The following is a 43,026-nucleotide window of genomic DNA, read 5'->3' as shown; positions in this document are numbered from 1 at the left end:
CAAAAATGAAGCAATACGCCTATTGGCGTTAGCATAGATAGCAATAAAATAACCCTTGGAACAAGGGAGTTAGCTCGGCTGTCTTAGGATGAATTCGTTAGCTACCAAAAGTAACGACTAACCGAGAAGCCCCCACTTCAAACAGTCCGCTAGGACGTTAAGTGGCCGGTAGTTCACTGCTCAAATTCAGTTACTGTTACATTTTTACATCTATATTTTTGACTCAAAAAGTTGTAAACCTGAGTGGTAAATATGTTGATGTAAATCCTTGAATATCATATTCTTCAGTTTTCCATTCCCTAAATCTTCTTCATCAACAATAATAGTTTTTGGGGCGACTCGATTTGTTAGCTTGATAATTATGGGACTTTCCTCTAAAAGAACCAAAGCAAACAATAAAAGCGCTTGCATAATTAAAAATCCGAGTTATAATACTTGTATACAAGTATACTTGATTAACATGAGGTGAATTTATGGCGAAATCAATGGAATTTCTTTATCCTGAAAAATGGCTTTCAAAAGCTTCTACAGGGGATCGTGTTGCGAGCGAACTGAGAATGCGCATTATTGCAGGGGAAGTTGAAAGCGGTACCATCCTGTCGGAAAATAAATTAGCTGCCGATTTTTCTGTAAGTCGGTCACCCGTTCGTGAAGCATTAAAAGTACTAGCTTCTGAAAATATTATTCGCTTAGAAAGAATGGGCGCAGTTGTCATTGGTTTAACAGAGAAAGAAATCGAAGAAATATATGATGTTCGTTTACTTATAGAAAAGTTTATCTTTGAGCGACTTGGAAAGATGGACACAAATGATTTAGTAAGAGAACTAAATAAAATAATGGAAATGATGAAAATCGCCATTAAATATCATGATTCTGATGAGTTTTCTTATCAAGATCTTTTATTCCATGAAACGATTATTCGAACCATTGAGCATTCCTACATCCTGATGATTTGGAATAATTTAAAGCCTGTTATGGAAAGCTTAATCCTTTTATCAATGCGTACTCGTTTCAAGGAAAAGTACGAAGACTTTGAACGGGTTATTAAAAATCATGAACTTTATATAAAAGCAATCGAATCAAAAGATCGAGCCCTCATGATTGAGGCCTTACATCTAAACTTTGATGATGTTCAAGGGAAAGTTGAAGATTTCTGGATGTCACAACAAATGTTATCTAAAGGAGTAGAGCAAGGACATGAGTAGCTATATGTTAGGTATAGATATCGGTACAACAAGTACGAAAGCAGTTTTATTTACTGAAAAAGGCGAAGTCATCCAAACCGAGAATATTGGTTATCCACTTCGCACACCGGATATATCCACAGCGGAACAAGATCCAGAAGAGATTTTTCAAGCTGTTTTACAAGCAATATCAAATATAACGAAACAGCATTCAGATAAAAAACCATCGTTTATCTCATTTAGCAGTGCTATGCATAGTGTCATTGCTATGGATGAAAATGATCATCCGCTGACACCTTGTATCACTTGGGCAGATAATCGTAGTGAGGCATGGGCACATAAAATCAAAGATGAACTGAATGGCCATGAAGTTTATAGACGAACAGGAACACCTATTCACCCAATGTCACCATTAAGTAAAATTACATGGATTGTGAATGATCATCCGGAAATTGCTATTAGAACGAAAAAATATATTGGAATCAAAGAATATATCTTCAAACAATTCTTTAATCAATATGTTGTTGATCATTCCATCGCTTCGTGCATGGGTATGATGAACTTAAAAACACTAGATTGGGATGAGGAAGCTTTAAAAGTTGCTGGTATAACACCAGCTCAATTATCTGAACTCGTACCAACCACCCAAATATTTAGTAACTGCAATCCAGATTTAGCCCAAAAGATTGGTATCGATTCACAAACACCGTTTGTCATTGGTGCCAGTGATGGGGTGCTTTCTAATCTAGGTGTGAATGCAATTCGAAAAGGTGAGATTGCTGTCACAATTGGGACAAGTGGTGCTATTCGGACCATCATTGACAAGCCACAAACAGATAAAAAAGGAAGAATATTTTGTTATGCCTTAACTGAAAAGCATTGGGTAATTGGTGGACCGGTAAACAATGGCGGAATGGTCCTTCGTTGGATTCGTGATGAACTTGCTTCATCAGAAGTAGAAACTGCGAAAAGACTAGGAATTGATCCATACGATGTATTAACTAAAATAGCTGAACGCGTGAGACCTGGTGCAGACGGATTATTATTCCATCCATACCTCGCAGGTGAACGTGCACCATTATGGAATCCAGATGTACGTGGCTCCTTCTTCGGTTTAACGATGTCACATAAGAAGGAACATATGATTCGTGCAGCTTTAGAAGGCGTTATATATAATTTATACACTGTATTCTTAGCGTTAACCGAATGCATGGATGGTCCTGTAACCCGTATTCAAGCAACAGGCGGCTTCGCAAGGTCTGACGTTTGGCGACAGATGATGTCCGATATTTTCGCATCTGAAGTCGTTGTTCCAAAGAGCTACGAAAGCTCTTGTCTAGGTGCATGTATATTAGGTCTCTATGCCACAGGAAAAATTGATTCTTTTGAAATCGTTTCCGAAATGGTTGGCAGTACCTACAAACATACACCGAAAGAAGAAGCAACAAAAGAATACAGACAATTACTGCCTATATTTATTAACCTATCAAGGGCGCTAGAAGACGATTATACACGAATTGCAAATTATCAAAGAAATTTAATAAAGTAAAACTTTCATGAGTAATCCCCCACGCCTCGCTTCTATCTAAATCTCGAGGTGGGGGGCCTTACTGCCCACGAATAGTGGGATAAATATAAATACAAATACAGCTAAGATTAGGGGGGAGCTACGATGCCATTAGTCATTGTAGCAATTGGGATTTTAGCATTACTTTTACTGATTATGCGCTTTAAATTAAATACCTTCATTTCATTAATCATTGTATCGGTCGGGGTTGCTTTAGCACTTGGAATGCCACCAGAAAAAATTTTTAAAACCATTGAAGCGGGATTAGGCGGAACACTTGGTCATTTAGCACTCGTTTTTGGACTTGGTGCGATGTTAGGTAAGTTGCTTTCAGATTCTGGGAGCGCACAACGCATTGCCATGACCCTTGTGAAAAAATTCGGTGAAAAGAACATTCAATGGGCTGTTGTGACTGCCTCATTTATTATTGGGATTGCATTATTTTTTGAAGTAGGATTAGTATTATTAATTCCGATTGTATTTGCGATTTCAAGAGAATTAAAAGTTTCTATCTTATATCTCGGTATTTCGATGGCAGCAGCTTTATCTGTAACACACGGATTTTTACCGCCACACCCGGGACCAACTGCTATTGCTGGTGAATTGCATGCAAACATCGGTGAAGTATTACTTTACGGCTTTATGATAGCGGTTCCAACAGTTGTGTTAGCTGGACCTGTATTTACTAAACTTGCAAAAAAACTAGTACCTGAGGCGTTCACAAAAACTGGTAATATCAAATCTTTAGGTGAGCAGAAAGTATTTAAACTTGAAGAAACTCCTGGCTTTGGAATCAGTGTTTTTACCGCTTTACTGCCTGTTCTTTTAATGGCAGTCGCTACAATTATTACTTTGCTGCAAAAAACAATGGGATTCAAAGATAATAGTTTACTAGCAACGATCGAGTTTATTGGGAATGCGGATACTGCCATGTTGATATCCTTACTAGTTGCGATCTATACAATGGGATTGGCAAGAAGTATTCCAATCAAAAACGTGATGGAATCTTGTACAACAGCGATCTCGAATATTGGGATGATGCTCTTAATTATTGGTGGAGGCGGAGCTTTCAAACAAGTATTAATTGATGGAGGCGTTGGTAACTATGTAGCCGAATTATTCAAAGGAACTTCATTATCACCGATCTTGCTCGCATGGATTATCGCTGCCATTTTACGTATTTCATTGGGTTCTGCTACGGTTGCTGCATTAACAACTGTCGGTTTAGTGATTCCGATGTTAGGTCAATCTGATGTTAACCTTGCTTTAGTTGTCCTTGCAACAGGGGCTGGTAGTTTAATTGCTTCACATGTGAACGATGCTGGTTTCTGGATGTTCAAAGAGTACTTTGGTTTAAGCATGAAAGAAACATTTGCAACATGGACTTTACTTGAGACTATCGTTTCTGTAGCCGGATTAGGGTTTACTTTATTATTAAGTTTATTTGTATAGATCTTTCTAAACAGTAAAAGGGATACGGAAGCTGTTTAATGTGATTTTTCATAATTAACCGGTTATTTTTCATGATTGATTAATAAGGATGACAATTTCTCTTTATTTTTTAACTTGATAATGATGTGCCGTGTCCCTATAACCTTTTGCACGAATACTGGCAGAGCCTATTGAAATGAAAAAGATTGATTATTTGATTAAAGTGTTATTTTAGGTATATATACTATAATACAGAGTAACATACATGGAAAGGAACGATGGAATATGGAAAAGTTACAAATTGGAGTTGTTGGTGTGGGCGTTATGGGAAAAAGCCTCGCACTTAACTTTGAGAGCAAAGGGTATTCTGTTGCCCTATATGATATTTCAAAGGAAAAAGTTGATGAAATCATTGAGGAAAACCGTGGTAAAAACTTAGTTGGTACTCATATAGTTGAAGAGTTTGTTAACTCACTTGAATCACCTAGAAAGATTTTATTAATGGTTAATGCAGGGGAAATTACAGATAAGGCGATTGATTCTCTAGTCCCTCACCTTGATAAAGGTGATATTTTAATTGACGGTGGTAATACATACTTTGTCGATACAATTCGCCGAAACAAACGTCTTGCCGAAGAAGGAATCAATTTCATCGGGGCAGGTGTGTCAGGCGGCGAAGAGGGTGCATTGAAAGGACCATCTATTATGCCAGGCGGACAGAAGGATGCATACGAAAAAGTAAAGGATATGCTTGAAAACATCTCTGCAAAAGTGAATAACGAGCCTTGCTGTTCTTATATCGGACCTAATGGGGCAGGCCACTATGTAAAGATGGTTCACAACGGTATTGAGTATGGAGATATGCAATTAATTTGTGAAGCATATTTCTTCTTGAAACAAACACTTGATTTGACTGCAGAAGAGTTCCATGAAATATTTGCTGAATGGAATAAAGGTGAACTGAACAGCTATCTAATTGAGATTACAGCCGATATCTTCAAGAAGAAAGATGAAGAAACTGGTAAGCCATTAGTTGATGTTATTCTTGATACTGCAGGACAAAAGGGTACAGGGAAATGGACAAGTCAAAGCGCACTTGATTTAGGTATCTCTCTTCCTATTATCACGGAATCTGTATTTGCCCGTTGCATTTCTGCTTTAAAAGAAGAGCGCGTGAACGCAAGCAAAGTTTTATCTGGCCCTAAAGATAAAACAGCGATTGGAGTTGAAAAAGCTGAATTAATTGAAGCAGTGCGCCAAGCTTTATATATGAGTAAAATTTGTTCTTATGCACAAGGATTCACGCAATTGAAGGCAGCTTCTGAGGAATATGATTGGAACCTTGATTTTGGCAGCATTTCTATGCTTTGGAGAGGCGGATGCATTATCCGTGCTGCCTTTTTACAGAACATTAAAGAGGCTTATGAGACAAACACTGACCTACCGAACCTTTTACTTGATCCATACTTTAAAGAAATTGTAGAGTCATATCAAGGCGGATTACGCCAAATTATCTCAATGGCGGTACAACAGGGTATTCCGATACCTGCATTTTCAGCAGCAATTTCTTATTATGACAGCTATCGTACTGCCAAACTACCTGCAAACTTGTTACAAGCGCAGCGCGATTATTTTGGAGCGCATACGTATAAACGAGTAGATAAAGAAGGTACATTCCACACAAAATGGATATAAAATAAGAAATGGACTAAGATTAAATTCTTAGTCCATTTTTCATCCCACAATTCGCAGGCTATAAGACTCCCACTGATGGAATTTCACTTTAAACGAATGACTGAGTCAAAATGCGTTTATTTTTCCCATTTAGATGAAAAACTACATAACCTTTAAGGTGAAATGTTATCTGAATAATCCGCACAATTGTTGATTTTTACTCCTTTTATTTTGGATCATTTAAATCCTCTTTACTTGCCTTTAATTATATAAAACTGCTTCTTATTTAAAACTATATAGCCTTATCTTGGCTATAAACTCTTATTTGAAACTATATAGCCTTATCGCGGCTATTACTTCTTACTTGAAACTATATAGCCTTATCGGGGCTATAAGCTCTTATTTGAAACTATATAGCTTTATCGCGGCTATAAGCTCTTATTTGAAACTATATAGCTTTATCGCGGCTATAAACTCTTATTTGAAACTATATAGCCTTATCGCGGCTATTACTTCTTACTTGAAACTATGTAGCCTTATCGCGGCTATTACTTCTTACTTGAAACTATGTAGCCTTATCGCGGCTATTACTTCTTATTTAAAACTACATAGCCTTATCTTGGCTATAAACTCTTATTTGAAACTATATAGCTTTATCGGGGCTATTACTTCTTATTTGAAACTACATAGCCTTATCATGGCTATAAACTCTTATTTGAAACTATATAGCCTTATCACGGCTATTACTTCTTACTTGAAACTATGTAGCCTTATCATGGCTATAAGCTCTTATTTGAAACTATATAGCCTTATCTTGGCTATTACTTCTTACTTATAATAATGAATAGCTATATTGTGGTTATAATTTCGTAATTTATGAAACGTTATAGCTATATGATGGCTACAACTTTAAAAAAATGAAACGAGAATATCCTGAAAATCATTCGACTAAAAAAATTTTTATTCTATGTAATTTACTAATAAACGTTGATATAAAGCCATTTCATTAAATATGAAAGAAAAAACAATAAAATCATTATAGCTATATGATGGCTACAACTTTCACTTTAAAACTTCAAAAAACCTATATATACCAAGGGTTACAGCAGCTTTCAATGAAATATAACTTGTTTTAAAAACATGAAACGTTATAGCTATATGACGGCAGGAAACATGAAACGAAATGAAACGTTTATAGCGGTATGATGGCCACAACTTTTCATTTAAAAACAGTTATAACTCCCTATATATCAGTGTTTATACGAAATCTATAGAAATTTCTTAGTCAATCCAAAACATGAAACGTTATAGCTATATGATGGCCACAACTTTAAAACGAAATTAGCGTAAAACCCTATAAAATCAATGGTTTAGTAAGATTTTCCCCACAACATACTACGTTTCATATTCAAAAAACTTCATAGCCCTATGGTGGCAACAAACTTTTTTTTATGAAACGTCAAATCCCTTGTCCCCCAAGGGATTTGGGCACGTTTCATTTTTTTATTTTTCCTCTTAAAGGGACAGATTTCACCAGCATTCGATTTGATATAATCAAAAATGAAATTCTATATCTAATTGTGGAGAAAACTGCAACTTAACATAAAAGGAGGTGAAAAAGATGGCAAAACCTTTCGTTATAAAGAACAAACGTAGTTTAAATGGTGAAACAACAACACCGGTAATAGTAACAATTAAATCATGGCAAAAGTTAGTAGAAGCTTTGGAAGGTAAGTATTACAGTTTTAAAGATACCTATCTAGAAGACATTGTGAATTCAATGTCCTATGAAGAACGAATTGCAGATGAAGAGGGATTTGTTGCTAAAGCAAAGCCATCTTTTTCACTGAAAATGAAAAAGATTGTAGATAAAGTAAGTGAATTTGATAAAAACGAAGGCAGAAAACATAAGCTATATGGTATTACAAATGCTGATTTAGAAGTATTTCTATTTCTTCATAAAAAATGTAATACATATGGTGAACTTTCGCATGTATCGATCCACATGCTTTGGGAAGATTATAAAAATTATAAAGAAGCATTTTCACATATTCACCACTCACAATTTTATGTGGCTTTGAAGAAGTTAAGTTTCCATAACATCATTACAATCGAAAATGAGTACAGTGGTAAATATAAAATCACCTTAACTGATTTCATGAATAAAGAAACGAATAAAGCAAATGCATATACATTTATTAGCCCGATAGTATTTACCAAAGAATTCTTTGAGTTATCCATTGCAGCTAAGAAACTATTCATGGATGTAGCAATGCAGCAGAAACGCGAAACTACCCTGAAACGTTCTTTATTCAAAGTTGATGAACAAGGAAACTCAACACACTTTGGTGGTATGTATCGTTACTTACATAAGAAATACCCACATCAGATTCGTGCTGTACTTGAGGAATTAGAAACAAAACTTTCTGCTACTGGATCTCCTTTATTTAAAATTTGCAAGTTAGAAAAAGGGAAGAAGAATAAAAAGCAATATACAACATTGCATTTATCTGTACATCCTGATTTCTTATGCGCGAAAGAAGAAGGAGCAGAATACCGTGACCCATTTACACCACGAGATACATATAAGCGTAAAGCTAAATTCATAGAAAACTTGTTAGTTGAAATGAACATTGCTGAATTTGCAAAGGATATGAACCAATTCATTAATGTTTTAAAACACTCCTGTCATCGTCAAATTCGCCAAGTAGTTCGTGGCTTACGGGAAATGATTGATCGACAAGAAGGATATCCGAAAAAGCTTGTTTATACACTAAGTAAATTATTAAAGCAATCTTCTCAATATCGTGTATTAGACACAGCTGCTAAAACTGGAATTTATCCTTTAATTACACATAATGTACCTAAACATGATCAAGAAGAGGCCATTTTTAAATTTGGTACTCATTTTGCTATATACTCTTTACGCAATGTTCAAAAGCTATTCCGTAAAGCGCATGACCTGCTTCATGCGAAATATGCTGTACCTGTAACTATAGATGCATATCATCGTAATTACATGCAGTATCAAGAGGAATCACTATTTAGAAAATATGCTTATGAGCAAGGAGTAAATATTAACGCATATACAGCATTAGAAATTGAAATTCGTGAACTATTAAAGTCTAGCGGGCATCAAGGAACTAACATGCCTAGTGATATTCGTGAACTGTTCATTGAAAAAGTTGATAAATTGCCGAAGGAAAAGATTCGTGTAATTGAGGTCCCTGAAGACTTTGATTTAATTCAGTTTCTACAGTCCTTAGAAGCATACTACCGTTCAAAAAGTGAAACACCACATTCGGTTGATCAGCTACTTCCTGCAATGTAAAGATACAGCTCTCTATTTTTGAAAAAAACAAAAGTGGAGGGCTATTCGTGTTGAAGATCCCCTGTGAAATGCATTACTTCTAACAAAACAGAGAGAAAGTTTTCAATGTTAATGATTACGCCTCTCTATTTTTTATGCAATTACATACATTGAACATAAATCAAAATGAGATATTCACAATTTTCGAACTGTTAAATCTGAATTTTCAGTCCTTTTATGTCATTTCATCTACAAAAAATCAGAAATATTTTTTATAATTCTGTTGATATCTTAATAATTTTGACCTGATGTGTATAACATAAAGCCTTAAGCGCTGTTCTTATCATGTTCTATCTCTAAATCTACTTAAAATCAGCAAAACTTCTGTTAGTTATGTTTAAAAAGTGGATTCTGTTCCTAACTTTGACCAATTTGTTAATAAATTGTGTGTAGTTTTTAAGAAATGTGGAAAGTTTGTTCATAAATCAGCAAAATTTGTATTTATTATTTATGCATTCACTCGCATCAAATTAACGATGATAAAATGTAGTTTTTAAATACCTAATTTACGATATTTTGTAGTTTTTAATCATCATCCAGCTCATTAAGTACATTCCCAGTATTTACTTTTTATGATTTTTTACGGCTAGAGTAATAATGAACCCTTAGCATAGCAATGTTTTAAGACGATTTTTCCTCTGTATAAAAGTTTTATCTTTTTTCTTTATATATATTAAAGATATATATTATATTAGGTTTTTATATTGTGTAATACTTACTATAGAGAATAGACCCTGTGTAAAACCAATTTCATTTCTTAATGGAATTGGTTTTTTTATGTATTTTAATAAACATTATATTTAGTTTTAATCTTCCTAAAAAATTTTTGATGTAAAACATAATTTTTTTTATTTCTCTTAGATTTCCGAAAAAAGTAAATCATACTTAAAGTAGATAGTTGATTAGTGGAGATTACAATGAACTTTGTAATCTCCTAAACATTTAAAAAGAGAGGTGAAGACATGGTAAAAAAGAAATCCCAGAAAAACGCCGAAAAAAAGAAATTTACATTCTTTAAAAAAGCAAAGAATAAAACAACTGAAATATTAGATATGCAACTAGAAAATTCAGAAGCACTTAAAGAAAAGAAGAAACGTAAAACAAGGGAGAAAGTTCCGGCGATAACAGGAAGAAAAGTAGGTAAGGTTACATTTTGGTGTGTGATGGGATTCGTGTTTGTAGGAAGCTCTCTTTCATTTATCCAACTTGCCGGTCCTCCTAGAGCAGTAGCTGTTCAAGAAAAGAAGGAGAAACCCGTAAAAATTAAAATGTCAGAAGCAGAATTAATTGCATATGCGAATAGTTTTGCTGCAAATTATTTTAACTGGAAAGTTGATATGAATGTAGCTGAAGAGCGAAAAAAACGATTAGAGAAATTTCTAGTTGAAGGATCCGATGCGCAAGGTGGATTAAATAGAGACACTTTAAAAAACGCCTCTAGTACTTTAGTTAAGTCGGAAGCTGTAGAGGTCCGGCAAAAAGGAAATGAAGCAGAAGTAACATTGAAAATCATTCAGAAACTAGAACCTGTAAATAATCCTGCTCCAGGAATGACTCAAGCCCCAGATACACCAAAAGAGCCTAAAGAAGTTACAAGGTACTTCTCTATTCCAATTTTAATGGAGAAAGGAAAAATGGTCGTTCCTAACAATCCTACAATCGTTCATGGAGAGAGAGAAAAGGCATCTTATAAAGTGGCTACCTTCAAATCAGAAGGACGAGAAATTAATACAGATGCAGAAGTGAAAAAAGTAGAACAATTTTTACAATCTGTATTTAAAGTTTATACAGAAGGAACACCAGAAGAAATTGCTTACTACTTTGAAAAAAGCAATATAACAAATGGACTAAAAGGCATTATGACATTTAGCAAATTAGAAAACCTACGAATTTATGAAGATAAGGATAAAGGGTACAGAGTCTTAGTTGATGCCAAATTAAAAGACAATGATAGCAGCTTAGAGTACACATACACATATGATTTAAGTCTAGTAAATAAAGATAACAAGTTTTCAATTAGCTCTATGAAGAAATTTGAAAACACATTAGAGAAAGTGGAGGGTAAATAATTATGGAGCTTTTGGGATTAGATATGGTTGCTCAGCAATTACCTGCTATTACAGATGCAGCGGTTCTAGGTAACATTAATTTTGGGGTGAATATTAAAAACTGGTTAGTAGCTCAGTTAGGTCCAATCTTTTTAGTTTGTGCAATCATCGGTGTAATAGTGCTACTTGTAAAACGACAAATGGCAGGTTTAATTGGTTGGCTGGTACTTTGTGCAATTGTTTCAGTATTTGTATTCTCACCAGACGTATTTAAAGACCTTGGAACAAAATTATATAACTTAGTTTTCAAATGATAACTATTAAAACTCATAAATTTTTAAGGAGTTGGTATAAGTGACTCAGAAACCGACTCGCAAGGAAGTAAGGACTTACAACTCTATTTGGGATATTCCAAAGAGTTTATATGGGATAAGGGACATAACACTCCCTTTCCCAGTCCCTTACAGACAACTGGGAATCTTTGTTGGGACACTTTTAGTAATTATATTTCTAGATCAGTTTTTACCCTTAGGAGAGAATGTCTTTTTCAAATATTTAATATTACCTGGTGGTATAGCGTACTTCTTTGGAAATGTTGAATTAGATGGAAAGAGCCCACACAAATTTATATATCGATTCTTTGCATTCATATTTGAAAGAAAGAAGTTGAGTCGTTATAAGGATACAACTGGTAATATTGGAAGCTATCAATATAAGACGGTAGTCCGGTTTAAGGATGATTCAATTAAGAAAAAGTAATTAATTAGTCTATACAGAAGAATTATTTTAGTCTCATATTCTTCTCTAAGGAGGCACAAATGAATCAGGTTGAATTTCCAGTCAAATATTTTCATGAGAATTTGATTTTTAACCAAGATGGTTCTTGCTGGGCGTATTATGAGGCATACGGGATTCCTTATGAATTTAAAGGAGACGATGATAAAAATACGTTGTTTATGCGACAACTCGGTTTATTTTGGAATTATGAAGAAGAGAAACATCTACTAATGATTCCTGTTTATCAGAATTTCAAAGAAAAAGCCGATGAGTTTAAAGAAACAGTAAGTGGTGAACTAAAAGAGCTGGCAATCGATCATACTGATGACGTTGTCCATGAGTTAGAAAGAAAATTTGGTAAAAACGCTGTAGAATATCGTTATTTTATAGGTGTGAAATTAAAAGTAAGACACATACAAGAAGGACTTAAGGAAATGCTTTACACTGCATTTCATACCTTTAAAAACACTGCAGAACAGTTTGGATTACTTGGTGATACCAAAATACTAAAAACTGATTTGGAGATGTTTAAACGGGAATCTAGCGCTTTTAAAAACAAAATAAGAAAACATTTAGCAGTAAGAAGTCTAGAAACAAATGAAACTCAATGGATTGTGTTACGAAACTTCTATCGTACATTAGAGGCACCTGTTACAGCAGGATGGACGCCGCCAGTAGTTGATGACGATTCTGCAATCTTTCCAAACCAAGAGAGTTTATTGCGCTTAACAGAATCAGAAATAGACGTTAAAGGAAGACATATAGAAATGTCTCAAATCGGTTCTGATGGTTTAGAGTATCCAGCATATATGAGCTTTTTATCAGCATCGAAGATTCCATATACAATGGAATTTCCAGACCAAGAGTGGATGTATATGATCCAAAATATAGATTTCCCAATTGAACTGAGTGTTCGCACTGAAAATATTAACCATCGTAAAGCCCTATCCAAACTAAATAAAAAGAAAAAAGATTTAGAAGACCAAGAAGCACATGCAAGAGAAAATGCACAAACTGTTGGGCTAAACGTGTATGAAGGCGTTCAAGAAGCTACTGAATTACAAGCCCTTATACAAAAGACACGTATGCCATTAGTTAAAACTTCGGTATCTTTCTGTATATGTGCTGAAGATTTAGATACAATGCGTCGAAATACCAATTCACTCATTTCTATTTATAGAGAGATGATGATTGAACTAGTAAGGCCGTATGGAGATCAGTTCCTACTGTTTAATGAATTTATCCCTGGTTCAAGAAGGTATGTAAATGATTATATACACTTTATGGAGCCTGGAGTGCTTGCAGCCGGTATGTTTGGTGCAACACAAGATTTAGGTGATAATATCGGATTTTATATAGGTACAACTGGTATTTTAAACAAAGCAGTTTATATGACACCTTCTCTCGCAGCGACAAATACCGTTGCAAATCAAAAAACGAGCGCACTTTCAGTTGCAGTAACAGGAAGTACTGGTTCTGGTAAATCATTTGGAACAAACTTAATTGTTTACCTAGCGGTACTAGGAGGAGCCCAAACACTGATAGTCGATCCAAAAGGTGAGAGGGGGAACTGGACAGAAGATTTACACGGCTTAGAAGGTAAGGTAAATGTAATTACACTAGGGACTGATAGACGAGATGAAGGGAAACTAGACCCATTTATCATTCATAAACATAGCCGAAAAGATGCAATTGAGTTGGCAATGACAATTCTTACTTTCATTACAGGTATTAAACCAGATAACTCGGAAAAATTCCCGCGCTTAGCTTCAGCTGTAGAATTCGTAGCAGGAATGGAAGAACCGTGCTTAACAGCTGTATCTCAATACCTTGAAGATAGTGAGGATAAAGTGGATCAACAATTAGCTGCTCATATTCAAGCATTTGAAAATTTATCATTTGCACACTTAATCTTTGGTGATGGAACAAATAGAGATATTGAACTTGATACAGCAGTAAATATCATACAAATTCAGCATCTTGATATGCCTGATATTCAAAAAGATCCGAAAGATTATACCTTACAAGAAAATTTATCAGTTAGTATGCTGATGTCTCTATCTTCTTTTGCAAGAAAATTCTTTCAAAAGGACCCTACTAAATTCAAAATTGTTCTATTAGATGAAGCATGGGCAATCATGGGAACTTCTCAAGGGCGAGAGTTAGCTCGTAAGCTAGTTCGTGAAGGTCGTGCCTTAAACTCTGCAGTATACTTTGCAACTCAAAGCGCAAGTGACCTTGGAGATGAGACATTTAAGAATAATATCGGTATGAAGTTCTCATTCCGTAATACCGACAGTAAAGAGATTTCTTCAATCTTAGATTTCTTTGGTTTACCTGATAATGAAGAAAATCATGCGATTATTACTAATTTAGAAACAGGACAATGTTTATTCCAAGATATCCAAGGAAGAACAGGTGTTGTCACAATGGATGTAGTGTTTAAGGATTTATACGATGCATTCGATACAAGACCAAATGCAAGAAAGAATTATAGAAAGTCAAATGATGATGAAAAGCAGGAAGTTAATGCAACCTTTGTCGAAGAAGGGGGAGAAAAAATAAACGTAGGAGTGAGTTAACATGGTAAAAACTAAACTAAAAAAATTAATGCTATCTAGTCTATGTGCTGGCGCTCTAATTCTGAGTGCTGCATGTGGAAATAGCGAAACAAATGTAGGGGAAGAAAAAGATAAACAGGGGCACACTCCTAGAGAAATAATGCTAGATTTTGTAAAAGCAGATTTACAACGGGATCATAAAACAATACTTAAGCTTGTAGTAGATGGAGAAAAAGATACTATATTAGATAAAAATCAAGGTCCTAAAAATAATTTGTCTTACAAAGATTATAAAGTAAAAGAGTATATAGTCGATAAGGATACGATTATGTATAACTTTATATCAAAAAAACCCCCTAAAAATATTGATAAAGAAATAAAGTGGATAAGGGTGGTTCGAACAGATAAAGGTTTTAAAGTACGTAGTTATGCTGCCCCTTATCGAAATGAAATCGATGAAGTAGCAAATACTAAACCTACAAATGAGTTTAGTTCGAAAGATTAATAGGTTTCCCATTAAAGGGGGAGTAACATGTAATGAAAAAGTTTATTACCCTATTGTTATTAATTTGTACTTTGCTTTTAGCATTTAATTTAATTTTTAAAGCTGCTCCAGTATATGCAGAGGAAGAACCCAGACCTTCTCTTATAGACGATATTATTCCAAAGAATAAGGAAAAATTAAAATATGAAGAATACCCTCCAAGTAGCTATGGGATTGATATTTATACACCAGAAGGTGGATTTGGTGAATCCCTTAAGTTTTGGAAATGGGGGGATAAAGTTAAAGAACAAATGGTTGCTGTATTATTTAGTCTTATAAGTATTGGATGGACCATTAATCTTGGAATTAGTACTTTTGTTACAAGTATGGTCGGCCAATCTATGAGTCTCAATATTGTAGCTGATGTAGGAGATAAATTAGGCGATGTAATATCTAAAGCAGCAGGGTTCAATGGTTCTTGGGGTAATGGAATATATAGTGAATTAATTGGACTTATGTTAGCTTTATTAGCCTGCTGGGTTATCTGGGTAGGTTTTGTACAACGACGCCAGTCAGAGATGCTAGGAGGATTGTTAAAAGCATTAGGGATCTTAGTTTTTACTTTAGGTTTTTTCGCAAACTCAAGTTATATTATCAAAGGACTAAACACTTTCTCCGAACAAGTAAATAAAACTGTTCTTGATTCAACTCAAAGTATTAGTGGAGCAAGTGAAGGATATTCAAGCGGTGTAGATTCCATTACTGATTTAACACACACTCTATTAATAAAACAACCTTATACATTACTGCAGTTTGGTACAACAGATATGAAAAAAATCGGTGATGAGAGAATTAAGAAAATGTTAACAACAACTAATGCGGATGAAAGGCAAAAACTCCTAGAACATGAGGTAAAAGATGAAAATAATAAAATTCTGGTGTTAGATGCTACTTTTGAGCGTGGCGCTTTAGTATTACTACTTTTCTTAATCAATGGACCTTTATGGGGTGTCTTAGGATTATGTAGTATGGCGATGTTGTTCTACCAATTAATGTTTATTATCGTAGCATTAATGTCACCTGTAATGTTATTGATGGCACTAGTACCTGCATGGACTGGGACAGCAAAGAGATTTTTATCTGAATTGTTCCGAACGTTGCTTATGAAAGTTGCAATTGGCTTTCTTATAACTTTAATGTTTTGGGTTTCTTCAATCTTATTTAGCGCAACTGATAAGTATGGTTATTTAGTAGTTGCTGCATTACAAGTACTTTCGTTCTTAGGTGTTTGGTTATATCGTAAAACGATTTTTGATGCTATTACTACGGTACCAGCAAGTGCAGGAGCTGCACGCGCATCAGATGCTATGAGTAATATTAGGCAGAAATATCGTGATGTTAGACGTGGATCTAAGACAGTTGGAAGAGGTGTTGCAGTAGCTGGAGCCGCGGGTGTTGCAAGTGCGGCAATGGCCGGAAAAGTGGGTAAATCAGGCTATAGTAAGTTTAAACAGTTGAAAGAAAACTATGCTGATAGAAAAGAGAAGGTAGCAGATGGTAAACGCAAGGAAAAAGAACAAATGCAAGCAGAAAAAGAAAAAAATATTAGTCAAATGAAAAAAGAAGAAAATTTAGGTGTTCGTGATAGAAAAGGACATCAGGAGCAAGAAATGGTTCAGGAAGAAGTAGCCGCAACTAAAGAAAATCCAGAATTAGCAGTACGAGAGAAACCTCAAGATAATAATATTGAAGTACAACAAGCAGAATTAAAAGATAAAGAAGAAGATGTAAAGGCGAATGTTAAACCAGTAGCACCATTAAATGAGGAACTAGGTAATAAAGAAGAAGATGTAAAAGCTCAAATCAGACCAGCTGCGCCTCAAAATAATGGTGGTCTTGATAATAAGCAAGAAGATGTAAAAGCGGAAGTAAAACCATTAGCGGCAATCGAAACACCAACAGGTCAAACAAAGCCAGTTACAACACCACAGTCAGGAACGACACCATTACAATCGAATCCGATTGAGAGTAAACCAATTACAACACCACAGTCAGGAACACCACCGTTACAATCGAATCCGATTGAGAGTAAACCAATTACAACACCACAGTCAGGAACACCACCAATACCAGTGAATCCGGTTGAGAGCAAACCAATTACAGCACCACAGTCAGGAACACCACCGATATCAGCGAATCCGATGGAAAGCAAACCAATCACAACACCACAGTCGGGGACGACACCATCACAACCGAACCCGATAGAGAGTAAGTCAGTCACTACTTCCCAGGTGAGTACACCACAAAAACAAGTAGAGGTAAAACAAATTAATCAACAACAAACTAAAAATGTTCCTAAAGTGAATAATCAACAACATGTAAAAGAAGGAGCAGATATTAAGAAAGTTAACGAAAAAGCACAAACACAACAAGAAGCTGTAAAAAATGTAAAAGCAAAAGAAACGATAAAACCAAAATAATTCAGCTCGTGAGGGAGGGTTTATACATTGAGTGCGGAACCAAATCGCGACTTTGAAAATGAACATCATCCTGAAGCTGAGCTAGGGAATGCTAAGCCTGCCTTGAAAAAGGCAGGCCATTCTTTAGGGAAGACGGCTGGTAAAGGAACAAAAGTAGCGGGTAAAGCAGTTGCACAAGTAGGGAAGAAAGTAGCAGTTAAAGTAGCTCAAAAGGCAGCTACAGTTGCTGTTGCAAAGCCATTATTAATAATAGCCGGTGTTATTCTGGCTGTTGTTGCAGGTTTAGGTATAGTGATATTTTTATTAACTGCTAGTATGAGTGAAGATGAAGTCAGTCCTGGAGGAATTGGTGGTCCTTTTGCCCCAGGTACAGCAAGTGTTAGTCCTGAAGTAATGAGATGGGAGCCATTGGTAAGGAAATATGCGGCACAGCATGGTATTGAAGCAATGACTCCTTTAATTCTTGCTCTTATCCAACAAGAAAGTTCTGGAACACAATTAGATGTAATGCAAAGCTCGGAATCACAGGGGCATCCTCCAGGGTATTTTACTGATCCAGAGGAAAGTATAAAATATGGTTTAATGCATTTTGCTGATTGTCATAAAAAATCCAATGGTGATCAAAATATTACATTACAATGTTATAACTATGGAACTGGCTACGCTAACTATGCAGTTTCGAAAGGTGGATATACTCACGAGAATGCAAGGGCATTTTCTGCAGAGCAATCAGCTAAAAATGGTTATAAATGTGGTTCGTGGAGAAGTGCTGAGGCTGTAGCTAATAATTGGTGCTATGGTGATCCCGATTATGTCCCACATATTATGAGATACTATCAACCTGGTCAAACCCCTGGTGGTTCTGGAGGAATTGCTGGTAGTAGTGTTTTAGGTGATGATGTATTCCAAGCAATTATGGCAGAAGCACTAAAGTATCAAGGATGGCCATATGTTTTTGGAGGGCGAACACCAAATACATCATTTGACTGTAGTGGAATTGTTGAGTATACCTATTCAAGGGTTGGTATTAATTTATTTGGTACTGCACAAACCCAATGGGATAAAACCCAACGTGTAACAGATCCTAAGCCAGGAGATTTAGTATTTTTCCATAGCACTTATGCTACAAGTAACTACATTACACATGTTGGTATTTATGTAGGAAATAATACAATGTATCATGCTGGCGATCCGATTGGCTATGCTGATTTAAGTAAACCATATTTTCAACAGCATTTTGCAGGGTATGGTCGTGTAGTTAGATAATAATGCATGTAACACCTAACAACTTATGAAACTGCGAAAAGGAGGTAAATCATGAAGAAAATTACCATTATAATAGCAATTTTATTAATAGCTAGTGTAGGATTTTTAATAAAATATCAATTTGATAATGAAAAACTTAAAACAGATAATATAAAATTAACGAAAAAAGTGGAAAAGGTGGAGGCACAATACACCGATACGAAAAAAGAATTGTCAGCTCTAAAGAGTAACAATCAACAACAAGTAAAAGAAGCTGCAGAACGATTTCTTAAAGCTTTCCGTACTTATGATACAGGTAAAGGCGAATCTTACCTTGCTAATATCGATGCATATATAACACCAAATGCAAAGAAAGAATTAACACCACCAGGTGGACCAACGCAATCTGCTCCTGGAACTGGAGATGAGAAAGAAAAGAAGAAAGTTTCATTTCAATCTGAATACACAGGTGGCGAGTTGTATTATGCATTTTTGGATACTACAAAAGCAAATGTATTGGCAAAAGTGAAAAGTAAAATTACAGTTAATGGTGTTTCATCTGATAATATGTCATTAATGCAAATAAATCTTATCTATGATGGAAATAAGAAATTATGGCTTGTCGACAAGCTTATACCTTTAGCAGATTTAAAAGATCGTATGCCTTAGGATTTGTACACACTTAACATGTAGATTAATAAAAAAATCCCCCTCTTTTTATTTTTTATAAGAGGGGGATTTTTGGGATTTTGTAAACTTAAAATAGGGACGTGAAGTAATTACTAATATAGGGATGTTTTATCTCTTCAATTATGTAGATAACACCTGATGTTAAGGGGGGATAAGTTGAAGAAAGGCCATTTAGGGTGTCTTTTTTTACATACATCGCATTTTTTAATAAAATGATATGGTTCATTTTATATAAAAATATTATAATATTAAATGATTTCATTATAGTCATACAATCAGGGAGGATACACCATGTTGGAACATAAGATTTTTACGAAGTTTAAAAACAGTATTTCGCTGCATATAGTCTATTGCTAGCTATGATTATGATGACTGGCTGCGAAGAAAAAGAAGATGCAGCGAATCATCGACATTTAAATTATTTATCCTTATATAAGGAAAATACATATAAAAGGGCGGGAGAAATTTGAAAAAATTCTTGATGAGTTTTTCTATTTTATTAATCGCAACCTTATTATTCGGTTGCAGTAACGAAACATTCGATAAAGCGGTAGAACAGGGGAAATTAGCACTGGCAAATAAGGAATATACAAATGCAAATGCTTCATTTGAAATTGCATTAAAAGAAAAAAAGGACGAGGAAGTTCAAACTTTGCAAAAGCAAGCATCCAAAATGGAAAAAGCGCTGATCGCAAAAGAAAAACTCGACATCGACAATGCAATTAAGTTATTCGACCAAGTTTTAACCATGAAAGACGGTTTAGAGACGGTGAAAAATGAGGCGAAGAAGGAGAAAGAAACACTTACTCAATATAAAGATAAACGTGAGAATTACAATAAAGAATTACAAACAGCACAAGACCTCCTAAGCGAAAAGAAATTTGATGAATCAAAGGTAATATTGACAAAAGTACAACAAGAAACAACTTCAGATAAGATGTTCACGGAACAAAATCAAAAGGTAACGGAACAGTTAGAGAAGCTGGAAAAAGAGAAAAATGCAGCAGTGGAAGAAGAAAAACGACAAGAAGAGCAGAAAAAAGCAGCGGAGCAAAAGAAGCAACAACAAGCAAAAGAGCAACAAATAAAAGAGCAACAAGCAAAAGAACAGCAAAAGCAAACCGCTCAAAGCAGCAAACAAAAGCTCTCTCCTACAGATGCAGAAAACAAAGTTAGAAAAACTTTAAACATTACCAACAATCCTAAAGTTTACTGCCAATACGAAGGCGTTGAAGGTGAAGAGTATGTCATACATGTATATCAAATTGTGTCAGACGAAGAAGGCGGACATACAGCAACTTATGGTTGGTTCAATGTGAATTCTAATACTGGTGAAGTTCATAAAATGTAATTTTAAATCAAAATGATTACATTTTTTATGGTGAAGTGGAAATCAGATGGGAGTCCAATACATATTATTAAAGTGGTTCAAGTCGGAGGAAGGCACCTTAGGGTGTCTTTTTTATTATTTTCCGAAAAGATATAGCTCAAAAACCCCTCATTTCTGAGGGGGAAATATAAAAAATAATTTAAATCAAAATACAAAATTAATTATATATAATTGCATTTGCATTAAATTCACTTAGTAATTACTTTTTAATTGACTAGTATGTGTTCCAAATAATATCTGCATATTTTCAAACATTAATTCATTTTTGTTAGTATACCAATAGTAACACTCTTTACCCTTATACACATAAAATATACGATTTACATCTTCTCTTGTAGTAGTGTCCCCAGTAAGTGACGAAGTTGTTGAATTGAATACTCCAGTCCCAATACCATCCATTCCATAACGAGATATTTCGTCTAAATTAATAGACCAGATACCCCCTTTTTTAGGAACAAAGAACAGCGCTTGCTTTGTTAAAACAAGAAATCCCCATTCTAAATTTGGATGGTATACCTCCATCTCTGCGAATCTTTCTTGATTATATTGATTGCATACTAATTCAACACACTTATTTTTTTCTTTCTTACACTTAAATATAAAGTACACAGGTGAACAAAATAATATGATGTAAGGTACAAACACTAGAAAGTGTAAGCCGCAGTTTAAAATTAATGCCTGGGTAAAAGCAAATATACAAACTACAGCAATACAGCGAAACTTACGTCTCGAGTAGAATGGATTTTTCATATAAGCCTCCTCAATTTTTAGACATTACGATTTTAATTCATATATATAAAAATATCAATATTTATTATTAAATTTAATATGGTTCAAGCCGGAGGAAGGCACCTTAGGGTGTCTTTTTTTATTTACCTTCGACATAATATGACAACATGCGAATAAATAGTTTGCTATTATCATATAGAAATCTTACATTTATCTACATAATATTATTATATTTTAAAGTTTTTAAATGTGAAAATTTCCGATGTAAATACATACCATTTAGGGAGATGGGGAAAATCATGAAAAAATTATTAGTTTCAGCAACAGCGGTAACACTATTAACAGTGGGGTACAGTTCTGCTGCATTTGCAGAAAAAAATCCAAACGACAAGGATTGCGGTCACTTTAAAAACAAACAAGAGGTTATGGAATTCTGGCACAGCAATGGATACAGTGCAACTAACGATCCTCATGACTTAGATCGTGACAATGATGGCTTACCTTGTGAAGTGAAAAAAGGGGACTACGATCAATTTGTAGCTAGCAAACAAACTACTAAAAAGGATGAAACAAAACCACAAGAACCAGTTAAACAGGAAGATACTAAAAAAGAACCTGTAAAACAAGAAAATACACAACAAAACAACCAAGCAACTAACAATAAACAAGAGCAAACTAAACAAACAGCTGTAAAGAATGAAACAAAAAAACAAGGTGAAAAATTACCTAATACAGCATCCAACGGTGTTACGATGATGCTAGCAAGCGCTGCTCTAGTATTAGCAGGTTCAGTTCTTGTATTCCGTCGTAAAAAAACGAATGCCTAAACTAATATCTAAAAACGGCAGGAATATTCCTGTCGTTTTTAATGTGGAGTGATAAGTTTGAACAAACTTGTTTGGTTAGGAGCTTTATTAATTACTATCGGCTCTTTTACTTTTGTTTATTACTTTATAGATTGGTATGACGCAAGAAAAACTGTTGAAGCCTTAACAAGTACTGAAATTCAACAATATAAAAATATACAACCTGTTACTAATGATAAAAAAGATGTCAAAAATGAATCAAACAAAGAACAATCCCAACATAGTCTACCAAATCAAGAACCTAATTTTACAAATACTAGTGAACCATTACCAGAATCACCAAAACAGATTCCAGCTTCTCAAGTTCAACATCAAAAGGGAGAACAAATTGCCTACATGGTGATACCGAAAACTAAACAGAAATATCAAGTTTACTGGGGTGCTGATGCTAAAACTTTAAAAAAAGGGGTAGGAATGTTTGTTAGTGACATTACAACCACTCCTTCTGGAAATGGACATACTGTTTTAAGTGGACATCGTGATACGGTATTTACTAATTTAGGAGATTTACAAGAAAATGACTATATTTTAGTTGAGTATGATAAAAAAATATATATCTATCAAATTCAAAAACACTGGATTACAGATGCGAATGATCGTACCGTAATTATCGCAAGAGATACACCAACATTAACACTAACTACATGTTATCCATTTAACTATATTGGAGATGCACCTGAGCGATACATCATTGAAGCATCTTTGGTTGCTATTAATTGAGAGTGAGAGCTATTGCTCTCTTTTTTTATTTTCTTCGACATGATACAACAAAACAGTTATTACTGGATTTGTTATGCTTGGAGGAGAAATTCTACATTCCCTATAATCGGAGGAAACGAATTATGCAAAACTCATTTTATACAAAGTGGTGGTTTTGGTTTATCATTGCCATTGTCGTAATTGTTGTTGTTGGCGGAAAAAACACCAAAGAAGAAGCTACAACAACTCCAACCGAACCAAAAAAAGAAATAAAACAAAAACAACCCAAACAAGATGTTCAAGTTCAACCAGAAAAGAAGGAACAGCCTAAACAAGATATTCAAGCTCAACCAGAAAAGAAAGAACAACCTAAACAAGATGTTCAACAATCTGCATCGGGATTTACAAATCCTATAAAAAATATCGATAAAACAGCTGCTATGAATGCCGTCAAAGAAAAAGCAAAGAAAGACTTCCCAGATGATTACATGACACAGAATTATGTAGCAGATGAACAATCTAAGGCGTTTGATTATCTAAATGGTATTGACCTCAAATCTCAGGAAGAACTAAACGTTATGAAGAAAGTGATCAACGACTTCCCTAATGACTTCATGACTACTAAATATGTTTATGAAGAACAGATAAAGGCTATGAACAAACAGTAATAAGATACTATACTGTTCTTTTTTTCTAATTGAAGATATGGATAAATACGGTGAAATAATATTCGGATGGGGATCCAATACATATTATTAAAATTAAGATGGTTCAAGTCGGAGGAAGGCACCTTAGGGTGTCTTTTTTTCATTTCGACATAATATGACAAAATAGTTGTGATTATATTTGTTATGATAGTTCAGGTAAATCTTACATTTTAAACGCTGGGGGATACATACTATGAACAAAAAACTATTAACAACACTTACTTGTTTCGCTTTATTTATGGGATTAGCAGCATGTTCATCTAACGAGACAGCAAGTACTTCCAAAGAATCTAAAGCTGAGCAAGAAGCACAAAAGGAAGCTGAGAAAGCGAAGAAAGCTGAAGAAAAAGGGACTGTGAAAAAGGAGAAAGCTGAACAAGAGACGGCTGAAAAGCAACGCAAACAGCAAGAAGAGGCTACAAAAAAGGAACAACCAACAACTAATTCTGGTAACACTATTAAAGGCTTAAAAGACGAACTATCCATTGGTATGCCATTTAAAGATTATCTTGCTAAAAAGAAATCATTAAATGTAGAGAATCCCTTCAGTATTTCACTCGGAAAAGGTAATGTAGGTAGTGTTCTTCAAGCTCAAGATGGAGTATTAGTTGTATGTATTGATGGAGAAAAGATATTCGATTTAAAAACATTTAAAAATGTTGAAGAAGCTAAAGAATACGAAAAGAGCTTAAAAGTAAAATAATAGATTCAATTCATATTTCTCAATCACCAATATAACTTAATATGGTAAAATATTATTTGGATGAAAGTCCAAATGCATATTATTAAAATTAAAGTGGTTCAAGTCGGAGGAAGGCACCTTAGGGTGTCTTTTTTTCTACCTATAAATGCTTAATTGATATATAATAATATTATTGTATTTTAGGAGGAACATAAATGAATAAAAAACTAATCATTGGAATTATCGCTGTACTAGTAGCTATCATTGCTTCCGTAGCTATTTTTAAAGATTCCAAATCAGAAGATATGAAACCTAAGTATTCACAAAAAGATATGGATAAACTTATCGATCAACACTTTAATGAACAGCAAGAATTAAAAACACAAATCAAAGAGTTGAAATCTAAAGTAGACTCCTATGAAAAAGAGCAAACTAGGTCACTTCAAAAAACTACACAGCCAAGTCAAGAAACACCTAAACCGCAAGAACAAGAACAGCCTAAAAAAGAAGACGTAAAGCCGGAGTCTCAACCGGAAAAGAAAGAAGTACCTAAACCAGAACAAACTACTGGAACATTAGCGAACCCAGTAAAGAACATCGACAAAACAGAAGCTATGAATAAGGTTAAAGAAAAAGCTAAGAAAGACTTCCCAGATGATTATTCTACTCAAAATTATGTTGCAAATAAACAATCCAAAGCATTTGACTATTTAAATAACATTGAAATTAAATCGCAAGAAGAATTAAATATTATAAATAAGGCACTACGTGATTTTCCTACTGATTTTTCAACAGCAAAATATGTATATGAAAAACAAATGAAAGCTAAAGGTGAGCAAGAGGCCCAGTAATAATTTAATAAAATAGATAATAAATATGGTAAAATAATATTTGGATGGGAGTCCAATACATATTATTAAAATTAAAGTGGTTCAAGTCGGAAGGCACCTTTGGGTGTCTTTTTTTATAAAAAAGGACTCATAAAACGCCTTGAATTATTTAATTCAAATATTTATATTATATTAATACATTATAAATAAATATATTAATATAAATACTAAAAATTTGTTATAATTAGTAAAGAATTCTATTAATTAGATAGAGAGGATACAATATTATGGGTTATAAATTTCGTAGAATTATCCAGTTTTCCCCGGGTGTGAAAATTAACTTTACATACACAGGTATGGGAGGGAACTCTATTTCACCTGAATCAAGAACAACAACTTATGTACCTGGAACTGGAATCTCGTATACACCACGAATAGCTGAGTCAAACAACTATTATATACAACGAGGGTATCAAGGACCAAACACTTCCTATCCCACTATGGATGAACAAGATTACAATACGGTAAATGTATTTGAGCCAATAAAAGAAACCCAAACTTACCTTGTTACTGCTTTTCGTAAAAAGGATAATCAAGTAAACTCCGTAGGTAGAAAACTAATGAAACCACTTTCCATAATTACAGGCTTGTTTGCGGGCCTATTCTTAATTATGATGCTTATTATACCTGCTCTAATCATGGCATTCTTTTCTTTCCTATGCTATAAAAATATAAAAACACCATTTGCAGTTGTATGCCCAGAATGTGATGCTGAAAATCTATTCATTTTTGAAGAAGAGAAGATTGCTTGTCGTAAATGTGAGAGTACTCTTATAATCCAAAAATAAATGGTTCTCAAATTAACGTCTCTTTATTAGTCAAAACAATATAAATCTAATTATAAAAATAAATAGATAAAAAAGAGGGATAAGTGAATATCATTATTAACTTTGAAGCGTTTAATCCAACTATAAACGACTTAGCTATCAAACTTGCTATGGTACTGTTTATACCGTTATTCTTAGCATTGATTGTCAAAGTGATACTTATGAAATTTATGAAAGAATCAATTGCTGGCAGATTAGCAAGTCTATCTTTGTTATTCTTTATGTACTATGTATTTAAATTTATTACAGCGTAAAAGGCACCTTTGGGTGTCTTTTCTTTATGATTAGCAATAATTTTTAAATTTTGCAACGACATCCAAAGAGCTTATGAGAAGCTAGACGGACGTTAGCAATGCCGTTTTGCAAAACAAGTTTCATTGTACGTGAAAATGTTGCAAAACAAAGAGGATATACTGTGATTTAATTTCATCATAAAAGAAATCATTTCCAAAGGGAAGAGGTGATATTTTACATAATTTTACCAATTATACCAACAGGACTAATTGGTCCTGTTTTTTATTTTTCTCCGACAAAATATGACAATATAGTTGTAACTGTTTTTGTTATGCTTGCTGTAAATCTTACATTTTGAAGGGGAGTAAAGTCATGGGGAAAAAGAAAAAAGAAAAACAGCCAAGTGAATTAGAACTTGCTAAACAAACTATAGCTGCTAAGTATCAAAAAGAATATGGAATTACCCCTATTATCGTAACTGTTGCTCTTGGGGGAATTAAAACAGGGTACGCTGCGGTTTCAAAAGAACACATTCAAACATTCACTTACGATAGAGATGCAAAGGATGTAGTTAGTATCTCTACACATCATTTCAATGACTATACTGATGTGTTTATTGATCACTACGCTATTAAATCTAACTTTGAGTTCAAGGGGATAAAAGATACTTTCGCCTTTATTCCAAATGGATCTGGAAAAGAAATAGAAAGCTTGATCAAAAGCTATACAGATATTGAAATACATAAAACTGAGCGTAAATGGTATCAAAAGATACTTGGATTCCGCTCTGGTAATAAAGCGAAAATGGTGCTTGCTTCTTTAATTTACCTGGTCATTTTTGTTTCTATCTTTAATACGGTTACTGGAAAGAAAGAAGAACCAAAACAAGAAGTGAAACCTGCTGTCACTACAAAAACAGCCCCTGTAAAGGAAGAAAAACAAGTTGAACCGAAGCCGGTAGAACAACCAGTTGATAAGAAACAAGATAAAATTAATAAATTTAAAGATGATACTCAAAAGAAATTAACAGAAACCTATAAGAAGATTGATGGTGTTAATCCTATGGTAGCTATTAGTGATGATGGGAAATTAATTACTTTGGCTTTCGATTTGGATGCATATGCAAAACACGATAAGGTAGACAAAGAGTTGTCTGTGTCCACTTTTAAAACATCTGCTGGACCATACGAAAGGTATAGAGGTACAGCATTCAGAGCTTATGGAAAAGAAGCCAATATTGCTAGCAAAGATGACATTGTGGTTAAAATTGTAGATTCATCTAATAATCAAGTGGTAATTGATGATGTAAGGAATTATAAGGAAGAACAAAAACAGACTACGACTCCAGCAAGTCAGCCTGAGGAACAACAAAAACAATCAGAGCAAAATAATGTGGTGTACGAAAATTGTACGCAAGTGAAAAAAGCCGGTAAAGCTCCAATTAAACAAGGAGAACCTGGATATAGCAAGAAATTAGACAAAGATGGCGATGGGATCGCTTGCGATAAGTAATGGGCACTCCAAAAAAGTGCTTTTCTTTATTTATCAATGAATAAAGCAATTTAACATGGTAAAATAATAATTGAATGGGATTCCAATACATATTATTAAAATTAAGATGATTCAAGTCGGAGGAAGGCACCTTAGGGTGTCTTTTCTTTATTTTCAAAAGGACCTGCTCAATTCATTCTTAAATACATAAGGTAATGTAAACCCATTAAATCACATGGAATGAACCCTAGTTTTTCCCTCTGAGCTAAAGGAGGCACTATTGTTATGGGATATGGTGGTAGTTGCGGCGAAGGCTGCGGTTTCGCTGGAGGATTTGCTTTATTAGTTGTATTGTTTATTTTATTAATCATTATCGGATGCAGTTGCTTCTGCTAAAAAAACTATTGGAAAAGGCACCCTTATATGGGCGCCTTTTTGTATATTAAAAACCTACCTATTTTCATAGGCGGGCTAAATATAATTTTGCACATTTGAATTATAGCAAAATTATTTATATTGAAAGTAATTAAATTTAACTTAGTAATCCTAATACCCTAATAATCTCAATTGTTTTATTATCTTTTATTTTAAAATGAAGTCTTTTCCCTATACGTTCACTAATTACAATATTTCCAGAGGCTAATTTACGTAAATGTTGTACAATCAAATTTTCTGTAATTTTTGTTTGCTTACTTAAATCAGAAACTGACAACGATCCATATGTAATCAATTTACAAACAATTGATAATCGAGTAGAATTCCCTAATAACCCTAAAACTTTTATATTTTCTGTATAGAAACTAAAATCCATATGAAAAGCACGTAACAGATCTTCCAACCTCCTAAAATAAGATGAGTATCAACTAAAATATCTTAACATAAAAATAGTAAACAACACCCTAAAATATACCAATTATTCATTGAGAAAAATGATACTTGAATGGGGTTCCAATACATATTCTTAGAATTAAAGTGATTCAAATCGGAGGAAGGCACCTTTGGCGTGCTTTTTTATTTATGGATTTTTTTAGAAAATATTTGAAATATAATACAGTATATTATATTATTGTGCGTATGATTTCTGGTTTTAAAAATTACAAAAATTAATAGGGGGAAACAATAATGAAGTTAGGAAAATTAGCATTAATTGGGGCGTTAACTTTTAGCGGTTTTACTGCAATAGAAATGAGTAAGCCTACCTCACAAGCAGCTGCAGCTTACTCAGATCCACTTAATGATGATTGGGGATTTAAAACCATTGTGGATTTACAAAATTCAGAGGAAAGTACATATCAACCAGATTGGAAGATTGGGAATTTAATAACTGGTGATACATTTTATTTAACACAGCACTTTGGTAGAGAACATTTTGGTGCGCAAATGAAAATTTTTAAAATCCACACAAATGGTACCCTAGAACGATTCCAAACAATAGCACCAGAATTTATTCCTGGAACAGAAATTTGGCAAACCCCTATCACAGATAGCTATACAAGCGGTACTTATGTCGCTGCAATTAAATATCGTGGTGAATTCACGTATTCAAACCAATTTACAATCAATTAGGGATGTAATAAATTGAAAAAAGGCACCCTTGGGTTTCTTTTCTTCTGTACATTATATCTATTACGTGCTCATTGATTTTTTATGTACGTTTGAATTACTGTAGTAGTATTACAGTAATAGCTTGTGTATATAATAAAAGAAGAGATGCGCTAACATCTCTTCTAATAACTGCTTCCGTCAGGGTGGTGGTTATATCATTAATTTTTTACGAAACCCACCCTTTTGCTTTGGACGGCGACGAGGAGTGGGTCTTTGTTATCTTTTTCTAAAATTTGTTTCCTAAAAACTTACCCAGAAACTTCACGTACAATGGCTTTTACAAATTCTTTTAGAAGCTCCAACAAAAACTCCATAGGTATATCACCCGCTTTCCTATCAAATGGAAAGAAGGGATAACTAATCACCTCACAATATACAGTTAAATCTACCCTATCATACTAGTACAATCTTACCAATATAAAAAAGACCACCAATACTGGCAGTCCTTTTTAGGTAGTTTTAGAAATTAAATTATAACATATCGATATACGGATTATAAATATATTTTTCCAAAAGATACTATAAGTTTTTGATAATTCTTGATTTCTCAATCTTCATTGCATGATAAATTTTCCTATAAGGATTAACAAATAACATTAAAATTATCAATCCACTAGATTATTAGAAAAAACTGGTTATCTATATAATTATTTGGTAAAATATTGATATAATTTAAGAGAGTAAAGTTAATATAGCTCAACTAAGTAATGGAAAGAAAATGTTTTATTGCATAGAAAAAGGCTCCATTGCTGGAGCACTCAAAATAAATAAACGAATTAAAACAAGAAACAGACAATTTAATTATATAGATAAAATATAAATAAATCTATATATATGCAAAATTACATATAAAAACTCTATTTATTAATGCTATAATAAACTTACTCGATGAATGTTATATTTTTTTATGGTTTTTAAGCAATACAATACCTTCTTCAACCAAGTGTACAAGTAAAAGAAGACATCTAAATCAATGTCTTCTTTTCTTATATAATAACAACACAATAAAATTAAGATGGTTCAAGTCGGAGGAAGGCACTTTTGGGTGTCTTTTTTTATTTTCATTCGACACTATATGACAATATACGGATATCAATTTTGATAAGATTGTGCAGAAATAGTACATTTTATATATCTTGGAGGAATTAAATTATGAGCAAAAAATTATTAATGGCTTTAGCATGCAGCGTGTTACTTATGGGGTTGGCTGCTTGTGGTTCAAATGATAAAGCGAGTACATCAGAAGAACCAAAACAAGAGACTAAAAAAGAAGATGAACAAAAGAAATTAGATGAGCAAAAACAGGAAGAGGAACAAAAGAAAATAGAAGAACAGAAAAAAGCCGAAGAACAAAAGAAGTTAGAAGAACAGAAAAAAGCCGAGGAGCAAAAGCAATTAGAAGAACAGAAAAAGGCTGAAGAGCAAAAGCGATTAGATGAACAACGCAAACAAGAAGAGACTCAAAGACAACAGGAAGAACAAAAGAAACAACAAGAAGCAGCTCGAGCAAAAGAACAGGAACAACAAAAAGCTGCAGCTAATACAGTACCACAGCAACAAGCTGCACCTAAGCAAGAGAAAGTTCACTTTGCAAACTGTACAGATGCAAATAATGCTGGTTACTATGATATAACTCCAGATAGCCCAGCTTATGCTTCGCATCTAGATCGTGATGGCGATAGCGTGGCTTGTGAACGAAATAAAGGACATAAAAAATCTAGTAAAAAACATTAGATTTATGGAAAAGCACTCTTATGAGTGCTTTTTTCTTTTCGTTCGACAGAATATGACAATATTCAGATTGATTGTTTGCTATGATAGGCTCGGAAATCTTACATTTCATTCAAAAAATACCAAAAAAGGCGGATTGCATATGGAAACACTAGCGGTATTAATTTTTCTAGCTTCAATAGTGCTGTTTGTATTATTTATCATTGCTCTGTTCAAAAGAAAACCTAAGGCGAAACTTTTTATTAGTTCGATTGTATGCCTTGTGTTAGCTATGATATTAATACCAACAAAAGATAAAGAAGAGAAACCTAAAGCTAAAGAAACAACTCAACAAGCTTCTACAGAGGTAAAAAAAGAGCCTAAAAAAGAAGAACCTAAAAAGAAGGATGAGCCAAAGGAAGAGGAACCTAAAAAAGAAGAGCCTAAAAAGGAACTTTCTAAAGAGGGAGAATCCTCTAAAGTGAAAATTACTGTAGGATCTGTTGAATCAGTAGACTCTGTTGGTGGAGAATATTTAAATGAAAAGGCAAAAGGTATATATAAAGTAGTTGAAATTTCAATTACTAATAACCAAAAAGATGCTATCACTGTAGACGCAAATAGCTTTAAATTAATGGATAATCAGGACCGTGAATTTAAGTATTCTACACAAGCTCAAACAGCTTATGATATTGGAAATAGTGGTAAATCAGATTTCTTCTTAAAACAACTTAACCCCGGTTTAACTCAAACAGGTAAAATTATTTTCGATGTTCCTGCTGACGCACAAGGCTTAGTTTTAAAAGCTCGCGGCGGAATGATGGGTAAAGAAATTAAATTAAAAGTAGAATAGTTGAAGGCACTCGAAAGAGTGCTTTTATTTTACTCTCTGACATAAATAAAATTAGAGGTGATGTGGTTGAAAAAACTATTACTTATTATTTCTGTTCTTGGAATACTAACGGTGGGTTGCGAAAATAAAACTGTTGAAAAAAAAGAAAAACCAAGTTCAAGTGAAACAACCTCTAGTAATACAAACGATAAGAAAGAAACCTTAACCGATTCTGAATATAGAGCCAAAATGGATCAATCGTTTAACGATATTGATCCATATACAACAGCATACTTAAAAAGTGTAAACTCAGGATCTATACAGATGGATAATGAAGACTGGAGAAAAGAAGTAATTACTATTTTAAGAGGATTTGAAACAGTATCAAATGATATGCTATCAATTAGCGCATCTAATAAGTACAGCAAGCTACATAGTACGATGGTAGAAGCAATGCAAGGATTCTCAGATGCATCTTTTATTATGAAAAACGCATTAACAGCTAAAGATGTAAATGAATTTCAAAAAGGTCATGATTTGATGCAAAAATCAGCTAGAAAATATACAGAAATTTTCCCTTTGTTACGCGAAATCGACGGAAAACAAACTACTACACCAAATATCCCTAATCCAACACCAAAAACAACACCAGTACCTAAAACAGAAGAGCCTGCTGTTCCTAAAGAACAAGTTCCACCATCTACTTATGACCCTAAGAAAGATTCGGCCAACTATGATAAACACGGAAATTATAAACCAGTTGACCAACTGACTCCAGAAGAGATAAAAAAAGAAGCCGAAGAATTCATGACAGATTATTTAAATCGATAAAATATAGATTTTGTTCACTTTTACGATACATTTATGAAATATTCGTATGTTATGTTATATAAGTCCTTTTTTAAAATCATTTTCATTCTGTCAAAAAGTCCTAGCCCCTCTAGGACTTTTTACATTTAGATAAAGAGGTATAACAAATTTCTCAATGTACAACATTACTTAATGTGGTAAAATAATAATTGGATTGGCGTCCAATACATATTATTAAAATTAAGATGGTTCAAGTCGGAGGAAGGCACCTTAGGGTGTCTTTTTTTATGAAAAAATCCCCACACATTGTGAAGGGATTATCATGCTACGAATATATATAACTAATTATTTAATATATAACGAAGTGCGCCACGTATCTCTTGGATAGTTTATTGAAGTCTTTTGATATTCAAAAGTCCCTTCTTGATGATTTGATGCGTCCCATTTATATTCCCAACCTACAATAGGATTACCACCAATTATTTGTGAACCAATACTTTTTACATCAAATCCATTCATTTTGGCAAAAGGAAACTGTCCATACCCTATTTCTTTTGTGTAAACATATAAGTAACTTCCCCCATGATCTTTAGTTGTACTAAAACTATTAGGGGTAATGTATTCAACTCCACCCAATTGTGATTCTACTTTTACTACACTTAAAGAAGTTAGAGGTGCTGCTGGCCCTGCTGATGCCTCCGATGCCATTCCTAACCCAACTACTGTTGCCACCGCTAATGATGATATCCCCAATGTAACTTTTTTAAACATATAAACATCCCCTTGTTTTATAATAAGTACAAGTTTGATATCAACAGAAAATTATAAGAATATTCCTTATTTTGAAAACGTTAACAAATTCTACTTTTTTAGATATGCAATTTAGCATATTGATTGACATGCAGGATAATTAATCCTCTACTTTCGATATACAAACTATTTTCAAAAGGACCTGCTCAATTAATCCATAAAAACATAAAGTAATTTGAATCCATTAAAATACATGAGTGACTCCTTATTTTTCTCCTACTATTTAAAGGAGGAATTATTATGGGCTTTGGTGGTAGCTGCGGTGGCGGCTGTGGCTTTGCAGGAGGGTTTGCTTTATTAGTTGTATTATTTATTTTATTAATTATTGTTGGAGCTTCTTGCTTCTGCTAAAAACTATGGGAAAAGACACTCTTATTTGGGTGTCTTTTCTTTTTTCTCAATATAAGAGCTATAAAAATATGCTATGGTTTTAATAGAAATTCCCTTTTGTGCAATGAGATAGAAATACCCAACAAAAAACCCACCTATTTCCGTAGGTGGGCCTTATCTTTATTACACAATACCAAATTATACTCTCATTTTTTCATAAACTTTATGCAATTATACATATTCATAAAAATTACACCAAATAAATATTACATATAGTAAAATATAAAATGTGGATACATTCTATAAAGCAGATTCTTTTGAAAGGCGTAACATGTCGATCGTTATAGAAGTTGTGGCGTCACTCTAATACTGATCTCAAATCTCTTGTACTTTATGAACTAACAATCTGGTGTATATAGACGATTCTGTTTTATAGGATGTGTTTACACGTATAACAAAGGGGTAATACGTGTATATTTATATAAAATTAAAGTGGTTCAAGTCGGAGGAAGGCACCTTAGGGTGTCTTTTCTTTATGCATACAAAAGCCTTATCTTCCTATAAAAAAGATAAGTCCTTTATATACTACCTATTATCCGATTCATCAGTTTTATTATAAACACATTTAGCTTCTCCAAAAAGACCATCTGTGTCCCATCCTCTACCATAATGAGCACATCCTAAAGGATTACGATCGTCTCGCATACTTGGATGTGTATTTGGTTCATAGCCAGTATTCACAATACTACCAACAATAAATACGCCTCCAATTACAAATACCACAGCAACGATTAATAGTGTCTTCCCATTAAGACCAGTAACAATGTCGTTTATAACTTCTTTTGCTTCTTGCTGAGTTCCGATTTTTGAAAATAATGGAAAAATAATAGAAGGTTATAAATATGAAAAATAGCACAATTATAAATTTCAGAAAATATTTCTAAAAAGCTTAGTTTCTTAGCTAAAAGTAACAATAATTCAAGTAGAAGTATTATTTTTGAACTTTATAAATATTGAACGAGGGAGAGGAGATATTTTTATGGATTCAAAAACGTATAAAAAGCTACAGGGACTACGTAGATATAAAGAGCCAATTCAAGCCGTATTGAGAACGGTTAAAAGACACGATAAAGACGATCCAGATACTGAATATGCTGAGTTCGCCCTTGAAAACGGAAAGATTATAGGTATTTGTAAAAAAGAGGACTTCTCAGATTATTCTTTTAGAAGTATTACACAATTCACAGGTAATATTTTTAACGTAGTAATTACTCAAATGTCTGATGAACTGGATGGAAATAAAGTTCAGGTTTCAGTAAAAGAAGCAAGTAGACGATCTGCAGATGCTTTAATGCGTGAGTTAATAGAATTGGAACAAGATGAAAGACTGCAAGAGCCAACCTACGAAGCAGCAGTAACTGGATACAACATGAATGCTCAGGTTCCTACTATATTCTTACGCATTAATGGTGCGGAATGCTTCATGAAATTACATGAATTAAACTATGGAAGAGTGTATAAAAACGCTGTGGATCGTTATGCACCTATTGGTGAACGCATCCCAGTTAAGGTTCTACAATTTAATCCAGAACAGCGACTAATCCACGTTTCTAGAAAAGCAGCCGTGGAAAATCCTTATCAGTTATTATCGGAATTAGCTGAAGGGGATACAATTGTAGGAAGGGTTGTAAATGTTGACCCGCGTTTTGGAGTTTTTGTTGAATTGGACCAAGGCTGCACAATTAAAGGAATTGTCCCTAAAACAATCGAACAGCCAGTATTGGATGACGTAGTAAGTATGAGAATTGTAAGTGTGGATGTAGAAAAAGAGAGAGGGTCGGGGGTTATCTTTAAGTTTCCATTTGGACGCAAAAAAGTTAACGATCCAACGGCGTTTTTATATAACTAATGAGCGCGCCGCAGGTTTCCGTACAAGAGAATGGAAAGGCGGTTCAATATTGGCTTAATAGGGACGAATCGTTATCACTTTGGGATGATCCCTCTTTACAGGGGGGACCAATTCTTCCAGATAAATTTAAACCACTCACAGATTTACGTAGTATATATGACAGAATTAATTCAGGTTTTATAAATGAAAAAGACAATTTAATACTAAAGCTTATTTGGGATTCATTAGCGATTACTGAAGCTCAAATTAAGAATTTTGTGGAATCTAAAATTAGTAGGTCACAGGTTTCAGAATCGCTGAAAAAACTGGTACTGTATGGATTTGTTAGTAGATGGGAGATAAAATCGGAGCTATTTCCGGATCAGCCCAAAACCTCTGCTCCAATCACTTTAAATACTGCTGGTCATTTGATGATGTGGGCTTATCATAACCGTAATACAAACTATTCTTTAAAGCCAGAACAGTGGTTAAGGCTTGGAGTAGCAGGGGTACAAAGATTTGTCACTATGAATCAAATAAAATATGAGTTTGCAGTAGGCCAACAGCTATTAAAAAACTGGTGCTGGTATCCAAGGCTAAAAGGTACTGGTAATGGATATAATCCAATTGCTGTTGGGGAAATTAAAACTCCGATTGGAAATCAAAACTTCATATTTGAAAGGGTACAACAAGGTCAGCGATATGCACAACATTTAAAATCGCGATTGAAAATTTGGGAAGATCAGATTCAAAATGGACCAAATAATTTATTGAACTTCGAAAATACGAAGAGTTTACCAGGTATTTTTATTTTATCTATATCAAATCTCGCTTTAGCAGAACATGTTAGAAAGGAGCTAATGTTAGACTTACGAAAGATTCCTATAATGCTCGTAATAGACGAATGTATTCACAGTGAGGGATTCGCAAAATCTTTTTATATTTCAACTCAAAACGGAATTCAGCAAGCACCATTACCATTTTTGAGATAACAAGAGCTGCTTCAGGTAAATATGCTGAAGCAGCTTTTTGTTGTTCTAACGATGAATCGATATGCACAACTCAACTTTTGTTTGAAATATATCTAATTAAAGCTCCAACAGATGTACCTGAAACAGCACAAATATTGTCACTAATACCGTATTCATTGAATGCTTTCCATACACCTATGTGATAGGCTTCTTTACCACCACCAGCTAGAACAAGATCAACTTCTGTCATCAAATACACTTCTTTCTATACTATAATTTCCTAATAGTATTATAATAAAAAAACATAATATGAAAAAATAACTTGGTAGTTATAGTTACAAAGTAAATATGTTTATAAATCATAAAAACATTTCTTTTATTACGATTTATTGTTTTTATCGATTAGGAGAACTAACTATTATATATTGAAAATTAAGAAAACTAAGGGTATTATATAGATAAGACTTTTTTTTACTTTTCATAATCAATTACTAATATAACCCTTTCGGGGCTATGATTTTGTAGAGCAAAACTGCTTACAATTATTCATATACCTGAAAGGTTTTTTTATTTTTAAAAACAATTAAGCTGGTCCCATTATTTAGAGATTTTCTATAAAGAGAGTGCGATGAGTTGTTAATTTGTAATGTGAAAACACTACGAGTTATTAAAATTAAAACATTAAGGGAGGAAATTATAATGATAGGTGAAACTTTTAAAAATTTGCTAATAAGTCTGGCTGGTTTAATAGTGGGGTTAAGTACTATATATTTAATAATTAAATATAGCTTCAAATTAACAGTAGAAAAAGCTATACCTAACTTAATAGCCTATGCCAGCTTATATTTACCAGGAGTTATAACGTTTGGCTTAGTTGGATATTTTTCGAATTCATGGGTTTTTGGAATTGTAATGGGCGTCATAGTTGAAGCAATTCGTTTCTATGGGTTAGGAAGAATACTAAATCAAATATCCTCTTCTTTAAGAGCGATGAAAGTTAAAAATGCTATAGCAAAAGCAAATAAAAAAGTAAATGTTAAAAATAAACCTTTAGAGGTCATTGAAGCTTCTGAAGTTAACATAGAAAAAGAGAAAATTATAAAAACAGAAAAGCTAGAAATAATTGATGATGCAGATGAAGTTAAAGAGTCAGAAGGAATGGAAGGATTAGAACGTATTGCGGTACTTGAACACCTGGAAATGGTCGCAGAAACTAAAGATGATGTAATAGTGGAAAATGGTATGACGATAAAACGTAAGCGTAAACAAGCTGAAAGTACACCAGATACACAGAAAATCTATGAACAACTAAAACTAGTTATATTAAGTAGGAATTCAGAAAGGAAAAATGATGAAATGAGTTTTTAATTTCTCTTTAATGGGTTTCCTAAATGCAATTTTAGAGGAATCTTTAGATGCACCTATTACTTCGCTACAATTAGATGATCCACATCTCCATAAATCTTATGAAGATGATAAGTTATCGATTTTAGACCTATTAGCAACACTGGATAATGGGACGCAAGTAAATATTGAAATTCAGCTTCGAAATACACATGATATGGTGAAGCGCTCCTTATATTACTGGAGTAAACTTTATACTTCCCAAATGCAAGAAGGGATGCCATATCGTTCACTGCGGAAAACAATTACAGCTCTTCCCGAACGAGAAAGTCCTCGCCTTTAGGCATGGGATGAAAGTGAGGTTGGATAAGGAGTGCTACTAAAAACCGCAAGGTTTGTGGCACTCTAAGTATCCAAAATGTTGGTATCTTTTATTTTTTTATCTTGCGTGTTGCAGTTTTATAATCCAACTGATACAATGCAAACATGATGAATGATTATAGAAGAACCAAAACAACCGTGTCATTAATTAACTATCATTTTGTGTTTTGCCCACGATACAGAAGAAAGATTTTTCTTAATACAAAAGTAGAAGAACGTTTCAAAGAGTTGGTTCAAGAAATATGCGGAGAATTGGATGTTTCTATTGTTGCAATGGAATGCGACAAAGACCACGTTCACTTGTTCTTAAATACACCACCAACACTTAGTCCTGCTGATACAATGGCAAAAATTAAAGGAGTGACATCAAAACGTTTGAGAGAAGAGTTTCCTCATCTTCAACACTTGCCGAGCCTATGGACGCGTTCTTATTTTGTTTCTACTGCTGGAAATGTATCAAGTGAGACAATAAAACATTATGTTGAAAATCAAAAAACGAGGGGGTGAAACTTGTGCCACAAACCATCACAGTTAAAGTTAAATTGCTTCCAACAAAAGAACAAATCATGCTATTGGAACAAAGTAGCCACGAGTATATAAAAGTCATTAATGCCCTTGTATCTGAAATGGTTGAATTAAAGAAAAGCACGAAGAAAAGTACAAAGGATATTGAAGCCAATATCCCAAGTGCGGTGAAAAATCAAGCAATTAAAGATGCGAAAAGTGTGTTTTCTACAAAGGTGAAAAAGAGTAAATACAAAATCGTTCCGATTCTAAAAAGACCTGTTTGTGTATGGAATAACCAAAACTATTCATTTGACTTCACGCACATTTCAATTCCGTTTATGGTAAACGGAAAGTCAACTCGTTTAAAGGTTCGCGCTTTATTAATAGACAAATATAATCGCAATTTCGAATTGTTGAAGCACAAGTTAGGTACACTCCGTATCACGAAGAAATCTGCTAAATGGATTGCTCAAATATCTGTCACGATTCCTACAAACGAAAAAACGGGGACAAAGATTTTAGGAGTAGACTTAGGTCTTAAAGTTCCTGCGGTAGCCATCACAGATGATGATAAAGTTCGTTTCTTCGGGAACGGTAGGCAAAACAAATTTATGAAACGTAAGTTTCGCAGTGTTCGCAAGAAGTTAGGAGAAGCTAAGAAACTGAATGCCCTTCGTCAACTTGATGATAAAGAACAAAGATGGATGCAAGACCAAGACCACAAAGTAAGTCGTGTAATCGTTGATTTTGCAACGGATAATAATATTTCTGTCATTCGATTAGAGCAACTAACGAACATTCGACAGACGGCACGAACAAGCCGTAAAAAAGAAAAAAATCTACACACTTGGTCATTCCATCGTTTAGCACAATTCATCGAGTACAAAGCGACATTAGTTGGCATAAAGGTCGAATATGTGAACCCTTCTTATACAAGTCAAAAATGTCCGAAATGTTCTGAAAAGAACAAGGTGCAAGACAGAAAATATAAGTGCCAATGTGGATTTGAGAAACATCGTGATATCGTTGGGGCGATGAATATTCGCTACGCAACTGTGGTTGGCGGTAATAGTCAATCAGCCTAAGAACCTATATGGTCTGTCTTAGGAGGGGTGATGGCACACCCTCATCTTGAAGGCTGTTCAAAACAGAAATGGACTGCGAATGCTTAGTCATTCAAGAATCCCATCCGTTACACCGTAAGGTGTAGGGACTTGCGGCTTTAGCCGTGGGAGTGTCAAAAAAGGCAATAAATAAATGGGAAAATATGAGCCATGATTCTTCTTTTAGAACAGCGTACGAAGCTCGAGAGAAATTGCTTTTAGATGAACAAGCTAAGTTAGCGCATGCAGAACAAGAGGGCATGGAAAAAGGGATTGAGCAAGGTAAGATGCAGATGATCCGAGGAATGCATGAAATTGGTGTACCACTTGAAACTATTGCAAAAGCAAGTAAGTTGAGTGTGAAGGAAATAGAACGTATCTTAAATCTAAAATAAATATATGTGAGTATATAGAACTCATGAGTAGAAAGATTAGACGTTCATTAGCATAGTACGTTTAATGGGAAAGCATTGCTGAAGATTTTGGCAGTGCTTTTTCTTAATCAATTTTTTGATGTTTTTCATGCTGTTCACAATTATATAGAAAAGTTGAAAGAAGAACGTGAAATGTATTCACGATTAATAAGGTTGTTAAAAAATAATAAAGGTACATAAAACTATATGTTAATTAGTTCAGCCCCTTGAAGGGCGCTCCAAGGGGCTAAGATTCGAGAATTTTTAAACTCTTGCTAATTTAGATGAGAACTCCCTAAAGAGAACATATGCTATTTTAACACTTAACTATTTATTTTTACAACTATATATATAGATATAAATGTTTTATAGGTTATCATGTTGTGTAACCATAATCGGTTAGCGAAGGCGATGGGACAACAGAAGTACTGACTGGACTTATGGAGTATAAATGAGAAGATTCTTAGTCTTCTCTCAACCACTAAATGTAAAGCGAATAGCTCTAAAGAAAGATAGAAAGTTATATGATGCGGTTGCTTTTTTCTTAGTTATATAGAAATTACACATTAAACATATTTAAGGAGTCATTTAGGTATAAAGATAATTGAACCATACATGGAAGGGTCTATTCGAACATGCTAGTTACCTCAAATTATATGTATCATTTGGCACCTGTGCGAGGTTGCTTTTTAAATGCACATTATAATAGGGACAAGCATATTATGTAATAGGACGAGTTCTTCATGTCCTATTCAATGCTCAGGATAACCCCAATTCACACTGATAGCACCAGTAGCGAGGTTGCTATCTTTTTATTGAAAAATATTTTTAAATGTATATAATATGATTATTGAATTAACATTTCAATATAAGGGGTACAAATTCGATGCGACGTAAAGAGGATTTGCTGAAACAATGGAAGGTGGATCTGCAAACTGTTCAAGAAGAAAAGAGGATGAAGAAGAAAGCTAAAAATAAGAAATATAAAATTCCTGGTAATACAGCGGGATTCATGAATGGAAAGAATACTTATCGTAAAGAAAATGGGGTATGGAAACAAAGAAATAAATGACGTGAAGGTAAATAAGTTTGGTTAAGTTTATAGCAAGTATTGTAGGCGCTTCCGTGATCTGGGTGGCGTCTTGTTTGTTGTTAAGGAAATATAACAAAATAAACGAATATAAGCACGAAATTAGAAGAAAAAAATAATAGTCTTGTCGTTTGCTATAACCTACTAGGAAAAAGCTCATTTATAGAAAAAGAGAATGAGGAAAGTGAAGTGGATTATTAGCGAAACCCAACCATAATCATTTCTTCATTTTTTATTTCAATTATAAATTTATTTTCTTTATCCAATAACCAAAAATAAAAACTGACTGCATCAATATCAACTAGTGATTGGAATACTTTATCAAGATTTGTGCTTATTACAGGGATTTCATAGTTATCCCATAGTATAAAAATTTGTTCATCAAAACCTGGTTTGTTTTCTTTAATAAGGGAAATTAGTTGCTCTTTATTTAAAGTTATTAATTGATTGTCTATCTGTTCCCAATCTATTCTTCCAGAGACAGTTATAGGAAATGAATTTATGAAAGTATTTGCAATTTGTTGGCTTTTATTTTGAGAGAAAATGAGAGTTTCCTCTCCGAGAGATTCAATACATTCATTAAACAAAGGGTTTGTATCATTGCTCTTTTTTGTTTTCAGTGCCCGTAACTTTTGTTGCATTTTCCATCGTCTTGAGGATCTGTCACTCATTTTTATCATTCCTTCTACAATTAATTAGAAGTCAGTATAGCATATAGCAACAGTTCTTAGTAAAGAAACTATTAGGCAATTGAAATAAGCCTCTACTTTCACCATATTTAGTTTAAGAATTAGATTGTCCGATTCTTTTGAAACATAACTATAATAATTTAATTTCAATATCATAAGCAACCCAATTATTATATAGAAATACAAATTCAATGACTTGAATTCAATGTTTTGTTACGCTATAAATAGCTTGATTTGTTTTTAACGAATTTCCCGAAAGAATTCTCCTTCCTCAAGCGTGTGAAGGGCGTAGCCCAACGGTAGGTGGGAGATGAATTTCGGTTTGGCGTAGCCAAAAGGTTTTCCTTTTTATTTTGCCTCTGATATAAGCAGTCTTATAAATTATAAAGGCTGGTATATAAATGAAATTAGATAGTAATAACCATTCAGTATCCTTGTTATATTATCACCTTGTGTTGGTCGTGAAATACAGAAGAAATGTGTTTGATGATGATATGTCAGACTATGCAAAAGATAT

40 protein-coding genes and 3 pseudogenes are annotated in these 43,026 nt (G+C 33.8%); 37 read left to right on the top strand and 6 right to left on the bottom strand.

Annotated features, from left to right (window positions below; translation table 11 throughout):
* The first annotated feature begins 473 nt into the window (after positions 1-473).
* The 14 genes from gntR (at position 474) to DOS87_RS01020 (ending at position 20,862) form a co-directional block, all read left to right on the top strand.
* A complete protein-coding gene (gntR, locus tag DOS87_RS01085; protein WP_208730192.1) occupies positions 474-1,205 on the top strand; it encodes a GntR family transcriptional regulator in 732 nt (243 codons plus the stop codon).
* Positions 1,198-2,733, top strand: a complete 1,536-nt coding sequence (gntK, locus tag DOS87_RS01080; protein ID WP_097854146.1) for a gluconokinase — start codon at positions 1,198-1,200, stop codon at positions 2,731-2,733. The genes gntR and gntK overlap by 8 nt, the downstream gene beginning before the upstream one ends.
* 123 nt (positions 2,734-2,856) lie before the next feature.
* On the top strand, positions 2,857-4,203 hold the full coding sequence (gntP, locus tag DOS87_RS01075) for a GntP family permease (protein ID WP_208730191.1): 1,347 nt from the start codon (positions 2,857-2,859) through the stop codon (positions 4,201-4,203).
* A gap of 264 nt (positions 4,204-4,467) precedes the next feature.
* Positions 4,468-5,877 carry an NADP-dependent phosphogluconate dehydrogenase gene (gene gndA, locus DOS87_RS01070; protein ID WP_000413550.1) on the top strand — a complete coding sequence of 470 codons (1,410 nt, stop codon included), beginning with the start codon at positions 4,468-4,470 and terminating at the stop codon, positions 5,875-5,877.
* Between the two features lie 1,600 nt (positions 5,878-7,477).
* Positions 7,478-9,187 carry a hypothetical protein gene (locus tag DOS87_RS01065; protein ID WP_025118267.1) on the top strand — a complete coding sequence of 570 codons (1,710 nt, stop codon included), beginning with the start codon at positions 7,478-7,480 and terminating at the stop codon, positions 9,185-9,187.
* Between the two features lie 1,001 nt (positions 9,188-10,188).
* A complete protein-coding gene (locus tag DOS87_RS01060) occupies positions 10,189-11,295 on the top strand; it encodes a conjugal transfer protein (protein WP_072941353.1) in 1,107 nt (368 codons plus the stop codon).
* Between the two features lie 2 nt (positions 11,296-11,297).
* Positions 11,298-11,588, top strand: coding sequence for a hypothetical protein (locus tag DOS87_RS01055; protein WP_000421395.1), 291 nt, complete (start codon positions 11,298-11,300; stop codon positions 11,586-11,588).
* Between the two features lie 40 nt (positions 11,589-11,628).
* Positions 11,629-12,033, top strand: a complete 405-nt coding sequence (locus DOS87_RS01050; RefSeq protein ID WP_208730190.1) for a TcpE family conjugal transfer membrane protein — start codon at positions 11,629-11,631, stop codon at positions 12,031-12,033.
* Positions 12,034-12,092: 59 nt separating this feature from the next.
* Complete coding sequence (locus DOS87_RS01045; RefSeq protein ID WP_208730189.1) at positions 12,093-14,633, top strand: ATP-binding protein; 2,541 nt, start codon at positions 12,093-12,095, stop codon at positions 14,631-14,633.
* Position 14,634: 1 nt separating this feature from the next.
* On the top strand, positions 14,635-15,117 hold the full coding sequence (locus DOS87_RS01040; protein ID WP_069604285.1) for a hypothetical protein: 483 nt from the start codon (positions 14,635-14,637) through the stop codon (positions 15,115-15,117).
* Between the two features lie 32 nt (positions 15,118-15,149).
* A complete protein-coding gene (locus tag DOS87_RS01035) occupies positions 15,150-17,576 on the top strand; it encodes a CD3337/EF1877 family mobilome membrane protein (RefSeq protein ID WP_208730188.1) in 2,427 nt (808 codons plus the stop codon).
* A 27-nt stretch (positions 17,577-17,603) separates the two neighbouring features.
* Positions 17,604-18,842 carry a bifunctional lytic transglycosylase/C40 family peptidase gene (locus DOS87_RS01030; RefSeq protein ID WP_208730187.1) on the top strand — a complete coding sequence of 413 codons (1,239 nt, stop codon included), beginning with the start codon at positions 17,604-17,606 and terminating at the stop codon, positions 18,840-18,842.
* Positions 18,843-18,893: 51 nt separating this feature from the next.
* Positions 18,894-19,490, top strand: a complete 597-nt coding sequence (locus DOS87_RS01025; RefSeq protein ID WP_208730186.1) for a hypothetical protein — start codon at positions 18,894-18,896, stop codon at positions 19,488-19,490.
* 487 nt (positions 19,491-19,977) lie between these two features.
* A complete protein-coding gene (locus DOS87_RS01020; protein ID WP_208730185.1) occupies positions 19,978-20,862 on the top strand; it encodes a hypothetical protein in 885 nt (294 codons plus the stop codon).
* A 231-nt stretch (positions 20,863-21,093) separates the two neighbouring features.
* Here the strand turns inward: DOS87_RS01020 and DOS87_RS01015 are convergent, their stop codons facing one another.
* Entirely contained in the window at positions 21,094-21,651 is a 558-nt protein-coding gene (locus DOS87_RS01015; RefSeq protein WP_208730184.1) for a hypothetical protein, read from the bottom strand.
* A gap of 278 nt (positions 21,652-21,929) precedes the next feature.
* Here DOS87_RS01015 and DOS87_RS01010 point away from each other — a divergent pair, with 278 nt between their 5' ends.
* From DOS87_RS01010 to DOS87_RS00970, 9 genes are all read left to right on the top strand, one after another.
* Positions 21,930-22,457 (top strand): excalibur calcium-binding domain-containing protein, encoded by a 528-nt coding sequence (locus tag DOS87_RS01010; RefSeq protein WP_025118678.1) that lies wholly within the window; start codon positions 21,930-21,932, stop codon positions 22,455-22,457.
* Positions 22,458-22,514: 57 nt separating this feature from the next.
* A complete protein-coding gene (locus tag DOS87_RS01005) occupies positions 22,515-23,216 on the top strand; it encodes a class D sortase (RefSeq protein WP_098832448.1) in 702 nt (233 codons plus the stop codon).
* Between the two features lie 122 nt (positions 23,217-23,338).
* Entirely contained in the window at positions 23,339-23,863 is a 525-nt protein-coding gene (locus tag DOS87_RS01000) for a hypothetical protein (protein ID WP_098311879.1), read from the top strand.
* 232 nt (positions 23,864-24,095) lie between these two features.
* Positions 24,096-24,605, top strand: a complete 510-nt coding sequence (locus tag DOS87_RS00995; protein WP_208730183.1) for a hypothetical protein — start codon at positions 24,096-24,098, stop codon at positions 24,603-24,605.
* Positions 24,606-24,799: 194 nt separating this feature from the next.
* Positions 24,800-25,435, top strand: a complete 636-nt coding sequence (locus DOS87_RS00990) for a hypothetical protein (protein WP_001035532.1) — start codon at positions 24,800-24,802, stop codon at positions 25,433-25,435.
* Positions 25,436-25,701: 266 nt separating this feature from the next.
* Positions 25,702-26,262, top strand: coding sequence for a DUF4236 domain-containing protein (locus tag DOS87_RS00985; protein ID WP_208730182.1), 561 nt, complete (start codon positions 25,702-25,704; stop codon positions 26,260-26,262).
* Between the two features lie 83 nt (positions 26,263-26,345).
* Positions 26,346-26,555 carry a hypothetical protein gene (locus DOS87_RS00980; RefSeq protein WP_001021325.1) on the top strand — a complete coding sequence of 70 codons (210 nt, stop codon included), beginning with the start codon at positions 26,346-26,348 and terminating at the stop codon, positions 26,553-26,555.
* A gap of 352 nt (positions 26,556-26,907) precedes the next feature.
* On the top strand, positions 26,908-28,047 hold the full coding sequence (locus tag DOS87_RS00975) for an excalibur calcium-binding domain-containing protein (RefSeq protein ID WP_184121793.1): 1,140 nt from the start codon (positions 26,908-26,910) through the stop codon (positions 28,045-28,047).
* Positions 28,048-28,311: 264 nt separating this feature from the next.
* A complete protein-coding gene (locus tag DOS87_RS00970; protein ID WP_000540371.1) occupies positions 28,312-28,422 on the top strand; it encodes a YjcZ family sporulation protein in 111 nt (36 codons plus the stop codon).
* Between the two features lie 136 nt (positions 28,423-28,558).
* Here the strand turns inward: DOS87_RS00970 and DOS87_RS00965 are convergent, their stop codons facing one another.
* The gene (locus tag DOS87_RS00965) at positions 28,559-28,837 is read right to left on the bottom strand and encodes an ArsR/SmtB family transcription factor (RefSeq protein ID WP_184121810.1); all 279 of its coding nucleotides are present in this window, start codon (positions 28,835-28,837) and stop codon (positions 28,559-28,561) included.
* Positions 28,838-29,148: 311 nt separating this feature from the next.
* Here DOS87_RS00965 and DOS87_RS00960 point away from each other — a divergent pair, with 311 nt between their 5' ends.
* The 4 genes from DOS87_RS00960 to DOS87_RS00945 all read left to right on the top strand — a co-directional run bounded on the left by DOS87_RS00960 (position 29,149) and on the right by DOS87_RS00945 (position 33,004).
* Entirely contained in the window at positions 29,149-29,592 is a 444-nt protein-coding gene (locus DOS87_RS00960; RefSeq protein ID WP_000765889.1) for a DUF5065 family protein, read from the top strand.
* Positions 29,593-30,783: 1,191 nt separating this feature from the next.
* Positions 30,784-31,365, top strand: coding sequence for an excalibur calcium-binding domain-containing protein (locus DOS87_RS00955; protein ID WP_098311868.1), 582 nt, complete (start codon positions 30,784-30,786; stop codon positions 31,363-31,365).
* Between the two features lie 139 nt (positions 31,366-31,504).
* Positions 31,505-32,194, top strand: coding sequence for a DUF4352 domain-containing protein (locus DOS87_RS00950; RefSeq protein ID WP_000448839.1), 690 nt, complete (start codon positions 31,505-31,507; stop codon positions 32,192-32,194).
* Between the two features lie 66 nt (positions 32,195-32,260).
* On the top strand, positions 32,261-33,004 hold the full coding sequence (locus DOS87_RS00945; RefSeq protein ID WP_208730181.1) for a hypothetical protein: 744 nt from the start codon (positions 32,261-32,263) through the stop codon (positions 33,002-33,004).
* Between the two features lie 324 nt (positions 33,005-33,328).
* Here the strand turns inward: DOS87_RS00945 and DOS87_RS00940 are convergent, their stop codons facing one another.
* Entirely contained in the window at positions 33,329-33,754 is a 426-nt protein-coding gene (locus tag DOS87_RS00940; RefSeq protein ID WP_025118671.1) for a DUF4879 domain-containing protein, read from the bottom strand.
* Positions 33,755-34,033: 279 nt separating this feature from the next.
* Here DOS87_RS00940 and DOS87_RS00935 point away from each other — a divergent pair, with 279 nt between their 5' ends.
* Positions 34,034-34,144, top strand: coding sequence for a YjcZ family sporulation protein (locus DOS87_RS00935; protein ID WP_000505681.1), 111 nt, complete (start codon positions 34,034-34,036; stop codon positions 34,142-34,144).
* A 564-nt stretch (positions 34,145-34,708) separates the two neighbouring features.
* On the opposite strand, the pseudogene DOS87_RS29960 reads toward DOS87_RS00935, so the two are convergent.
* A pseudogene (locus DOS87_RS29960) lies at positions 34,709-35,054 on the bottom strand (hypothetical protein).
* Between the two features lie 108 nt (positions 35,055-35,162).
* Here DOS87_RS29960 and DOS87_RS00930 point away from each other — a divergent pair.
* Together DOS87_RS00930 and DOS87_RS00925 are read left to right on the top strand one after the other, a co-directional pair.
* Complete coding sequence (locus tag DOS87_RS00930) at positions 35,163-36,032, top strand: RNA-binding protein (RefSeq protein ID WP_151614253.1); 870 nt, start codon at positions 35,163-35,165, stop codon at positions 36,030-36,032.
* Positions 36,032-37,003: a hypothetical protein gene (locus DOS87_RS00925; protein ID WP_097946067.1), complete on the top strand. Its 972-nt coding sequence runs from the start codon at positions 36,032-36,034 to the stop codon at positions 37,001-37,003. The genes DOS87_RS00930 and DOS87_RS00925 overlap by 1 nt, the downstream gene beginning before the upstream one ends.
* A 70-nt stretch (positions 37,004-37,073) precedes the next feature.
* Here the strand turns inward: DOS87_RS00925 and DOS87_RS00920 are convergent, their stop codons facing one another.
* The gene (locus tag DOS87_RS00920; protein ID WP_133964211.1) at positions 37,074-37,232 is read right to left on the bottom strand and encodes a patatin-like phospholipase family protein; all 159 of its coding nucleotides are present in this window, start codon (positions 37,230-37,232) and stop codon (positions 37,074-37,076) included.
* Between the two features lie 449 nt (positions 37,233-37,681).
* Between DOS87_RS00920 and DOS87_RS00915 the strand changes: the two genes are divergently transcribed.
* The 6 genes and pseudogenes from DOS87_RS00915 to DOS87_RS00890 all read left to right on the top strand — a co-directional run bounded on the left by DOS87_RS00915 (position 37,682) and on the right by DOS87_RS00890 (position 41,802).
* Positions 37,682-38,350 carry a hypothetical protein gene (locus DOS87_RS00915; protein ID WP_071731369.1) on the top strand — a complete coding sequence of 223 codons (669 nt, stop codon included), beginning with the start codon at positions 37,682-37,684 and terminating at the stop codon, positions 38,348-38,350.
* A 7-nt stretch (positions 38,351-38,357) separates the two neighbouring features.
* A pseudogene (locus tag DOS87_RS00910) lies at positions 38,358-38,636 on the top strand (Rpn family recombination-promoting nuclease/putative transposase); the annotation flags it as partial.
* A 176-nt stretch (positions 38,637-38,812) separates the two neighbouring features.
* Complete coding sequence (gene tnpA / locus DOS87_RS00905; protein ID WP_033681089.1) at positions 38,813-39,214, top strand: IS200/IS605 family transposase; 402 nt, start codon at positions 38,813-38,815, stop codon at positions 39,212-39,214.
* 5 nt (positions 39,215-39,219) lie between these two features.
* Entirely contained in the window at positions 39,220-40,299 is a 1,080-nt protein-coding gene (locus DOS87_RS00900) for an RNA-guided endonuclease InsQ/TnpB family protein (protein WP_208730180.1), read from the top strand.
* Between the two features lie 149 nt (positions 40,300-40,448).
* A pseudogene (locus DOS87_RS00895) lies at positions 40,449-40,712 on the top strand (Rpn family recombination-promoting nuclease/putative transposase); the annotation flags it as partial.
* Between the two features lie 904 nt (positions 40,713-41,616).
* The gene (locus DOS87_RS00890; protein ID WP_050845215.1) at positions 41,617-41,802 is read left to right on the top strand and encodes a hypothetical protein; all 186 of its coding nucleotides are present in this window, start codon (positions 41,617-41,619) and stop codon (positions 41,800-41,802) included.
* 215 nt (positions 41,803-42,017) lie between these two features.
* On the opposite strand, the gene DOS87_RS00885 is transcribed toward DOS87_RS00890, so the two are convergent.
* Positions 42,018-42,491: a CDI toxin immunity protein gene (locus DOS87_RS00885; protein WP_184121785.1), complete on the bottom strand. Its 474-nt coding sequence runs from the start codon at positions 42,489-42,491 to the stop codon at positions 42,018-42,020.
* Between the two features lie 419 nt (positions 42,492-42,910).
* Here DOS87_RS00885 and DOS87_RS00880 point away from each other — a divergent pair.
* Positions 42,911-43,026, top strand: a 116-nt coding sequence (locus tag DOS87_RS00880; protein ID WP_208730374.1) for a transposase, incomplete at its 3' end; no start/stop codon positions are given.

Source organism: Bacillus sp. CR71 (assembly GCF_003429245.1).
Classification (GTDB): domain Bacteria; phylum Bacillota; class Bacilli; order Bacillales; family Bacillaceae_G; genus Bacillus_A; species Bacillus_A thuringiensis_S.
This window is presented reverse-complemented; position numbering and strand designations above follow the sequence as displayed.

Coding starts and splice junctions, on each gene's coding strand:
- gndA (WP_000413550.1), top strand. CDS start 4,468: ATGGAAAAGTTACAAATTGGAGTTGTTGGTGTGGGCGTTATGGGAAAA.
- DOS87_RS00965 (WP_184121810.1), bottom strand. CDS start 28,837: ATGGATTTTAGTTTCTATACAGAAAATATAAAAGTTTTAGGGTTATTA.
- DOS87_RS00995 (WP_208730183.1), top strand. CDS start 24,096: ATGAACAAAAAACTATTAACAACACTTACTTGTTTCGCTTTATTTATG.
- gntR (WP_208730192.1), top strand. CDS start 474: ATGGCGAAATCAATGGAATTTCTTTATCCTGAAAAATGGCTTTCAAAA.
- DOS87_RS00960 (WP_000765889.1), top strand. CDS start 29,149: ATGAAGTTAGGAAAATTAGCATTAATTGGGGCGTTAACTTTTAGCGGT.
- DOS87_RS00955 (WP_098311868.1), top strand. CDS start 30,784: ATGAGCAAAAAATTATTAATGGCTTTAGCATGCAGCGTGTTACTTATG.
- DOS87_RS00885 (WP_184121785.1), bottom strand. CDS start 42,491: ATGAGTGACAGATCCTCAAGACGATGGAAAATGCAACAAAAGTTACGG.
- DOS87_RS01000 (WP_098311879.1), top strand. CDS start 23,339: ATGCAAAACTCATTTTATACAAAGTGGTGGTTTTGGTTTATCATTGCC.
- DOS87_RS00930 (WP_151614253.1), top strand. CDS start 35,163: ATGGATTCAAAAACGTATAAAAAGCTACAGGGACTACGTAGATATAAA.
- DOS87_RS01015 (WP_208730184.1), bottom strand. CDS start 21,651: ATGAAAAATCCATTCTACTCGAGACGTAAGTTTCGCTGTATTGCTGTA.
- DOS87_RS00940 (WP_025118671.1), bottom strand. CDS start 33,754: ATGTTTAAAAAAGTTACATTGGGGATATCATCATTAGCGGTGGCAACA.
- gntK (WP_097854146.1), top strand. CDS start 1,198: ATGAGTAGCTATATGTTAGGTATAGATATCGGTACAACAAGTACGAAA.
- DOS87_RS01045 (WP_208730189.1), top strand. CDS start 12,093: ATGAATCAGGTTGAATTTCCAGTCAAATATTTTCATGAGAATTTGATT.
- DOS87_RS00950 (WP_000448839.1), top strand. CDS start 31,505: ATGGAAACACTAGCGGTATTAATTTTTCTAGCTTCAATAGTGCTGTTT.
- DOS87_RS00990 (WP_001035532.1), top strand. CDS start 24,800: ATGAATAAAAAACTAATCATTGGAATTATCGCTGTACTAGTAGCTATC.
- DOS87_RS01010 (WP_025118678.1), top strand. CDS start 21,930: ATGAAAAAATTATTAGTTTCAGCAACAGCGGTAACACTATTAACAGTG.
- gntP (WP_208730191.1), top strand. CDS start 2,857: ATGCCATTAGTCATTGTAGCAATTGGGATTTTAGCATTACTTTTACTG.
- DOS87_RS00925 (WP_097946067.1), top strand. CDS start 36,032: ATGAGCGCGCCGCAGGTTTCCGTACAAGAGAATGGAAAGGCGGTTCAA.
- DOS87_RS01055 (WP_000421395.1), top strand. CDS start 11,298: ATGGAGCTTTTGGGATTAGATATGGTTGCTCAGCAATTACCTGCTATT.
- DOS87_RS00915 (WP_071731369.1), top strand. CDS start 37,682: ATGATAGGTGAAACTTTTAAAAATTTGCTAATAAGTCTGGCTGGTTTA.
- DOS87_RS00935 (WP_000505681.1), top strand. CDS start 34,034: ATGGGCTTTGGTGGTAGCTGCGGTGGCGGCTGTGGCTTTGCAGGAGGG.
- DOS87_RS00970 (WP_000540371.1), top strand. CDS start 28,312: ATGGGATATGGTGGTAGTTGCGGCGAAGGCTGCGGTTTCGCTGGAGGA.
- DOS87_RS00890 (WP_050845215.1), top strand. CDS start 41,617: ATGCGACGTAAAGAGGATTTGCTGAAACAATGGAAGGTGGATCTGCAA.
- DOS87_RS00985 (WP_208730182.1), top strand. CDS start 25,702: ATGGGTTATAAATTTCGTAGAATTATCCAGTTTTCCCCGGGTGTGAAA.
- DOS87_RS00975 (WP_184121793.1), top strand. CDS start 26,908: ATGGGGAAAAAGAAAAAAGAAAAACAGCCAAGTGAATTAGAACTTGCT.
- DOS87_RS01040 (WP_069604285.1), top strand. CDS start 14,635: ATGGTAAAAACTAAACTAAAAAAATTAATGCTATCTAGTCTATGTGCT.
- DOS87_RS01035 (WP_208730188.1), top strand. CDS start 15,150: ATGAAAAAGTTTATTACCCTATTGTTATTAATTTGTACTTTGCTTTTA.
- DOS87_RS00920 (WP_133964211.1), bottom strand. CDS start 37,232: ATGACAGAAGTTGATCTTGTTCTAGCTGGTGGTGGTAAAGAAGCCTAT.
- DOS87_RS01065 (WP_025118267.1), top strand. CDS start 7,478: ATGGCAAAACCTTTCGTTATAAAGAACAAACGTAGTTTAAATGGTGAA.
- DOS87_RS01025 (WP_208730186.1), top strand. CDS start 18,894: ATGAAGAAAATTACCATTATAATAGCAATTTTATTAATAGCTAGTGTA.
- tnpA (WP_033681089.1), top strand. CDS start 38,813: ATGATGAATGATTATAGAAGAACCAAAACAACCGTGTCATTAATTAAC.
- DOS87_RS01060 (WP_072941353.1), top strand. CDS start 10,189: ATGGTAAAAAAGAAATCCCAGAAAAACGCCGAAAAAAAGAAATTTACA.